The organism is Sulfurimonas sp. HSL1-2 (assembly GCF_039645565.1).
GTDB lineage: Bacteria > Campylobacterota > Campylobacteria > Campylobacterales > Sulfurimonadaceae > Thiomicrolovo > Thiomicrolovo zhangzhouensis.
The window spans coordinates 682353-740023 of sequence record NZ_CP147914.1 but is presented as its reverse complement, the minus strand read 5'-3'; the positions used below and the strand labels follow the sequence as shown (position 1 = coordinate 740023).

At 58.5% G+C, this 57671-nt stretch carries 51 protein-coding genes and 1 tRNA gene (2 of these 52 cut by a window edge); 24 read left to right on the top strand and 28 right to left on the bottom strand.

Annotated features, from left to right (window positions below):
- Positions 1–1510, top strand: the 3' portion of a protein-coding gene (locus tag WCX18_RS03720) for an AAA family ATPase (protein ID WP_345989704.1). 860 nt of this gene lie to the left of the window's left edge; the window shows 1510 of its 2370 coding nt (coding positions 861–2370); the start codon falls outside the window, past its left edge; its stop codon occupies positions 1508–1510.
- Between the two features lie 198 nt (positions 1511–1708).
- The gene (locus WCX18_RS03715) at positions 1709–3304 is read left to right on the top strand and encodes a hypothetical protein (RefSeq protein ID WP_345989702.1); all 1596 of its coding nucleotides are present in this window, start codon (positions 1709–1711) and stop codon (positions 3302–3304) included.
- 48 nt (positions 3305–3352) lie between these two features.
- Here WCX18_RS03715 and WCX18_RS03710 read toward each other — a convergent pair whose 3' ends face one another.
- Genes WCX18_RS03710 through WCX18_RS03685 form a run of 6 tightly spaced genes read right to left on the bottom strand, consistent with a single transcriptional unit; the run spans position 3353 to position 9431 of the window.
- On the bottom strand, positions 3353–4036 hold the full coding sequence (locus WCX18_RS03710; protein WP_345989700.1) for a DUF4386 domain-containing protein: 684 nt from the start codon (positions 4034–4036) through the stop codon (positions 3353–3355).
- A 30-nt stretch (positions 4037–4066) separates the two neighbouring features.
- Positions 4067–4267: a sulfur carrier protein ThiS gene (gene thiS / locus WCX18_RS03705; RefSeq protein WP_345986248.1), complete on the bottom strand. Its 201-nt coding sequence runs from the start codon at positions 4265–4267 to the stop codon at positions 4067–4069.
- Positions 4267–5262 carry an SAM-dependent methyltransferase gene (locus WCX18_RS03700; RefSeq protein WP_345989697.1) on the bottom strand — a complete coding sequence of 332 codons (996 nt, stop codon included), beginning with the start codon at positions 5260–5262 and terminating at the stop codon, positions 4267–4269. Before WCX18_RS03700 ends, thiS begins: the two co-directional genes overlap by 1 nt.
- Positions 5259–6554 carry a TolC family protein gene (locus tag WCX18_RS03695; RefSeq protein WP_345989695.1) on the bottom strand — a complete coding sequence of 432 codons (1296 nt, stop codon included), beginning with the start codon at positions 6552–6554 and terminating at the stop codon, positions 5259–5261. The genes WCX18_RS03700 and WCX18_RS03695 overlap by 4 nt, the downstream gene beginning before the upstream one ends.
- Positions 6511–7698 carry an aspartate aminotransferase family protein gene (locus WCX18_RS03690; protein WP_345989692.1) on the bottom strand — a complete coding sequence of 396 codons (1188 nt, stop codon included), beginning with the start codon at positions 7696–7698 and terminating at the stop codon, positions 6511–6513. The genes WCX18_RS03695 and WCX18_RS03690 overlap by 44 nt, the downstream gene beginning before the upstream one ends.
- Positions 7692–9431 carry a molybdopterin-dependent oxidoreductase gene (locus WCX18_RS03685; RefSeq protein WP_345989690.1) on the bottom strand — a complete coding sequence of 580 codons (1740 nt, stop codon included), beginning with the start codon at positions 9429–9431 and terminating at the stop codon, positions 7692–7694. The genes WCX18_RS03690 and WCX18_RS03685 overlap by 7 nt, the downstream gene beginning before the upstream one ends.
- 194 nt (positions 9432–9625) lie before the next feature.
- Between WCX18_RS03685 and WCX18_RS03680 the strand changes: the two genes are divergently transcribed.
- The 6 genes from WCX18_RS03680 (at position 9626) to WCX18_RS03655 (ending at position 17266) form a co-directional block, all read left to right on the top strand.
- Entirely contained in the window at positions 9626–12787 is a 3162-nt protein-coding gene (locus WCX18_RS03680) for a glycoside hydrolase family 15 protein (protein ID WP_345989688.1), read from the top strand.
- Complete coding sequence (gene glk, locus WCX18_RS03675) at positions 12784–13794, top strand: glucokinase (RefSeq protein ID WP_345989685.1); 1011 nt, start codon at positions 12784–12786, stop codon at positions 13792–13794. Before WCX18_RS03680 ends, glk begins: the two co-directional genes overlap by 4 nt.
- 32 nt (positions 13795–13826) lie before the next feature.
- A tRNA-Thr gene (locus tag WCX18_RS03670) sits at positions 13827–13903 on the top strand.
- Between the two features lie 43 nt (positions 13904–13946).
- Positions 13947–14384, top strand: coding sequence for a thermonuclease family protein (locus WCX18_RS03665; RefSeq protein ID WP_345989683.1), 438 nt, complete (start codon positions 13947–13949; stop codon positions 14382–14384).
- An 827-nt stretch (positions 14385–15211) separates the two neighbouring features.
- Complete coding sequence (locus WCX18_RS03660) at positions 15212–16657, top strand: hypothetical protein (RefSeq protein ID WP_345989680.1); 1446 nt, start codon at positions 15212–15214, stop codon at positions 16655–16657.
- A gap of 15 nt (positions 16658–16672) precedes the next feature.
- A complete protein-coding gene (locus tag WCX18_RS03655) occupies positions 16673–17266 on the top strand; it encodes a hypothetical protein (protein WP_345989677.1) in 594 nt (197 codons plus the stop codon).
- A 187-nt stretch (positions 17267–17453) separates the two neighbouring features.
- Here WCX18_RS03655 and WCX18_RS03650 read toward each other — a convergent pair whose 3' ends face one another.
- Both WCX18_RS03650 and WCX18_RS03645 read right to left on the bottom strand, forming a co-directional pair.
- On the bottom strand, positions 17454–17762 hold the full coding sequence (locus WCX18_RS03650) for a hypothetical protein (protein WP_345989675.1): 309 nt from the start codon (positions 17760–17762) through the stop codon (positions 17454–17456).
- Between the two features lie 98 nt (positions 17763–17860).
- Positions 17861–18520 (bottom strand): ferredoxin-thioredoxin reductase catalytic domain-containing protein, encoded by a 660-nt coding sequence (locus WCX18_RS03645; RefSeq protein WP_345989673.1) that lies wholly within the window; start codon positions 18518–18520, stop codon positions 17861–17863.
- Positions 18521–18677: 157 nt separating this feature from the next.
- On the opposite strand from WCX18_RS03645, the gene WCX18_RS03640 reads away from it, so the two are divergent.
- The 3 genes from WCX18_RS03640 to WCX18_RS03630 are packed head-to-tail and all read left to right on the top strand — an operon-like array spanning position 18678 to position 20595.
- On the top strand, positions 18678–19658 hold the full coding sequence (locus tag WCX18_RS03640) for a phosphatidylglycerol lysyltransferase domain-containing protein (protein ID WP_345989670.1): 981 nt from the start codon (positions 18678–18680) through the stop codon (positions 19656–19658).
- A 5-nt stretch (positions 19659–19663) separates the two neighbouring features.
- Positions 19664–20116, top strand: coding sequence for a GNAT family N-acetyltransferase (locus tag WCX18_RS03635; RefSeq protein WP_345989668.1), 453 nt, complete (start codon positions 19664–19666; stop codon positions 20114–20116).
- Positions 20113–20595 (top strand): N-acetyltransferase, encoded by a 483-nt coding sequence (locus tag WCX18_RS03630; protein ID WP_345989666.1) that lies wholly within the window; start codon positions 20113–20115, stop codon positions 20593–20595. The genes WCX18_RS03635 and WCX18_RS03630 overlap by 4 nt, the downstream gene beginning before the upstream one ends.
- 88 nt (positions 20596–20683) lie before the next feature.
- Here WCX18_RS03630 and WCX18_RS03625 read toward each other — a convergent pair whose 3' ends face one another.
- From WCX18_RS03625 to WCX18_RS03615, 3 genes are read right to left on the bottom strand one after another with little or no spacing between them, the layout of a single operon-like run.
- Entirely contained in the window at positions 20684–22009 is a 1326-nt protein-coding gene (locus WCX18_RS03625) for a sodium ion-translocating decarboxylase subunit beta (protein ID WP_345989665.1), read from the bottom strand.
- Positions 22010–22013: 4 nt separating this feature from the next.
- Positions 22014–23798, bottom strand: a complete 1785-nt coding sequence (locus WCX18_RS03620; RefSeq protein ID WP_345989664.1) for a biotin/lipoyl-containing protein — start codon at positions 23796–23798, stop codon at positions 22014–22016.
- 8 nt (positions 23799–23806) lie between these two features.
- Complete coding sequence (locus WCX18_RS03615; RefSeq protein ID WP_345989662.1) at positions 23807–24040, bottom strand: OadG family transporter subunit; 234 nt, start codon at positions 24038–24040, stop codon at positions 23807–23809.
- A 213-nt stretch (positions 24041–24253) separates the two neighbouring features.
- Here WCX18_RS03615 and ppa point away from each other — a divergent pair, with 213 nt between their 5' ends.
- From ppa to WCX18_RS03600, 3 genes are all read left to right on the top strand, one after another.
- Positions 24254–24769: an inorganic diphosphatase gene (gene ppa / locus WCX18_RS03610; protein ID WP_345986233.1), complete on the top strand. Its 516-nt coding sequence runs from the start codon at positions 24254–24256 to the stop codon at positions 24767–24769.
- A gap of 3 nt (positions 24770–24772) precedes the next feature.
- Entirely contained in the window at positions 24773–25078 is a 306-nt protein-coding gene (locus WCX18_RS03605; RefSeq protein WP_345989660.1) for a hypothetical protein, read from the top strand.
- A gap of 160 nt (positions 25079–25238) precedes the next feature.
- Positions 25239–27794, top strand: a complete 2556-nt coding sequence (locus WCX18_RS03600; RefSeq protein WP_345989657.1) for an HAD-IC family P-type ATPase — start codon at positions 25239–25241, stop codon at positions 27792–27794.
- A gap of 4 nt (positions 27795–27798) precedes the next feature.
- Here the strand turns inward: WCX18_RS03600 and WCX18_RS03595 are convergent, their stop codons facing one another.
- From WCX18_RS03595 to WCX18_RS03545, 11 genes are all read right to left on the bottom strand, one after another.
- Positions 27799–28227 (bottom strand): globin domain-containing protein, encoded by a 429-nt coding sequence (locus WCX18_RS03595; protein WP_345989655.1) that lies wholly within the window; start codon positions 28225–28227, stop codon positions 27799–27801.
- A gap of 61 nt (positions 28228–28288) precedes the next feature.
- Positions 28289–29512, bottom strand: a complete 1224-nt coding sequence (locus tag WCX18_RS03590; RefSeq protein WP_345989652.1) for a hypothetical protein — start codon at positions 29510–29512, stop codon at positions 28289–28291.
- A 91-nt stretch (positions 29513–29603) separates the two neighbouring features.
- Positions 29604–31337 carry a bifunctional protein-serine/threonine kinase/phosphatase gene (locus WCX18_RS03585; RefSeq protein WP_345989649.1) on the bottom strand — a complete coding sequence of 578 codons (1734 nt, stop codon included), beginning with the start codon at positions 31335–31337 and terminating at the stop codon, positions 29604–29606.
- Between the two features lie 70 nt (positions 31338–31407).
- Positions 31408–31848, bottom strand: coding sequence for a cyanase (gene cynS / locus WCX18_RS03580; RefSeq protein ID WP_231020456.1), 441 nt, complete (start codon positions 31846–31848; stop codon positions 31408–31410).
- Positions 31849–31904: 56 nt separating this feature from the next.
- Positions 31905–32717: a formate/nitrite transporter family protein gene (locus WCX18_RS03575; protein WP_345989647.1), complete on the bottom strand. Its 813-nt coding sequence runs from the start codon at positions 32715–32717 to the stop codon at positions 31905–31907.
- Positions 32718–33121: 404 nt separating this feature from the next.
- Positions 33122–35041, bottom strand: a complete 1920-nt coding sequence (locus WCX18_RS03570) for a ferredoxin--nitrite reductase (protein ID WP_345989645.1) — start codon at positions 35039–35041, stop codon at positions 33122–33124.
- Entirely contained in the window at positions 35013–36314 is a 1302-nt protein-coding gene (gene cobA, locus WCX18_RS03565) for a uroporphyrinogen-III C-methyltransferase (RefSeq protein WP_345989643.1), read from the bottom strand. Before cobA ends, WCX18_RS03570 begins: the two co-directional genes overlap by 29 nt.
- 93 nt (positions 36315–36407) lie before the next feature.
- Positions 36408–37631, bottom strand: a complete 1224-nt coding sequence (locus WCX18_RS03560; RefSeq protein ID WP_345989641.1) for a hypothetical protein — start codon at positions 37629–37631, stop codon at positions 36408–36410.
- 142 nt (positions 37632–37773) lie between these two features.
- Positions 37774–38565 (bottom strand): ABC transporter ATP-binding protein, encoded by a 792-nt coding sequence (locus WCX18_RS03555; protein WP_345989639.1) that lies wholly within the window; start codon positions 38563–38565, stop codon positions 37774–37776.
- Between the two features lie 10 nt (positions 38566–38575).
- On the bottom strand, positions 38576–39382 hold the full coding sequence (gene ntrB, locus WCX18_RS03550; protein WP_345989637.1) for a nitrate ABC transporter permease: 807 nt from the start codon (positions 39380–39382) through the stop codon (positions 38576–38578).
- Between the two features lie 34 nt (positions 39383–39416).
- Complete coding sequence (locus WCX18_RS03545; protein ID WP_345989635.1) at positions 39417–40817, bottom strand: CmpA/NrtA family ABC transporter substrate-binding protein; 1401 nt, start codon at positions 40815–40817, stop codon at positions 39417–39419.
- Between the two features lie 186 nt (positions 40818–41003).
- On the opposite strand from WCX18_RS03545, the gene WCX18_RS03540 reads away from it, so the two are divergent.
- Positions 41004–43016, top strand: coding sequence for a molybdopterin oxidoreductase family protein (locus WCX18_RS03540; RefSeq protein ID WP_345989632.1), 2013 nt, complete (start codon positions 41004–41006; stop codon positions 43014–43016).
- 28 nt (positions 43017–43044) lie between these two features.
- Here WCX18_RS03540 and WCX18_RS03535 read toward each other — a convergent pair whose 3' ends face one another.
- From WCX18_RS03535 to WCX18_RS03520, 4 genes are all read right to left on the bottom strand, one after another.
- Positions 43045–43497, bottom strand: a complete 453-nt coding sequence (locus WCX18_RS03535) for a hypothetical protein (RefSeq protein ID WP_345989629.1) — start codon at positions 43495–43497, stop codon at positions 43045–43047.
- A 28-nt stretch (positions 43498–43525) separates the two neighbouring features.
- Positions 43526–43786, bottom strand: coding sequence for a phage baseplate assembly protein V (locus WCX18_RS03530; RefSeq protein ID WP_345989627.1), 261 nt, complete (start codon positions 43784–43786; stop codon positions 43526–43528).
- Between the two features lie 64 nt (positions 43787–43850).
- Positions 43851–44171 (bottom strand): hypothetical protein, encoded by a 321-nt coding sequence (locus tag WCX18_RS03525; RefSeq protein ID WP_345989625.1) that lies wholly within the window; start codon positions 44169–44171, stop codon positions 43851–43853.
- Complete coding sequence (locus tag WCX18_RS03520) at positions 44168–45025, bottom strand: hypothetical protein (RefSeq protein ID WP_345989622.1); 858 nt, start codon at positions 45023–45025, stop codon at positions 44168–44170. The genes WCX18_RS03525 and WCX18_RS03520 overlap by 4 nt, the downstream gene beginning before the upstream one ends.
- A gap of 150 nt (positions 45026–45175) precedes the next feature.
- Between WCX18_RS03520 and WCX18_RS03515 the strand changes: the two genes are divergently transcribed.
- The 9 genes from WCX18_RS03515 to WCX18_RS03475 all read left to right on the top strand — a co-directional run bounded on the left by WCX18_RS03515 (position 45176) and on the right by WCX18_RS03475 (position 54755).
- Entirely contained in the window at positions 45176–46027 is an 852-nt protein-coding gene (locus tag WCX18_RS03515; RefSeq protein WP_345989620.1) for a DMT family transporter, read from the top strand.
- A gap of 119 nt (positions 46028–46146) precedes the next feature.
- Positions 46147–47016 carry a hypothetical protein gene (locus tag WCX18_RS03510; RefSeq protein WP_345989618.1) on the top strand — a complete coding sequence of 290 codons (870 nt, stop codon included), beginning with the start codon at positions 46147–46149 and terminating at the stop codon, positions 47014–47016.
- Positions 47017–47027: 11 nt separating this feature from the next.
- Positions 47028–47975, top strand: coding sequence for a DUF523 and DUF1722 domain-containing protein (locus tag WCX18_RS03505; RefSeq protein WP_345989615.1), 948 nt, complete (start codon positions 47028–47030; stop codon positions 47973–47975).
- A 61-nt stretch (positions 47976–48036) separates the two neighbouring features.
- Positions 48037–49503 (top strand): SDR family oxidoreductase, encoded by a 1467-nt coding sequence (locus tag WCX18_RS03500; protein ID WP_345989613.1) that lies wholly within the window; start codon positions 48037–48039, stop codon positions 49501–49503.
- 266 nt (positions 49504–49769) lie between these two features.
- Positions 49770–50591 carry an alpha-E domain-containing protein gene (locus tag WCX18_RS03495; protein ID WP_345989610.1) on the top strand — a complete coding sequence of 274 codons (822 nt, stop codon included), beginning with the start codon at positions 49770–49772 and terminating at the stop codon, positions 50589–50591.
- Positions 50592–50944: 353 nt separating this feature from the next.
- Positions 50945–52219, top strand: coding sequence for a circularly permuted type 2 ATP-grasp protein (locus WCX18_RS03490; protein ID WP_345989607.1), 1275 nt, complete (start codon positions 50945–50947; stop codon positions 52217–52219).
- Between the two features lies 1 nt (position 52220).
- A complete protein-coding gene (locus WCX18_RS03485) occupies positions 52221–52877 on the top strand; it encodes an alpha-E domain-containing protein (protein WP_345989604.1) in 657 nt (218 codons plus the stop codon).
- Between the two features lie 2 nt (positions 52878–52879).
- Positions 52880–53836, top strand: a complete 957-nt coding sequence (locus WCX18_RS03480; protein ID WP_345989602.1) for a M14 family metallopeptidase — start codon at positions 52880–52882, stop codon at positions 53834–53836.
- Positions 53823–54755, top strand: coding sequence for a M14 family metallopeptidase (locus WCX18_RS03475; RefSeq protein ID WP_345989600.1), 933 nt, complete (start codon positions 53823–53825; stop codon positions 54753–54755). Before WCX18_RS03480 ends, WCX18_RS03475 begins: the two co-directional genes overlap by 14 nt.
- On the opposite strand, the gene WCX18_RS03470 is transcribed toward WCX18_RS03475, so the two are convergent.
- Together WCX18_RS03470 and WCX18_RS03465 are read right to left on the bottom strand one after the other, a co-directional pair.
- The gene (locus WCX18_RS03470; protein ID WP_345989598.1) at positions 54752–55744 is read right to left on the bottom strand and encodes a transglutaminase family protein; all 993 of its coding nucleotides are present in this window, start codon (positions 55742–55744) and stop codon (positions 54752–54754) included. The genes WCX18_RS03475 and WCX18_RS03470 overlap by 4 nt on opposite strands.
- Positions 55745–55747: 3 nt before the next feature.
- Positions 55748–57671 carry the 3' portion of a circularly permuted type 2 ATP-grasp protein gene (locus WCX18_RS03465; protein WP_345989595.1) on the bottom strand. Its footprint extends 569 nt past the window's final position, so the window shows 1924 of its 2493 coding nt (coding positions 570–2493); its start codon lies beyond the right edge, outside the window; its stop codon occupies positions 55748–55750.

The following is a 57671-nucleotide window of genomic DNA, read 5'->3' as shown; positions in this document are numbered from 1 at the left end:
TTCCAAAGAGGCACGCCACTGGCTGCACTGCACCTTTGCGGATGAATCGGACCTGAAATCCTTCGGCAAGTACGACCGCCGTTTCAGCCTGAACTGGGAACGCCTCAACGGCAAAGAGGGGATGGAACTGCGCCTGCGCTCCGTCGAAGAGCATGCCCAGGAGTTCGCCCCCGTGCCGCTGCAGAGCGACCGCCTCACCATCCATCCGGTCGGCCGCAGCGGTTTCGACGCCATCGCCGGCCAGAACCGGGTCAAGCAGCAGCTGACCGCGCTGGTTACGCTGCTGCACAACGAGCAGGGTCTCAATACCTTCGGCATCACGCTTCCGAAAGGGCTGCTGCTCTACGGTCCAGAGGGCGTCGGGAAGACGCTGCTCGTCAAAGCCTTCGCCAAGGAGGCGGGCCTCCCCTACCTCTACCTGCGCGGCAGCGACCTGTTCAACGAGGAGCTGATCGAAGCGGCCTTCCAGCGTGCCCGCCAGGCCGCCCCCCTGCTTATCATCCTGGAGAACGTCGATGTCAAGGGGATCATCGAGGGCAATTACACGCCGATCCCGACCGAAACCCTGGGCGCCTCGATCGACGCCGCTCCGGACGCCCCCGACAACTTTGTCTTCACCGTGATGACAGCGCAGCACAAGGAGGAGGTACCGGCCGCGCTCATGCACCCCGGGCGCATCGACCAGTTCGTCGAGGTGCCCGAACTCGACAGGGAGGCCCGCCTCTTTTTCGCCAAGCAGCTGCTGGACAAACCCCATGCGAAAATCGACATTGAACGTATCACCCGCTATATGAGCGGGATGAACGGCTACGAACTCGGCCGTATCGCCAAAGCCTGCGCACTGGAGGCGATCAAGCAGGGGAAGGCGCAACTGGATGAACAGATCATCATCGATCAGATCAATACCATCAAATACGGCAGCCGTCTGGAGAAGAAACGGCTCAAGAACTTCGAGGAGGATCTGCGGCGCAGCGCCTACCACGAGGCTGCGCATGCCGTCACCTCCATGGTCCTTCTCCCCACCGTCGAAATCGAGCAGGTTACCGTCATCCCCCGCAGTGAAACCCTCGGGCTCGTCTCCTACACCCAGGAGAAGCTCCAGACGAACATGAGTGCCGACGAACTGCGTGCCAACATCGCCGTCGCGCTTGCCGGGCGGCTGGCGACGGTCAAGCAGTTCGGCGAGGGCGAAGGGATCGAAACGGGGGCCTACAACGACCTGCAGCAGGCGACCCTCTACGCCTACAGCGCCGTCGCCCAGTACGGCATGGACAGCGAACTGCAGAATATCAGCGTCGAACTGCTGCAGCAAAATGTCAGCAATACCCTTTTCGACGCATCGCTGGAAGAGCGTATTGCCGTCTGGATCGCCGAGGGAACCGCCAGGGCCAAAGAGGTGATCGAGACACACTGGCCCCTGATCGAGACCGTCGCCCAGCGGCTTATCGCCATGGAATTCATCGAAGGAAGTGCGCTGAAAGCCCTCGTCAACACGCCGCATACGGCCTGAACATCCCCGTTTTTTCCCGCCCCTTCCGGCAGGTATTATCCGAAGTTTAATTTTGTGTTTACCAGTTCTTAAGGTCAGCAGGAATAATATTTAGTTATGGAAGAACTGAAACGGTTTGGCCGTCAAGGCCAATAGGCGAAGGGGAAATACACCGATACGCCTCGCTGTCCCTGCCCCTCAAAAGAAAAGGCTCTGACAATGAAACAGATCACTTCTAATGGGCGGATTTGGAGAAACCTCCTGGCCGCAGGCTTACTATTCGGCGCTGCCGTAAACGGATTGGCATGGGAAAAACCGCATGCTACGGGGCAGTTTGAACTCGACGGCAACATCATCAGTGAAGCGGCCGTCCCGGGGGATGACTGGCAGGATATCGCCAACGGGCTCGACAGTGCGTTCAGCGACAGTGGGATCATCGTAGACGGCCTCGGCATGAGTATCTTTACCGGCGGCGGTTCCAAAGACGTGCGCGATATCGACCAGTGGCGCTGGACGGACGGTTCGGTCCCGGACAAGGATGAGATCCTCCACTCCGCGGCCGCGGCCTACAACGCCAACGGCGAGCTGATCGTCTACCTGATGGGCGACCGCTACTCCACCGACGGATCGGCGCAGATGGGTGTCTGGTTCTTCCAGGACCGTGTCGCCCCTAAACCGGACGGTACTTTTTCAGGCGTCCACAAAAACGGCGACGTGCTGATGCTTGCGGAGTTCGTCCAGGGGGGTACACAGGCAAACGTCAAGCTCTATAAGTGGGATGACACTCAAAAAGATAACCTGAAACTCATCTTCGAAGGCCAGGGCGGGGGTGACAATTACTACTTCGCCACCTCCAACGGCAGCCCGACCCAGGCCTGGGACACCTACACGCCCAAGTCCCTCGTCGACGGTATGCCCGAACACACCTATCCCGAAAACAGCTTCTTCGAAGGGGGGATCAACCTCAGCTGGATCTTTGAAAACACTGTCCCCTGCTTCAGCTCCTTTTTGATGGAGACCCGCTCCTCGCACCGCGTCAACGCCCAGCTCAAGGACTTCGTCAGCGGCAACCTCAATACCTGTAAGCTGAGCATCGCCAAAGAGTGTCTCTCCTCGGAGCTCGAACGTTCCGACTACATCACGATTAACCATACCTTCAAGTACACCGTGACCAACGAAGGCTTCGGTACGATCGACCGCATCGAGTTCCATGACGACGCGGGAAGCCCGGAGGACCCCAACGATGATCCGACCCTCAGCGATATCACGGATCTGGCAACGGGCGAGTCAAGAAGCTACAGCTATACGATCAACTCCTACCTCAACCCGCCGACCAACACGATTACGGCGACCGGTCATATCGGGGAGTACGCCATGGCACCGGAAACGGCGCAGTCAACCTGTCAAAAGATCACCCTTAACCCGGCGATCTCCATTACCAAAACGTGTAAACAGAAACTCGAAACGCTCGGAGGCCAAGTCGTCGTCCGTGTTGATTACGAAGGCAGGGTCTGTAACGAACAAAACGGTACCCTGCTTACCAACATTCACGTCACCGACGACAAGTCCGGCGAGATGTTCGATTACGATGCGCTTTACCCGGCCGACGACCCGCAGGGACGCACCCAGTGCGAAAGTTTCAGCGGCACTTACCACCCGACGGCCACGGTCTCCGAATGTGCGATCAACAACACACACCGAAATACCGTTGTGGGGATCGGTACCGAGCCGCTCAACGGCACCGAGGTCAGAGCGACCGCGACCTCAAACTGCCCGCTCTGCGACGCAGAGTGCGTCGAACCGGCACAACCGTAAACAATGAGAGGCGCGGATGCCTGCATCCGCCGCCCTCCTTTTCCCGCATTACGATTTCACCCCTTTTACCATCAGCCAGAACGAGATCGAAAGCTCCGCCAGCAGCGCCACCGCGATCAGGGCCGATGCCGTCATTGCCAGAAACGGCGTACCCTGCGGCAGCAGCAGGTGGGAAAAACTGTCGAGCAGATACCCAAGCGACGCGGCCATCAGCAGTGCACCCAGCAGACGGGGAAGATAAGCGGATTTCATGATCAGGATGCCCAGGAGGAAACAGTGCAGCCCGAAAAAGACGAGGCCGATATCGTATCCGGTTCCATGAATGTCAAGAAGCAGCTGCACGGTTGTGGCTGCAGCGGGGTCCGCGCCCTGCAATACCAAAGGTACCGAACCCAAAGTGAGTAGATTGGCGGCCAGAACCGCGCCCATTATGAGCCGAAAAGCGGCTGCCGTCAGTGCCAAAAGCCGGTCTGTCTGCCGGAAAAGGAGGTAAAGCGCTACGGTGGCCGTCACGTCAAAGAGCAGCATAACGGTATCGGCAGCGATACTGAGACGGAAGCGCCCCTCCGCTTCCATGATATTTGCGGCCGTCGCCGCCGCATCCCCCTGCACAATCAGCGGCATGCGCAGGAAGAACTCCGCGCTGATGCCCGCTATGATCACGACGAGCCATGCAAATCCTGCGATGCGGGCCGGGGTATTAAGATCCCGTCTGCCGGCTGCCTGTTCCATGATTGCCTCCATGCCCTTCAGCAGGCTGCTTCAGCCCCCGCCGACAAAGTCCAGCAGTTCGAGACGGTCATTGTTGTGCAGCTCATGCGTATCCCACAGGTCCTGCTTGACGATCTCCATGTTGATGGCCGCTGCCATGACTTTTTCCCGGAGCCCCATTTCGTCGAGCAGTTTGCCCAGACGGGTATCTTCCTTGACGGTACGTGTCTCCCCGTTGATGATGATTTCCATTATGTTCTCTCCTTTCTGAATCGAATCATTTTAAAACGTTCCCCGAGGAACTGCGGCATGATCAGCGTTTTGACCTTTTCCAGTTCCTGTTTATAGACTTTTTCGTCTGCATTCGCTCTTAAGATCTCCAGCAGTTCCAGGATGCCCATCTCCACCAAAGCTTTCATCTGCGTCGCGTATTCGGCCATCGGCATCCCGGCGGCTTCGAAAGCCTCTTTGACGTGGGCAAAGGTGACGTCGTAGGTGATGTCGCTCTTTTTATAGGCATCGGCACGGTCGAGGGTCTCGTCGAAGAAGGGGAATACCCCGTGCTCTTTGTAGACCCGCAGCGAGACGTCAGGGCGTGCCTGCATCTCACCGTAGTCAAAGGTGATGAATTCGCTTTGCTGTGCCGCCGCGGCCATCTCCTTTGCGAACGCCTCGTACCCGACGGCAATCTCGCCCCGGTCCTTGTGGAACTGCTCCGCCTTCGCTTTCACCCAGGCATCGTCGACGTCGAAGATGATCTCGTGGTTCTCGACCCGTCCCGTCTTCCCTTTGTAATAGAGTTCGCAGGGAAAAGCGTCGAAGATCTCGTTGGCGACGAAGAACGCCTCCGGCTCGTGCATCTGCGACAGCGCGGTGTAGTGGCGCAGTGTGACGGCCTCCCCGAAGGAGTCCCCAAAGTAGCGCCGCTGCTGCTCCTGCAGGTGTTCAAACCGTTCGACGATGGCAAAGGAGAGTGTCTTCAGCAGTTCCGGGCGCAGAGTATAGATGAACTCCACGATGTCGGCCAGCAGGTAGCCGTGGTGCGCCCCGATCTCGCAGACGGTCGCGTTCGGGCTCAAGAACCCCTCGTCGATCACGTCGATCAGGTGTTTGGCGATGGTGCCGCCGAAGAATTTCGATGCACTGACCGCCGTATAGAAGTCCCCGCTTTTGCCGATGGGGCGGTAGGTCGCATAGTAGCCGTCGTCGGCATAGAGCCACTGGGTCATATAGTCGCTGAATCTCATTGTTCCGGGTCGCTCAGTTTTTCATACAGGTTCAGCAGTTCGCGCTGGCGGTCGATCTCGTAGCCGCGCTGGCTGAGCTGCTCGATCCGGCGCGAATTGGCCAGCAGCTCGACGTCGTACTGCGTTTTCAGCCCCGCCCCGTACTGCGCTTCGGTGTCTTGCAGCAAGGTGGCGTAAAGGGCCTCGTTCTCTTTGGCCAGGGCGATCTTCGCGTCGATGTTCCGGAGATTGTCAACGACCTGCTCATACAGCGCGCGCAGCGCACGTTTCGTATCATCGATGGTCACTTTTGCCTTGAGGTAGGCCAGCCGTGACGCTTCGTAGTCGTTGACGCTGTTGATGTCGATGGGCATCGAGGCCTTCACGCCGTAGCGGTAGTAGGCCGTCTCCGGCGGCTGGGATTTGATGGCGGTCGAACCGGTGAAGAAGAAGGACTCCTGTTTCTGCCAGTTGTAGCTCCCCTGCACGCTGATGCTCGGCAGGTACGATGCGAGGGTAACGTCTTTGTTGTAGCGCTCCTGCGCGCGCTGACGCTTTGCGAGGGCCAGGTCTATCGTGCCGTCCATGAAGCGCGCTTCATCCACCATCGCGAGGAAAGGGATCGTTGCCGTACGGTAATCGAGGTCGCTGATGCTCTCAAAAGCGCTTACGAGCCGTTCCTGCGCCGTCTGCAGGTCCAGCAGCGCCTGTTTGGCGACGTTGCGTTCGATGATGGCGTTGTTCAGGAAACCCGAGTCGAGCTGCCCGCTCATATACTGTTCGCGCTTCTGCAGCAGGTTGATCTCGGTGTTGTCCACCTGCAGCTTCTGTTTGGCGATGCCGAGTTCGGACTGTTTGATCTGCATCAGCAGGTCGACCGCCTGCTTGATCAGTGTGCGCTCCTGCTGGGCGATGGTGAGCATGCCGACGTCGCGCGAGGCCTCGGCATATTTGATGCCGTAGTAGATCCCGCCGCTGCGGAAGATGGGCTGGTCGATGGCGATCGAGGCGCTCTCCTGCTGGGTCTCCGGGGCGCCCTGCCCGTTGTAGGGGTTCTGGCGGTTGAGCGTATAGCTGATCACCGCGGGCTGGATCCAGCTGTCGCGCAGCTTCGCGCTCTCCTCTTCGGTCTTCGCATAATCGTACCCGAAGGCTTTGCGCTTGAGGTCGGAGAGGTAGGCTTCGAGGGAGACGCCCTGCCGTTCGGATGCGGAGGGCTGCTGCTCGCCGAACAGGACTGTCGCGTTCTGCTCGGCGGCAGAGAGGCCGCTACAGAGCAGCCAGAGCGCGGCGAAGGCGTGCAAACCCTTCATCCATCTCCTCCCGGCTGATGGTGAGCGGCGGCAGGAACCGCAGCGTATTCCGTCCGGCTTTGAGGACGAGGACCCCCTCTTCGCGGGCATTGGCAATGACGCGGGCGAGGGTCTCGGCGTCTTTGGCGCGCAGACCGCGCATCATGCCGAAACCGACCGCATCGGTGAAGAGGCCGCGGTGCTCCTCGAACAGCTTCTTGAGCTCCGTCTCGAAATAGAGGAAGGCTTCGTCAAGCTTGCCGCTCTCTTTATACGCTTCGAGGACATCCAGGACGGCATTCGCCGCTGCCGTGGAGAGGTAGTTCCCCCCGAACGTCGAACCGTGGTCGCCCGGGGCGAAGATATCTTTCTTCGCCGTCATGACGACCCCGATCGGGACGCCGCCGCCGAGCCCCTTGGCCAGGGTGATGACATCCGGTTCGATGCCGTAGAGGTTCGAGGCGAGGAACTCGCCGGTGCGGTAGATACCCGTCTGGACCTCATCGACCATCAGCAGCACGTCGCGCTTTTTGAGCATGGCGGCCAGGGCCTGTACCTTGGCGCGGTCGAGCGGCTGGACGCCGCCCTCGCCCTGCACCAGTTCGATCATGACCGCAACGGTATGGCCGTCAATGAGCCCCTCGATCTCGTCGATGGACTTGGCGTAGACGAAACCGTCGGGGAAGGGACCGAAGTAGTTGTGCATCGCCTCCTGTCCCGTCGCCTTGAGCGCGGTGATGGTCCGGCCATGGAAGGAGTGCTCGAGGGTGATGATCTTGTAGCGTTTGACCTGACCGTCCACCTCGCCGTACTTGCGTGCGATCTTGATGGCCCCCTCGTTCGCCTCGGCCCCGCTGTTGCCGAAGAAGCATTTCATGTCGTAGCCGCTGCGCTCGACGATGCGGCGGGCACAGTCGGCCTGCGGTGCGATGCGGTAGAGGTTCGAGATGTGGGTAATGCGCCCCACCTGCTCGCAGATCGCCTTGCTCACGACCGGGTTGCCGTGCCCGACGCTGACGACACCGATGCCGGAGGTAAAGTCGATGTACTCTTTGCCCTCCGTATCTTTGAGGCGCGCATTTTCGCCGCTCTCGAACGCGAGGTCCTGACGCGCATAGGTCGGCAGAACGAACTGTTCGTCCATGGATTTGATCGTATCTAACATGCTTCCACCTTGATTTTGTTTGCCTGGTAACAGGCGTTCCCCCCCGCATAACTGAGTGCAGAAGAGGTCAGATTGTTGACGCCCGGCGTCCCGGCGTAGACCAGAACGCAGTCGGCGAGCAGCCGTTCGTCGTGGGCCAGCGGCAGCACGACGCTTCCCTGCGCGGAGACGAGCCGTACCGGCGTCCCCTCCTCGATGCCGCAGCCCGGGTGCATAAAGGCCTGCGATTCGCGCTCGAACTGTGAGTTGAGGCTCCGCGGGCTCTTCGGGGAGATGAGGAAATAATCCTCCTGCATATCGAAGTCGAAATCATACTCCTCGAGGAATAAAAACTGCCCGTCATCCGTGTCGAATCCTGCAGCATAGGGCACGGCATCGCGTCCCCGTACCAGGGTCTTCTCCCCGGCTTCCTCCCCGCAGGAGCGGAAATGCTCCAGGTAGGCCGCTTCGGACGCTATGGCCACGTCGAAGGCGGCGCACAGCGCCGCACTCAGTGCATATTCGCTGATGCCCGTCGCACCGGATTCGCATACGGGCATCTCCAGCAGCGCATTGTGGCCGTAGGCGGTGCGCACGTCCGCTTTCTCCAGGAAGGTCTTCGCCGGAATGACCAGTTCGGCCATCGCCGACGTCTCGTTCTCGTAGAGGCCGAAATAGACGACGTGCCCCGCTTTGGAGAGGCTGTCCGTCACCCGCCCCGTATCCGGCATCTGTGCCAGCGGGTTCGCCCCCTGGACGAAGACGAGGTCATAATCGGAAAAAGCGGCGGCCGCCTTGGGCTCGAACCGGCGGGCTGCCGCAAAAGGCGACGCGATCCCCGCGGAGGAGCTTCCCAGGAAACTGACGCCGCAGCCCGGTTTCCCGAACAGCCCCAAAAGCACGCCGATGGCGTCAATGGCGCGCAGCACCTCGTCGCCGTGACGGTATTTCTGGACGCCGGTGCCCACGAGGATGGCCACCTTTTTGCCCCGCAGCCGCTCCAGCACCCGGCCGATATCGCCGAGCCCCAGCCCGATGCCATCAAGGGCGGCTTTGATCCGCACTGTCTGGGTCAGCTCGTAGTACTCTTCGAACGCCTCGCCGTGCTCGGCCAGGTACTCGGCGTCATGCATCCCCTCGATGACGATGAAACGGGCCAGCAGCATCGCGAAATAGAGGTCCCCGCCGGGTTTGAGCTGGATATGGATATCCGCGCTGTCGGCAAAGGCGGTCCGCACGGGGTCGACGACGATCAGCTCCTTGCCTTTGAGGAAGGGGAGCAGATGGGAGTTGGTCACGGGGACGTTGCGCCCCCAGACCATGACGACGTCGGCCCCGGCGATCTGTTCGGGCGGCAGCACGCGGTTCGCGCCGCGCCCCTCGACCACGCCCGCTTCCCCGGCCCCGTCGCAGAGCGAGCCCTTTGTAAGCGCCGCGCCGACGGAAGCGAAAAAGTGGTCCGTCACCCCCTGCATCAGGCCGAAATTGCCCGAACTGCGGTAGTGCAGGCTCCCGTTGCCCTCCCGGGCATCGCGCACCAGCGTCTCCAGGTGCGCCAGGGCCGTCTCCATCGACACGACTTCGCCCTTCAGCCTCGGCTGGGTGATACGCTCCTGTTTCCAGAAATGGTTGAGGTGGGGACAGAGGTAGCCGTTGGTGTAGGAATGCGCTTTATCCCCTTTGAGTTTGCCCGCGTCGACGACGACGCTGCAGGCATCGTAACAGTCCAGGGGACAGGCGGTTTTATTCTGCATGGGGCTCCCGTTTTTTGGGACAATTCTACCCCGTTTTGGCTTATGCGTAGCATTATATTTCATGCCTTCTTCTCCGCCCTGCGGAGAATTTCAAACTCCTGCCTGTGGTCAAAAAAACGTCAGCCGTCCTCCATCCGCACCGGGGTGTTTATGCTATGATCAGCCCAATAACTTTGCATTGCGGGACGACAGGAATGATGACATTCGAAGCACGACTTTCCGAGCGTTTTGACGCCGTCTCGAAGATCATCCTCGAGCGTCAGGATGCCGTGACGGGGCTCCTGCCCGCCAGTACGGCGGTCAACGCGCACGGCGACTACACCGATGCGTGGGTACGCGACAACGTCTACAGTATCCTCTGTGTCTGGGGCCTCTCCCTGGCCTACAAACGCCATGATCCCGCCAATGCCCGTTCCCTTTCGCTTTCGCTCAGCGTCGTCAAACTGATGCGCGGCCTGCTCACGGCCATGATGCGCCAGTCCGACCGCGTCGAGCGTTTCAAACGCACCCAGAACCCCCTCGATGCACTGCACGCCAAGTACGGCACCCAGAGCGGGCTCGCGGTCGTCGGCGACAACGAGTGGGGGCACCTGCAGCTCGACGCCACCTCGCTGTTTCTGCTGATGCTGGCCCAGATGACGGCCTCGGGGCTGCAAATCGTCTACACCGACGACGAGGTCGATTTCGTCCAGAACCTCGTGCACTACATCAGCCGCACCTACGCCACCCCAGATTACGGGATCTGGGAACGGGGCAACAAGATCAACCACGGCGACCCCGAGATCAACTGCAGCTCCGTCGGTATGGCCAAGGCCGCCCTGGAAGCCCTCGACGGTTTCAACCTCTACGGCACCTCCCGGGGGCTCGAGGGAGTGATCCACGTCGTCGCCAGCGACATCGCGCGCTCCCGCTTCACCCTCCACGGCCTGCTGCCGCGCGAATCGACCTCCAAAGAGACCGATGCGGCGTTGCTGAGCATCATCGGCTATCCCGCCTATGCCGTCGAAGATGCCGAACTGACCCGCAAAACGGCGCAGAAGATCCGCAAAAAGCTTGCCGGCCGCTATGGCTGCAAACGCTTCCTGCTTGACGGGCACCAGAGCGTGCTCGAAGACACCTCCCGCCTGCATTACGAAGCCGAAGAGCTGCGCCAGTTCGAGCATATCGAGTCGGAGTGGCCGCTCTTTTTCACCTACCTGATGCTCGATGCCCTGCTGCGCGGCGATACGGCGGCGGCGCAGGAGTGGAAAACGAAACTCGAACCGCTCTTTGTCGAGGTGGACGGCGTGAGGCTGCTGCCCGAGCTCTACATCGTCCCCGAAGCGCTCATTGAAGCGGAAAAAGCCGCCCCCGGTTCCCAGGAGCGCCGTCCCAATGAGAACGTCCCGCTTGTCTGGGCCCAGAGCCTCTACCTGCTGGCCTCCCTGCTCGACGACGGGCTGCTCATTCCCGACGACATCGACCCGCTGCGCCGGCGCGAACGCGTCGGGGCGACCCGGACGACCACACCGCTCGTCGCCGTCGTCGCCGAAAGCCGTGACGTCAAAGCACGGCTTCATGCCCTCGGTATCCGCACGGAAACGCTCGAAGAAGCCACCCCGGCAAAGGTCCTGCACGCTTCGGAGCTCACCCGTCTTTTCAGCAGCGTCGGCGCCAACCGCAAGCTCCACCTCTCCGGCCGTCCCCAGCAGGTCTCGCGCACCATCGCCACCTCCCGTCTCTACCAGATCGGCGACGAAACCTACGTCTTCCTCCCCTACCACTTCGACCCCCGGGCCTTCTATCTCCATTACGACAACCGCCTGCTCGTCGAGCATGTCCGCTCGTCGCTGAAGTTCCTGGCCGAAAACTGGGACCAGCCCGGACGGCCTCTGATGCTGCTACTCGTGCGCGACGACATGCTCGAAAGTACGACGCAGGAGAGCGTGCTTGAGCTGCTCCGCGCCGTCGAATCCGGCAGCTGCTGCGGGACGGCGGTCCAATCGGGTCCGCTTCACACCCTGCTCGGCACCGCCTCCCGCGAACAGATGGGTGCGCGCGAAGATTTCCTGCCCGAGACACCGTCATTCCGCCCTCTGCGCGACCCCTCCGCAAGCGTTGCGGAGACGTTTGCGCCCTACCAGCTGGGATTTGCCGAGCGTCAGCAGATCGAGCAGCACGATGATGAGACCCTGGCAGAACTGCTCTATGCGCTCACGCCGGACCCGCGCGCCGTCGAAGCGCTGCAGCAGCTGTGGCGCCGCCACGGCGAAGCATTCGCGGTGCAGACCGCCGAAGGGGAGCTGCCCCTCAAGGAGATCGCACAGCAGCAGTACGAAGCCGCCTCCGCGCGCCACGACTGGGCCGCCGTCCGCCGCCTGGCGGATCTGCTCTACCGCTACGACGAACGCCTCGAAGACGTCCTGCTCGATATCATCATCCGCCAGAAACGCCTTGCCGTCGGGCGCGCCTACTTCGAAAAAGCGACCTTCTGCCACCCGGTGGAGAGCACGGGCATCGTCGAGACCATCTACGCCTACTGCGGCAACAGCGCCGCCGAAACGGTCCTGACCCAGGAGATCATCCTGCACCTGGGCCACCTCATCCGCATCGAACCGGAACTGTTCGATCAGCTCATCACCGTGCGGACCTGGTACTTCGTCCAGCTGCTTGTCAGCCGCATCAGCCGCGAGACCTCCCAGGCGGTGGGCGACGCCTACGAAACCCTGCTCACCCTGGCCCCCCACGAGATCCTGCACCGCCTCCGGGAGGTCCTCCAGACCTTTGCCACCGAGCGGCGGCGCATGAACGAGATGGAAAACCTCCGCGCTTCGGGTTTTTCGCACATCAAGTCCGTCGCGAGGATCACCGAACTGTCACAGGTGGAGAACTGGATGCAGTGGCGCCACGATGCCGGGCTGATCGGGCATCACGCCGAACGCTTCTACAAGGATGTCTGGTACCTGCTGCAGCAGTGCGACGGCATCGTCATCGGGGACAAATACGACAGCGCCAACCGTGTCGGGAGCGAGCAGACCCTCGATACCACCGCCGGCGAGCGCAGCTTCGAACTGCGCATCGACGCCCTGCTGCAGGGTATCCAGGCCCCGGAGTACCGCCAGCTCAACCTCGAGGCGATCGAGAGCCTTACCTGGCTCTTCCGCCAAAATCCCGAACTAAAGGTCGAAAACGATATCGTACTGGATGTCCTTATCGGCCACGCGGTACGCCTCGCCTGGACCGCGGAACACGGGGACGCCCATTACAACGAACAGCGCGGACAGGCCTGGGAAGCTTTCTACCACCGCTCTCCCCGCGACACCGAGGCCGCATTCGTTGACGCGTTCCGTCATCTCCTGCAAGAAGGTTTCGAATGACACGCTCGCCGCTTATCCTCGCCGGTGACATCGGCGGGACCAAAACGAACCTCGCCCTCTACCGCCTCCGCGAAGCGGGCCTCGAACTTGAAACGAAACGGCAGTACGCCAGCCGCGAACATGCAGATTTCACATCGATCGTCGACCACTTCCTCGACGCCTCGGCCATCGCAAAGATCGATGCCGCCTGTTTCGGCATTGCCGGTCCCGTCATCGGCGGCATCTGCAAAACGACGAACCTCCCCTGGCAGATCGACACGCGGCAGCTTCAGGCACGCCTGGAGACGCCGAAGGTCCGGCTGCTCAATGACCTGGAAGCGACCGCCTACGGTATGCTCTACCTTGACGACGTCGATTTTGTGGACCTCAACCCCGCCGCCGAACCCGGGACGGGGAACCGTGCCGTCATCGCCGCGGGGACCGGGCTGGGCGAGGCGATGCTCTTTTTCGACGGACAGGGCTACCAGCCGGTCGGTTCCGAAGGGGGCCACTGCGATTTCGCCCCCGCCACGCCGCTGCAGCAGGAGCTGCTCTCCTGGCTGTGGGAACGCCATCCCGAACATGCCAGCACCGAACGCGTCCTCTCCGGTCCCGGCGTCCACACCCTCTACCAGTTTCTGAAAACGAAACTGATCGCGCCGGAACCGGAGTTCATGCGCCGCCTCGGGCCGGACGAAGACCCCAGCGCAAAGATCAGCGAAGGGGCGCTGCTGCACAACGACCCCCTCTGCCGGGAGACCCTTGCACTCTTTGCCGCGATCTACGGTGCCGAGGCGGGGAACCTTGCGCTAAAAACGATGGCGACGGGGGGCGTCTATATCGGCGGGGGGATCGCGCCGAAAATCCTCCCCTTTCTGCAGCAGTATTTCATGGAGAGTTTCCGGGCCAAGGGGCGTTTCGCCCCACTGCTCGCGGCAATACCCGTCCGCGTTTCGCTCAATCCCGAAACCGCCCTCGACGGCGCGGCGCACTTTGCCGCGGACAACCTTTTGGGCCTTGCGGAATAAAAAATTTCGTCGTATAATGCCGACCCCTGAATGCTGATGTAGCTCAGTCGGCTAGAGCACTTGATTCGTAATCAAGAGGCCGGGAGTTCGAGTCTCCCCATCAGCACCACTATCAATTTCTCCCAACGTTGGGACATAAAGCACGAACCTACTTGAAACTCTATCTGACTATTTTACTTGCATGCTACACCCTCACCGCCGCTTCGATCAACACAAAAAACTTCGGTTCCATGACAGTCGACGAGGTGACAAGCGTTTATGATGGCGACACTTTCCGTGCCACGATCAAGGCGTGGCCGCAGCTCATCGGCGAACGCATCGGCATCCGGATCAACGGTATCGACACCCCCGAAATGAAAGGGAAGTGCCAGGCCGAGAAACTGCTGGCCCGCGAAGCCAAGCAGCATACCATTGCCCTGCTCCGCGACGCCAAAACGGTTGAACTCCGTAATATGAAACGGGGCAAATACTTCCGGGTCGTGGCAGATGTTTATGCAGATGGAAAGAGTGTCGGGCAGAGCCTCATTACAAGCGGCCTGGCCGTCCGTTACGACGGAGGGACAAAGACAAAAGATTGGTGTGGGAATTAGCATTTAGCTCCAGCTAATCATTCGATCTAACTGACATGAGTTGTCATTTCAGATATCTCATCACTTTTATCATTGTCATTGTATGGAAGATAGTTAGAAAATAACCAAGCCCAAAAATCCTCATCATCAGGTACAACATAAAAGGAACTTCTTTTGTCCTAAAGCGGAGTTCGACTACATAATATTTCGTACTTTAGGCCTGTTGGCCGTATGTAAAAATACTCGAAAACATCCATTTCACTTGTCTGATCTAAATATACCTTTTTCGCAATATCTCACCTTCTTTCTTGATAAACTTGTGTGAATTTAACATTTCAACTTTTGAACAGTTTGTTGAACACGGAGAACTCGCAACCGTATCAATTTTCCAAATGTATGACTTTATGGAGAAACTGGTCTTTAATATTTTAATAGCTTTTATGACCTCCTAAAGAGCTTCAACGTGCCCTGTGACAGGTCCAACGAGAAAACATAAATAGCCTTATAGGTATTGAGTAATTCAGGCTACTATTTATCAGGCAGCCTAGAATGTTTATTAACGAAACATATCACAAAAAAGTTACAAAAGTTAAATATCATTCAGTCAACAAATAGTATTAAAAAACTACATTCAATAAGTTTGATTTATAAGCACACAGTAAAAAAGATGTATTGGGAATGTAAACAGGAAAGCTTCCGCATACAGTGTCAGCATATGCAAAAGGTGGAAGTCTATCGTTTACTTCAGGATAGTCAGCTTTCATGAGAACAGAATTGATAAGTTTGATGCTATCTGGAGTTGTGCATTAGTCTTACATTTTTTTAATAACATCAAAAAAAGGGTGGGAATGAAATCTATTTTATTCATGCTATTTGTACTTTTCTCAGGTGAAGTAAGTGCAAAAGGTGGATTGTTTAAAGCTTTTGGCAATGCGATGATAGAAGGTGCATCTTCAGAACATTCTGAAGAGTATTACAAGCAAAGACAACAGGAAGAAGCAAAACGGAAAGCAGAGCAAGAAGCTTGGTTGAAAAAACAGCAAGCTGAAGAAGCAGCAGCTAAAAAGCTCAAAGAAAAACTACTGAGCGACGACCCGAGTAAATCGACTATCGAGATTTTTAAAGATGGAGGTTTCCAGACAAGAAGCTACTACGTTCTCAACGGAGAGCTCAAAGTGCTTGAGACTTTTTATAACGGGAAATTGCACGGTAAATACCAAAGATTTTCCCACACTGGTGAAACGCTGGCAGATCTGACCTATGAGAATGGAGAGATTGTTGAAGGCATTCAAGTAATCACAGATGCTATACGCGATACTCAGCGCTACGAAGAGATGCGAGAACAGCCCAACTTGAAGACAAAATTTTGGGATGTTGGTGGCTCCTCCACAATGGTTATGACTTTGAAAAAGTCCGGAGAGGATATCTTCATAAGTTTTGCGTGCTATGACAAAGAGGCGAACCAAGAAAAGACTGTAAGGTACAAAAATGACACCCTGGATGGGATTCAAGAGAAATATGTTCAAGGACGACTCTATGAAATGGTAACGTACGTCAATGGTATAAAAGAGGGGGATAGTATCTCCTATGATTACATGGGACGACTTGATTCTAAAAAAACCTTTAAGAATGGCAAAGAAGAGGGACTTGCCACATTCTACTATCCCGACGGGAAACTCCGTGCAACAGTACAGTACAAGGATGGACTACGTGTCAGCGATGCCCACTATTTGGCATCAGGCAAAGTCATCAATAAACGTGAGTATAAAGATGGCCATCTTACGGATGGGGTGCATCGGTATTACGAGATTAAAGATGGAAAAGAGACACATGCCTACAAAATAGAGACCTATAAAGATGGAGAGTTGAATGGTGACTATAAATCTTATAACTGGGAAAACAAGCTACAGGAAGAAGGTCCGTACCAAAATGGCAAGAAACATGGCATGTGGAAAAAATATAGCTATTCTCACGTAAGCCGTAAATACGAGCTTGCTACAGAAGGTGAATATCAAGATGACAAGAAACACGGGCTGTGGAAAATGTATAAATACTCTTACGAAAACCGTAAAAACGAGCTCGCTACAGAAGGCGAATACCAAAATGAGAAAAAATATGGAGTATGGAAAACATACCGACAAAATAATGGAAAAAATTACCTTGCCACAGAAACAACGTACAACGTAAACGAAAAGAAAGATGGCATGGAGAGAGAGTTCGATCCGCAAACCGGCGCTGTGACGTCAATTACTGAATGGAAAGACGGAACTCTCATTGCAAAAACAAAGATATAAGGAGGAAAACATCAAATGAAAACAATCAAATTAATAAGCATCCTGCTATTTGCATTATTTACATTATCAACATTGAACGGCTGTTCTAAAGATACGATGGAAGAAATGCAAAGTCTACCTGAAGGGCTTTATATCCATACCGGGGGCAAGTATGTACCAGTTGAAAATTTTAAAGCTGGCTTCGAACAATCGCGCATTATTGACCACTCAACAACTTACCAGCAATATAAAAACAATAAACTGCCGGAGATAACCTATTTGACAACGCAATCGGGCGACTCAGTATTGACGGTATTGCCAGAGCTCGCCAAGTTTAAAAATGTCGACGGTATTGTCTACAATAAATCCCGCTATCTAATGATAGGGTTGTCCCAAGTTGTTCCATTTGATTTAAAAGATAAAGCCCTTGCACCAAATTCAGCTCCCCTGGTAGAGCATCAGCGTGGCTTCTTGCTGGAATCTTCAGACAACAAGTTTGTTACTCTCGGCAAAAGTGAAGGTGGAAATACTTTTGAATTGAAAAATAAAACATCACCGGAAGAAGCTCCTCTCAAGGTTCCGGCAGGTATTTACTATGTTCTGGGTTACATGTTTGAAATCATCGAATAGAAGTTTTTCTAGTTTGTAGTACCAGCGGCCGGACAATCGCGCCCGGCACGCCATTTTTCATTTATACATTCTCAACAAATAATGTTCTTCCACAATCCTTACAGACTTTCAGACGCTTATTACTTGATTGAACGTATTTCTTTCAATATATGAGATAAATGAGAAGTCCGTTCCCCCTATGAACCGCTCAGTAGCGGTCCAGGACCGTCCCGTTGCTATCAACAACGGAGTGTTTGAAGCGCAGGCCGTTTGCCGTTGTGCCTTCAAACTGCGTCGAAAAGGCGCTATCTTCAATGGGCGCGGTGATCGTCTGGAGATACTGCCCTTTCCCGTCGTAGATCTTGATGACGACCGTCCCCGTTTCACAGGTAGACGAACCGTTGATCGTAACGACCTTGATCTGCGGGACCTCTGCGTATTTGACGGCATAGACGGCACATTTGTCCACCGCCAGCAGTGACACGGCAAGTCCGAGAATGAGTACGAGCTTTTTCATGCTATCCCCCTTTTTGACTATTATATATCAATATCTACAAGTATAGGGAAAATCACTTTAGATTTTAAAAACCCCTCCGCACCGGGGCGAGGAGAGGTCTACTGTCCGCAGCTGCCCGAAGTACCCTGCGCGTTTCCGCCTTCGAGGTCCAGGGTCACGGTGATGCCGTCACCCGTCTCCGCTTTGGAGAAGCCGTAGCCCCTGAACGCGGCGATGGTCTCCAGGTTCTTCGCCTCCTGCTCGCGTTCGACGATCATGCAGAGCGTCTTGCCGCCGTACCCGTTGAGGGTCGCTTTCATCTGGTGCATGGCGTCGGGGATGGGCAGGCCACGGCGCGGGTCAAGCGGCATGCCGCGGGTGTCAAGGACGCCCTCTTTCATGTTCAGCGGGACGCGGTACTCCCCCATCAGGCGCTGCGAAGAGGCTTTCCAGCCCGCCTTGTCGAGATCCCCGCGGCCGAACAGCGCGCAGTGGCAGGTGCCGTACTCGTCGATCTCGTCGTCGATAAACTCGCAGGGGCAGCACATCTGCTTGTCGAGCTTCGCGTCCCCCGAGGGTTCGAAGCAGGGGCAGTAGCGCTTGCCGAAGGTCGCCTCCATCTCGCTCAGCCACACTTCGAGGTTCTTGCTCATCATCAGGCTCGGGTTGATGGCATACCCTTTCTGCGCGGCGTACTTCACGATCCAGCGGTGCTGTTTTTTGACCGCGTCGCGGTACTTCCAGTAGTCTTTCATGAACCCAATCATCATTTTTAGCATATTCAATCCTTTTTGCAAAGCAATTATACTGCGTCAATGTTAGAGAAATGCCCTTGTTTGCGCGGGTTTTGGAGCCCGAAAATTTCCTTGACGCAAACGGCGAAAAGCGGAGTAAAATGCCGAAATAATATATCCGTCTAAAGGACACATCACCCCAATGGCGAACCTCGTCATCAACAAACGGGAACTCAAACCCTTCGGCCTCAAAGCCAAACCTATTCTCGAAAAATACCTGGCCAAAGTCAACGTCGATATCAGCGACTACACCTTCGCCGCCAACTATATCTGGCTGGGCAACAGCAGCGGTTTTTATGCCGTCATCAACAAATGTTTCTGTCTCTTTGTCATGACGGGAGGGGAGCTGACGATGCTGCTGCCGCCCATCGGGAAAAAAAAGAACGTCGACAAGGCGATCGTGCAGTGTTTCGAGATCATGAACGCGAACAACTCATCGCCCTACTACGCCCGTATCGACTACGTGCAGGCCTCGACCGTCGAAGAGTTCATCCAGAGCGAAGACGAAGCGCAGAGCATGTTCGAAATGCTCGAACACTACATCCTCGAGAAGAAGCTCGTCGATTACGTCTACGAGGTCGACAAACTGATCGAGCTGCGCGGCAACAGCTACCACACGAAGCGCACCGAGATCAACCGTTTCCGCAACTCCTACCCCGATGCCTATGTCGAGGAGCTCGACAGCGAGAAGCATTTTGACGGCATCATGGCGCTGTTCAACAAATGGGTTTCGGACCGGGTGAAATACATGCCCAAAGAGGAGGCGGAAGTCTTCCTCGAGGGGATCCACCAGGAGCGCCATGCCGTCAAGCGGATGCTCAAGCATTACGAAGCACTCCAGCTGACGGGACTTGTCATTTATATCGAGGGGGAGATCAAGGGGTTTACGGCAGGCGAACGCATCAGCAACGACACCGCCTGTGTCATCATCGAAAAGACCGATTTCGAGGTGATGGGGTGTGCGCAGTATATCTTCCGCGAATTTTCGAAACTGCTCAAAGAGAAGTACGGTATCGCCTACATCAACGTCGGTGATGACATGGGATTTGAGAACCTCAAGAAGGTGAAGATGTCCTACCGTCCCTACAAGCTTGTTCCCAAGTTCACGATCTATCAGAAGTAAAGGCCATGCTCAGAACCGCTACCCCCAATGATCTTGACGCGCTGCTCGCGATCGAGAACACGATGTTCGACCCTGCCGTGTACGACCGCCTTTGCGAACAGAACTTTGCAAGACTGCTGAACAAGCCAAGCAGCGTGCTGTACGTCTGGGAAGAGGACGGCAGCGTCGTCGGCTATGCGCTGGGAATAGTCGTCGCGCGGAAACGCATCTGGTTCAACTCCCTTGCCGTGCTCAAGGCCTGGCAGTCTACCGAGGCTGCCAAACGCCTTTTTGCCGCCATCGAAGTGTATGCATTGACCCACGCGCTGGAAACGATCATCCTTGAAATCCGGGAGGACAACCGCGCCCTTCTTCGCCGCTACACGGGCATGGGCTACTGCGAATGGAAACGCATCCCCGGCTACTATCCCGACGGCAGCAGTGCCATCCGGATGCTCAAAAAGATGCAGACGAAATGAGCGGTATCCGCGGCGAAGATCCCTCCCCGGACGACCGTCGGCACACCTTCTTCGTACGCCCCGCCGTCGCTGCCGACACGGCGGCGCTCACTGCACTGGAGACGACGGTGTTCTCCGCCGACAACTACCCCCTATCGCGGCGCGCGTTCTACTATCACATCCGGCAGAACCTGCTCCTTGTCGCCTGCACCGATGACGGCACCGTCGCGGGCTATATCCTGACACTGATCCGTCGGCGGGTACCGAAAATCTATTCGCTGGCGGTCGCCCCCGGATTCCGAAACCGCGGTGTGGCTGCGAAGCTGTTGGAGCAGGCCCTGCATGAAGCGGCATTGCGCGGCTTCGAACACATGACCCTCGAAGTGCGAAGCGACAGCCCCGCTGCCATTGCCCTCTACCGGCGCTACGGATTCGAAACGCTCAGAACGCTCAACGCCTTCTACCGCGACGGCTGTGATGCCTATCTCATGCAGCGCTGACATGCTATGTGACACTATAAAAAAATCGGGGACTGTTTAGAGAAGAAGCTGTTCCGGGAAGCCCCGGAAAGCGGAAGTGTTTCTGCGCTTACGCGAAGATACTGATCATAACACCCGCCGCAACGGCGGAACCGATGACACCCGCAACGTTCGGGCCCATCGCATGCATGAGCAGCATGTTGTTGCGGTCGTATTCCATACCGACTTTGTTGGAGACACGTGCCGCCATCGGAACGGCGGAAACTCCTGCCGAACCGATAAGCGGGTTGATCTTCGTCCCCGGGAAGAGGTTCATGATCTTCGCCATGATAACCCCCGCGGCCGTACCGACGGAGAAGGCGACCAGGCCCAGGGCCAGGATCGCCAGGGTATCAGCGACGAGGAACTGGTCCGCGGCGAGCTTGGAACCGACGCCGAGGCCGAGGAAGATCGTGACGATGTTGATCAGGGCGTTCTGCAGCGTATCGGAGAGACGCTCGACGACACCGGACTCTTTCAGGAAGTTACCGAAAGCGAACGCACCGATCAGCGGCGTGGAGTCCGGAAGGACCAGGATCGCCAGGACAAGGACCATGATCGGGAAGATCAGTTTCTCCATGCGGCTGACGTGGCGCAGGGTCGTCATCTTGATCTTACGCTCTTTGGCGTTGGTGAGCGCCTTCATGATCGGCGGCTGGATGATCGGTACCAGTGCCATATAGGAGTATGACGCGACCGCGATCGCCCCCAGCAGTTCCGGCGCCAGTTTCGTCGCAATATAGATCGATGTCGGGCCGTCCGCACCGCCGATGATGGAGATGGCGGATGCCTGCTGCAGCGTAAAGTCAAAGAGGTCCGTGTACTGTGACAGCGCGACCGCCCCGACGAGGGTCCCGAAGATCCCGAACTGCGCAGCACCGCCGAGCAGCGCCGTTTTCGGGTTGGAGAGCAGCGGGCCGAAGTCTGTCATCGCCCCGACACCCATAAAGATAATGATCGGGAAGAGCTCGTTCGCGAGGCCCGCCTGGTAGATAACGCCAAGGAAGCCGTGCGGCCCGGCGATGTCCGCGACGGGGATGTTCGAGAGCAGGCCCCCGAAGCCGATCGGCAGCAGGAGCAGCGGCTCAAAGCCTTTGGCGATCGCCAGGTAGAAGAGGACGAAAGCGACCAGGATCATGATGACGCGTCCCCACCCTTTGTGGAAATCGCTCATCGGTTTACCCAGGGCACTCATCTCGTCCGGGTTCGGATAGAGGATCGCGTAGACACCGGTGGACTTGGCAAAGTTGGTCAGGAGGTGACCGATGCTGTGCGACTCGTAGGCCTTTTGTTCCACCGCCGGCGCCTCATGCGCGGCATGGGCATCGGATGCCGACGCCGACACGGCGCCGAACAGCGACAATGCCAGCAGCAGTTTGATAAACAGCGTTCTCATCCGCTTATCCGATTACCGCGACAACCTGGCCTTCGACGACCTTATCGTTGACGTTGACGTTGATGGACTTGATAACGCCGCCGCGCGGTGCAAGGACATCGATCTCCATTTTCATGGATTCAAGGATCATGATCTTTTCGCCTTCCGCGACGCTCTGGCCCGGGTTGGCAACGACTTTCCAGACGTTACCCGGCAGCAGTGCCTTGATCTCTTCGCCTTCACCGGCCGGTGCCGCTGCAGATGCTGCGGCTTCGCCCTGAACCGCTGTCACCTGGATGTTTGCATCGCCCTCGGCGACCTGAACGCTGAATTTCTGACCGTCGACGACGACTGTGTAGTTTCCTGAACCCATACCTTGACACTCCTCTTTTTCGTTTTGCATTTCGGAAAGTTTGCGGACGTTGACTTCCGCTTCACCTTTAAGGAAGGTGATCCCTTTTTCATCACAGGCAGCTGCGATGAAGATGTTCTCTTCAGTGGTTTCGATCCCCTCTTCTTCAAGACGCTTGGTCCAGAAGGCGACGGATTTCTTTTCGTCTTTGTCGGCGAGATCGATCGCCTTTTCCGTTGTCGGCTCGAGTCCGAGCTGCTCCGCGGCGATCTTGACGACCTCGGCATCCGGCGCCACCGGCGTCTTGCCGAAGTAGCCCAGGACCATGCGGCCGTAACCCGGTGCAATCTTGTTCCACGGCCCCATCAGGGTATTGTTGAGCGCCTGCTGGAAATAGAACTGGGAAACCGGGGTGACGGAGGTGCCGTAGCCGCCCTTTTCGACAACTTCGCGCATCGCGAGGATCGCATCGTGGAACTTGTCCATCATGTTGTTGTCGCGCAGCATCTGCGTGTTCGCCGTGAGGGCGCCGCCCGGCATCGGGGAGAACTGGATCAGCGGCTCGACCATGGTCGCTTCCGGCGGGATGAAGTAGTCCGCCAGACACTCTTTGAGGGTCGCTTCGTATTTGAGGATCTTCTCGAAATCGAAGCCGAAATCGTAATCCTTACCCTTGATGGCGTGCATCATCACGAGCAGGTCCGGCTGGCTCGTACCGCCGGAGACCGGGTGAGCGGCGGCATCGATACCGTCCGCGCCCGCTTCGAGGGCTGCGAGGTTCTGCGCGACGCTGATACCGGCAGTTTCCTGCGTATGCAGGCGGATATGTGTCCCTTCCGGCAGCAGTCTGCGTGCCATTTTGATCGTCTCATAGACTTTCTGCGGGTTGGCCGTACCGGTGGCGTCCTTGAAACAGACGGAGTCGTACGGGATCTCCGCATCGAGGATGTCACGGAGGATCTTCTCGTAGAACTCTACGGTGTGCGCACCTTCACAACCCGGAGGGAGGTCCATCATCGTCACGACGACTTCGTGCTTCAGGCCGTGGTTGACGATGCTGCGGCCGCTGTCAATGAGGTTGTTCACATCGTTGAGGGCATCGAAGTTGCGGATCGTTGTCGTCCCGTGCTTTTTGAACATCTTTGCGTGCAGGTCGACCAGCTCGCGGCTGCCCGTGTCGAGCATCACCGTGTTGACCCCCCGCGCCAGCGTCTGCAGGTTCGCATCGGGACCGACGATCTCGCGGAATTTGTCCATGTTGTCAAAAGCGTTCTCGTTGAGGTAGAAATAAGGCACCTGGAAGCGTGCGCCCCCGCCGAACTCGAAGTGGGTGATCCCCGCCTCTTTTGCCGCTTCGACTGCCGGCAGGAAGTCGTTCAGCAGTACCCGTCCGCCGAAAACGGACTGAAAGCCGTCGCGGAACGTCGTATCCATCACGTCAATGAATTTTTTCGCCATGCCAATCCTTACTTTGTGTTGTGGTGGTGAATGGCCGCAGCAATCGCCGCCACCTTCTTCAGTTTATCCGCCGCTGCCGGAGCGGACTTTCCCGACTCTGCCGCCTGCGGTTCCGGGAAATAGCGGTGAATGATCTTTGACATGACATTCATCGCAAAAATCATCAGCGTGAGGAACAAAAAGACGATGCCCATACCGAGCACCATGAATTTGAGCCCCTCGGCTACGAGGTTCACTTCCATGATCTACCCTTGTTACAGTTTTGAAAGCCTGCGCCTTCATAAAATTACTCGGCCTATAGTATAGAAAAGAAGATAAAAATCGTATGATACTACCGAAAAATCCCATCTCCCTAAGCCTGGACTGTTACCATACACCGCCATCGGTTTTTGAGCCCTACAGGGATTTCAGAGGTCCGCTTTGCTACAATCACGCAAATATTTTTGGAGAACGCTATGGATTTGAGCAAAATCGGTTACGGAGAAAACCCGGACAAAGTCAAAGCGGTGATCGAGATCCCTTACGGGTCCAACATCAAGTATGAAATTGAAAAAGAGAGCGGTGCCGTCGTCGTCGACCGCGTCATGCACTCTGCGATGTACTATCCGGCCAACTACGGCTTTGTCAACAAGACCCTTTCCCAGGACGGCGACCCGGCTGACGTCCTCGTCCTGACCGAGTACCCGATGCAGGCCGGTTCCGTCGTGAACTGCCGCCTGATCGGTGTTCTGATCATGGAAGACGAAAGCGGTATCGACGAGAAACTGCTGGCCGTGCCGGTCTCCAAGATCGACCCGACTTTCGAAGAGATCCAGGATATCGACGACCTGCCGAAGCACACCCTGGCGAAGATCAAAAACTTCTTCGAAACCTACAAAGCGCTCGAGCCGGGCAAATGGGTCAAGGTCAAAGACTACCAGAACAAAGCTGCGGCGACCAAAATCCTCCAAGACGCCATCGAGAACGCCTAAGCAGTGCTCTTCGGTCTTTTCGAACAGGACCTCATTGCCGTCGCCCTCCTCGGGGTGGTGGCGAACTTCATTTTTTCTTTCCTTTTCAGCTGGCACCTTATGCAGAATATCGGTATGGAAACCATGCTGGAAACCCGCGGAAAAAAACCACAGGGATGGTTCTCGGGGCTCAGCCTCGCCGTCCCCTTTGCAAAGATGGTGCTGACGCTCTACCGCGTCGCCGTTTTGCAACTCTATTTCCTGAACCGGGGCTACAGTTACCGGGACTACTGGGTCTACCTCACCCGGGATGAAAGCGAGCAACCATGAATCCGACCAATCCTCCCCTCGACGGGGACACCAACCTGCTTATCTGGGGGGTCACCTTCGGCGTCTTGATCGTCGTCGCCCTCGTCCTTGCCTTTTTCAACCGCGACAGGGGCTGAACGCAACCGTACCGATTCACCCGATCTCCTGATACAATAGGTGTATGGAATTCGACGCGCACCATACCCTGGGGATCGACACGACCTTCAGGCATTTTGACAGCAGCAGCAGCGGCCTGAGTACGGCTGAAGCCGAGGTGCGCCTGTTGCGCGACGGCCCCAACGCCCTCCCGGTCGCCCCGCCTATTCCCCTGCTGCGCATCATCTTTTCCCAGTTCAAAAACCCCATCATCCTCATCCTGCTCGTCGCCGCGCTGATCAGCTTCGGCATCGGCGAAAACCTCGACGCCGGATTTATCCTCGCCGTGCTGATCATCAACGCCGCCATCGGGACGGTGCTCGAACACAGCGCCGACCGGCAGGCCCATGCCCTGCGGCACAGTGTCAGGACCCTGGCGAAGGTGCTGCGCGACGGCAAAGAGGAGCTCATCGATGCCGCGGGGCTCGCCCTGGGCGATATCGTCGTGATCGAGAGCGGGGACAAGGTCCCGGCCGACCTCCGGCTCCTCCACACCTATCACCTCTCCGCCGACGAGTCGCTGCTGACCGGCGAATCCCTGGAAGTCGGCAAGGATGCGATGGCCATTTTCGATGACCCCGACCTCCCCCTGGGTGACCGCAGCAACATGCTCTTCGCCGGGACCTACATCACCAGCGGGCGGGCCAGGGGTATCGTCAGCGCCGTCGGGCTGCATACGCAGATCGGGCGGATCGCCGAACTCCTCATCGGCAGGTCGGCCGTCAAGGTCCCCCTCATCGCGCGCCTGGAAACCTTTTCGCTCAAGATCGCGGCCGCCGTCGGCGTCATCTCCCTGCTGATCATCGCACTGTCGCTCTTCCGGGGGACCCCGCTGCTCGAGGTCTTCTTCCTCACGGTCGCCCTCTTCGTCTCCGCCGTTCCCGAAGGGCTTCCCGTCGCCATCACCGTCGCGCTTGCCTCGGCGGCGGTCGCCATGTCCCGGCGCAACGTCATCGTCCGCAAACTCCCGGCCATCGAAGCGCTGGGCTCTTGCACCCTCATCGCCACCGACAAGACGGGGACGCTGACCCAGAACCGGCTCAGCGTCGAATCTTTTGAGGGGGCGGCAGACGCGGTAAAGGCACTCGAAGCAATCGTCATCGCCAACGAAGCCTACCGCAACCGACAGGGAACGTTCGGCGGCGACCAGGTCGACGTCGCCCTGGCCCTGTACGCCCAGCGGCAAAACGAGACCGTACTGGAGCGGATGGAGTATCCGAAAACCGATCTCATCCCCTATGAGCCCGCGCAGAAATATTCCGGTGCCGTGATCGAGACGGAGACGGGCTACTTCGCCGCCATCAAAGGCTCGCCCGAAGTCATCCTCGCGGTCTGCAGCATCGCCCCTTCCGAACGCGACGCGCTGCTCGCAGAGGTCAACAGCCTGGCCCGGGAGGGGTACCGCCTCATCGGGGTCGCCTACGCCGATACGACGACGCCGCACCTCCAAGAAGCCATGGCATCAAAACGCTTCGTCTGGGCGGGCCTTGCCGCCATCACCGACCCCCTGCGCGACGGCGTGGAAACCTCGCTTGCCCACTGCCACGAAGCCGGTATCACCGTCGTCATGGTCACGGGCGACCACCCCGAAACGGCGCTGCATATCGCCAAACGGCTCAACATGGCAGCGGGGATGGAACAGGTGATGGACGGGGAGGCGCTCAGCCACTGGTATGAGAACGGCGGCGACCCGCATGCCCTGGCCGACATCCGCGTCTTCGCCCGCGTCTCGCCGGAGCAGAAGCTTCAGATCGTCCGCGCCTTCCAGGGGCTGGGGCACTATGTCGCCGTCACCGGCGACGGCGTCAATGACGCCCCGGCGCTCAAAAGCGCCCATATCGGCATCGCGATGGGAAAATCCGGCACAGACGTGGCCAAAGAGAACGCAGACCTGATCCTCACCGACGATGCGTTTACCTCGATCGTGGGCGGGGTCGAAGAGGGGCGCCGCGCCTATGACAACATCCGCAAGGTCATTCACCTGCTCATCTCCACCGGGCTGGCGGAGATCATCCTCGTGCTGCTCTCCCTGGCCTTCGCCACCCCCGTGCCCCTGCTGCCCATCCACCTGCTCTGGCTCAACCTCGTCACCAACGGTATTCAGGACGTCGCCCTGGGGCTGGAACCGGCCGAACCGCACGTGCTCAAACGCGGTCCGCGCCCGCCCAAAGAGCCCATTTTCAACGCCCTGATGATCCAGCGGATCGTCCTGGGCGCAGCCTATATGGGGTTGATCGGTTTCGGGGTCTTCTATACGCTGCTCGCCCAGGGCGTCCCGATAGAGTCCGCGCGCAATGACACCCTGCTGCTGATGGTCCTTTTTGAGAACCTGCACGCGTTCAACAGCCGGAGCGAAACGCGCTACCTCTTCAAAATCAGCCATTTCAAGAACCTGCTGCTGCCGCTCTCGATCATTGCCGCGCAAGCCGTCCATATCGCCGCCATGCAGCTTCCCTGGACGCAGCAACTGCTCTCGCTGGAACCGGTGTCACTGCAGGTCTGGAGGGAACTGCTGCTGTTTGCATTTGGATTGGTGGTCGTGATGGAGGCGGAGAAGTTCGTCCGCCTGAGGAGAAAGTAGGGCTTTACGCCGCGGCGTAAAGCGCTGTTTCACGGGCGATCAGGAGATCGCCGAGGAAAAAATAGGCCTCTTTCCAGGCGCTCAGCACCTCATCCGTCGCCGCCTCGCCGAGCACTTCTTTCACGGCGGTGAGCAGCGATACCCCGACGACGGGGTAGTGTTCGGGCTGTACGCCGGCACGCACATGCGACTGCGCCATCTTCTCAAGGGCGTCGCCGAGGAACTCCAGCTTTTCGATATTGGCCGCATAGGCACCGACCGCCGCAGCCAGTTTCTTGTGCTGGTCCGGCGATGCGTCTTTGAAGAGCACCTGCGTTTCCGGGTAGTGCTCGAAAAGAATTTCATACATCCTTTCCGTAATCGCTTCCGCATTTTCCGCGACGGGCTTTGCCGTCGCCTTGATAATCTCGATCGTCTCTTGGGACAGACTCATGGTCAAACTCCTTTGTCGTCTTTATCACGCGGCGGCCGGGGGCGGTGCCGCGTCTGTCGGTCTACTTCGTCGCGAACTTGTAATCAAGCTGGAGCCACGCTTTGGTCACGTCGTTGCCCGTATCGCCCTTGGAGTAGAAGGCCGCCTTCGCCAGGAAGGCGAGGTCCTTGACGCCCGGAACACTGTTCGCGTACATGACGTCGAACTCGCTTCCGAGGTCCTTATTCACGCCGGAGAGCGCATCGAACTTGTGGTAGATGCCCAGCACTTTCCCGAAGCCCGGCGCGGCGTAGCCGAGCTTGACGCTCAGGTCGGCAAGACCGTCGTTGTTGCTGCCGGCCGTGCGCCCGAGAAAGACGTCCGCCCACCCCTGGAACTTGTGCAGGGTCGCCAGCGGGGTCGTGAAGCCCTTGGTACTGCTGCCGGAGGCGTCGCCGAGCACCTCGTACTCCGCCCCGGCAATGAGGCCGGAGATGTTCGCCCCCAGGGCGACGTCATAGTAGGAGGCGTCGATCTTCGGGGCGGTGTCGAGGGCATAGTCGAGCGTCGCATCCGTCTGCATCGCATAGGAAGCCGCGTAATCGAACTTGATCCCCTCGACCGGTACGACGCCGCTGACGCGCACGCCGTAGGTATCGTGGATATCGGCCAGCATATAGTCAAACAGGCTGACGGTGAGCGCATCCCCCGCCTTGTAGTTGACGTTGAGCAGCGCCGATCCCGTATCGGTCGTCGGGTTGCTATTGACCCCCTGGTAGCCGTAGACCCATGCGCCCAGCAGCGTCAGCCCTTCGACGGACTTGTTGACAACCGTCACCGTATCGTAGGCACGCTCCATCTGGCGCCAGCCGACGGTCCCCACGAAGCGCTGGTCGTCGAGGTTGACAAAGGAACGCCCCGCGAGCAGGGTCGTGTCCGCCGCCGTGTAGGCCAGGTAACCCTCGGTCAGGATCGCCTGCTGGGGGTCGAGGATCAGGTCATACGTTGCATCCTGCGGCGCGTAGTCGTTGTAGCCGAAGTTGTTGACCGAGGTCATCCCCACTTTGGCGGTGAGCCCTTCGAGGCCGAGGAGCGTCCCTTCGACAGCCAGGCGCGTCCGGGCCGTAAAGGCGTTGGCCGTATCGAGGCCGTTATCCTTCACATCCGCCATCTCGTAGCGCGGGCGGATCTCCCCGCTCACCTTCATACCGTCCAAAATCGCAATACTCTCTTCGGCTGCCGCCGCCGTATTCATTCCGGCAATCATCAACGGCGCTGCCGCCAGGGATATCATCCATTTTTTCATATAGTTATTCCTTTAGTTATTCGTGCGAGGGTGTACCTCTGGGCAACGCCGCGCCGTTTGAGCGGAGCTCCACAGAAATACGCCGGGGCGTTTAGCCGCCCACGCATTGCGCCGCCACCATGACGAGCGCGAAGCCGAGCAGGAGGGAGACCCCCTGCCAGAAACGGGCCGGATCGCGTTCGATCAGCGGCGGCCTCCCCTTTTTCAAAAAAGCCCGGTTGGGATGGCGCAGGTCATAGAGGAACTCGGCGACATCCTCGTAGCGGCGCTCCGGGACCGGGTCGAGCGCCTTGCGCAGCGCCTCGTCGAACCAGACCGGCACGCCGCTCCCCTCGGTCGCGAGCGACACGTATTTGAGCTTCTTCTGCTCGGAGCGCTGTTTGGTCCGCGCCACCTGGAGACCGTAGGGGGAGCTGCCCGAGAGCATCCGGTAGAGGATCGCCGCCAGCGAGTAGAGGTCCGAACGCGGCGTGCCCGTGCTGCCCAGGAAATACTCCGGGGCCGAGTAATGCGCCGTACCGGGCATCTGGTTTGCCGCACCTTCCGGCACCGACTCCTGGATCCCCTCTATTTTCACGGACCCGAAATCAATGATCTTGAGGGTCCCCATAGCGTCGATCAGGATGTTTTCCGGGCGGAGGTCCTGGTGCACCATCTCGCGGCGGTGCAGCGCAAGCAGGCCCCGCGCGATCTGTTCGGCAAAGCGCCTTACTGTCTCCAAATCGGGACGGGGGTTGTCCGTCATCCACTGTGCCAGCGACTGCCCCTCCACGTACTCGGTCACGGTGTAGAGGTAGGCGCGCGGACGCTGCTGCGGGTAGGCCTTGAGCAGGTGGGCGTTGCTGACCCGGCGGGCGATCCACTCTTCGGTCAGGAACCGCTCCACCTGCGTGCGGTCATGCTGCAGCTCCGTCGCAAGGGTCTTGAGCACCGCGGGCGTATCGGTCTGCGTGTCGACGGCCAGGTAGACATGGCTGCGGCTCGTCCTGCTGAGCGTGCGCACGATGCGATAGCCGTCAAAATCCGACCGGGGCTCGAGCAGCGGCGCGAAAGGCTTTTCGATCACCTCCTTGTAGCGCTCGTCGATCGCCTGCTCCGGCAGGGCGTCGATGCGCAAGAGCATCAATGTCAGGTTGTCCCCGCTGCCGTTTTCCAGGGCCCGGTTGACCAGCGCCTCCGCCGCAGCGTCGTAATCGTCGCCGCACGCCTGCAGTGTTTGCAGGATATCCTCGTCAAGGATATGCTCGTAGACCCCGTCGGTCATCAGGAAAAAGACATCCCCCGCTTCCGCACTCAGCACGGCATGGTCGATGATGAGCTGCGAATCCATCCCCATGGCCCGGCTGAGGTAGCTCTCGTTCTGCGAGATCCGCAGGCGGTGGTCTTCGGTCTGCTGCTCCAGCACCCCGTCGCGCAGCCGGTAGATCCGCGCATCGCCGATATGAAAGAGGTGCACGCTCCGGCCCCGCAGCACCAGAGCGCTGAAGGTACAGACATACCCCTTGTCCATATCGAAGCGCTCCGGCCCCCGCCTGGTCTGGGCATAAAGCCAGGAGTTCGTCGCCTTGAGCACCTGCTGTGCCGCCCGGCCGACCGACCAGGTCTCCGGGGTGCTGAAGTAGTCCTCCAGAAAGGAGACGACGGCAACCTGGCTGGCGATCTGGCTCACCTCGCTGCTGCTGATGCCGTCGGCCAGCGCCGCGGCCGCGCCCTTGGTGCAAAGCAGCGTGTCGTCGGGGATGCGCAGATCGTGAAAGTCCTGGTTCAGGGGTTTGCGCCCTTTGTCGGTGTGGCTGCCGACGGTGAGCTTCACGGCTGTATTCATCGCTTGATCATCTTTGTCAGACTCCTTTTGAACACGTCCGCAAGCGCGGCCATGCTCAAAAAAAGTCGTGTTACCACGACTTGTAGGGCAGGAATTTGCCGTTCATGGTGATCACGACACGGTCGCCCGCCGGATTCTCCTCTTTGTCGATGTCCATGGAGAAGTCGATCGCACTCATGATGCCGTCGCCGAATTTCTCGCCGACAATCTCCTTGATGGTTTCGCCGTAAACGCCGACGACTTCATAGAGGCGGTAGATAAGCGGGTCGGTCGGAACGATCTGGTCCCACTTCTTGTTGGGGAACGCCTGCAGCGCTTCGGAGACCGCGGCATCCAGGCCTAGGACTTCGCACAGTTTATCTGCCGGTTCGGGCTTCAGGCTGTTCATCCCGAGGCACGCCGATGTCAGAAACACGGAACCGAGACCGACCTTCTCTGAGATCGCCTCCCAGCCAAGACCGCTGCTTTTTTTCGCCGCCATAATCGTTTCAGTCATTTCAAGCTTTGTCATAAAAAAATATTTCCTTTTTGTTTTTGAATGGATGCGGCCGGGGCCGCGATGCCGGGTTATCCCAGCACACGTTTCGGGCTTGTTCTGACGTGCGTTGCGTAGAGCGTCAGACCCGTAAATGCCAGACCGCCGACCAGGTTACCCAGTGCAACCGGAACCTCGTTCCAGAGGATGTAGTCGGAGATCGTGAAGTTACCGCCCATGATCAGGGAGAACGGGAACAGGAACATGTTGACGATGGAGTGCTCAAAGCCCATAAAGAAGAAGAGCATGACCGGCATCCACATCGCCAGGAACTTGCCGCTGACCGTCGTGGAGATCATCGCGCCGACGACACCCATGGAGACCATCCAGTTACAGAGCATGCCGCGGACAAAAACCGTAAACCAGCCGGATACACCGTGGGACTGGTAGCCCAGCGTACGCGCTTCACCGATGCCCGCCACTTTCTTGGCGATTTCGCCGCCGTCCGTGTCAAAACCGTATGTAAAAATAAAGGCCATCATAAACGCGACCGTCAGGGCACCCATCAGGTTCCCCAGCGCCACCAGACCCCAGTTACGCAGGATCTGGGCAACCGAAACGCCCGGACGTTTGTCCAGCCATGCCAGCGGAACGAGGACGAAAACACCCGTGAGCAGGTCGAAGCTCATGAGGTAGAGCATAATGAAGCCGACCGGGAAGAGCATCGCGCCGACCAGCGGTGAGCCTGTTTTCATCGCGACCGTGACGGCGAAAACCGCCGCCAGCGCGAGGATGGCCCCCGCCATATAGGCGCGGATGAGGGTGTCCTTTGTGGACATATAGACTTTCGATTCTCCCGAATCGACCATTTTTGTTACAAATTCGCTTGGAGCCAAATAGGCCATTGGATATCTCCTTATCGTGTTGTTGATCGGAGCCGCTTCCCGACCCTGCTGCCCTTCACGGAGAGCGGCATCGGCAAGGGCGTGGTCCTTCCGTACAGCAGGTGCAGAGGCACTACCACGGTCCGATCAACCTGAAAAATTCTATCGCTTAAACTTCATTCTACAGTGCAGAAAATTGTATGGAATTTATACACTTTTCTTATTATTTTATGAACACTGAAACCGTTTATGATGGCCTTTTGTGATTAAAAATAGAACTTAACAGTTTTTCTAAAAAACATCTTTCCTGTCAGCTTTGTACGAAGCGTTGTCGGTAACTCCGCCGGGCTTTTGTGTGCTGAAAAATGTCTCTGTGATGAAAGTGCCCGGGGAGAGGGCACGCTGTGAAGGGGTGTCTCCGCGCTTCAGGATTGGAAAAGTGCCACCAAGGCGTTTAGTTCCGTAAAGGCTTTGGCGCGGAGGTTGGCATTGGGTTCCAGCATCTTCACAACCATCTGGGCCAGGTTGGAGTCGATGCCGGGGCGGTCCAGCAGTGTCATATCGAGCCGCTCCCCCTCCGAGGGCATATAGTGCGCCTGCAGCGGGTAGGCCGTCTCGCCCGTCAGTTTCTTGTAAAGCCGGCAGCCGAAGTCGAAAAGCTCGAAGGATTCGTTCCGGCCGCTTTTCGCACCCGCTTCGAACCCCAACGCCAGGTCGATGCCCCTGTCGCGCAGGTAGGACTGCAGCTGCATCATAAAGCCTATCGCCGCGGGCGAGTAGCCTGAGAGCACCCGGTCGTGGAACTGCCCGAAGCTCTCCCCCGCTTTGCGCAGGCGGCGGTACTCGCGCATCAGCGACTCGACGTGGTAGCGTGCGAACCGCAGCGGCACGGACTTCAGGACGCTGTACCCCTCCTGCCCTTCGGCCGTGAGTTTGCCCCCGAGCGTGATGTGCACCCCGTGCTCCGTCTCGCCGTTCACCTTGGCCTTGCACCCCTCGAAACCGACGTCACCGACCCCGTGCAGGCCGCACCCTTTGACGCAGCCCGACCAGTGCATCCGCACGCGGCCGCCCTCCAGCGGTACCGCACGGCTGAGGTACTCGGCCATCTCGATGGCGTCGGGTTTGTTCGGGATGACGCCGAAAGGACAGTGCTCCTCGCCGGCACAGGCGATCAGGTGGTTGAAATAGGGGCTGGAGACGCTCTTGTAGGCCTCGAAAAACGGCGTCTCCATCAGGGCATCGTAACGGACGGCGTCCACCCCGAGAATGTAGAGACTCTGTTCGATGTCGAGGCGAACGCGCCCGTCGCCATAGGTCTCCGCCGCCTCCGCCGCGGCGACAAGGTCGCTGCCGCTGAAGACGCCGGAGGGGACGACGGCATGGACGGCGAAGGTGCCGTTGTTCAGCTGGACGCGCCCCTGGTCGGCGTCGTTGTTGTCAAGCTGGGTCAACGTCTCCCCGGCGGTAGCGAAGTCGATGCCCGCCTTTTCGCGGATGGCCGCGGCGAGGGCTTCCATCCCCACCGCCTCGATGAGGAAGTGCAGCCGGTTCTTGTTGCGGTTGTCGCGGAAGCCGTAGTCGCGGTAGAGCTCGATAAGGGCCCGGAACATCGCCACGGCCTCCGCTTCGTCGCGCACGAAGATATCGGCGTTGCGCGCGATCACCCCGACCCGGCCGCCGAGGTAAACGTTGTAGCCGTAGACCCCCTCTTTTTGCGCCAGCACGAAGCCGCAGTCCTGCCCGAAGATGTTGCAACGGTTGGCAAGCGACCCGCAGACCCCCGTGTTGAACTTGCGCGGCAGGGCGCTCATCCACTCCCAGTGGCCCAGGAAAAGCTCTTGCAGTTTCTGCAGCAGCCCCTGCGACGGCAGGATGTTGTCGAACGCGACCCCGTCGAGGGGGTCGTTGACCATGTTGCGGAAGTTGTCCACCCCCGTATGGAAGGTCGTCAGCCCCACCCTTTCAAGGCGATCCAAGATCTCCGGCATCGCCTCGATGCTCAGATAGCGCAGCACGATCTGCGCCCGGGTCGAAATGTCCATGTAGTCCTGGCCGAACGCTTTGGCGATCTCGCCGACGGTGCGCGCCTGGGCGGCATCCAGCTGGCCGCCGGGAATGCGCACCCGCATCATAAAACGCTCCGGGGTCATCGGGCGGTCGAAAATGCCGAAGCACTTCAGAAAGTAGCCCAGGTCCTCTTTGGGAATGCTGCCGTACCCCCCTTTGGCGTACTCGGCGATCTGCTCGAACGCCTCTTTGGGGGTTTTGAGCGCCTTGGTCTGCTCGACCTTGTTCGTTTTGGTATTCCGGGCTTCAGAGGCCGCTTGCAATACGCTGATCATGGTACTCCCCTTCGTTGATGTACTGCGGCAGCACCGCATGCAGGTTGACGACGTCGCCGAAGACGATGATCGCGGGACGCGGCGCGTTTTCGGCCACCGCCGGCAGTCCCTCCAGCGTCGTCACAAAGCGCTGCTGGTCCGGCCGGGAGGCGTTGGAGATGACGGCGCAGGGCATCGTTGCCGCTACACCCGCTTCCAGTGCCTTCTCTACAATCTCTTTGGCGCGCGAGACCCCCATCAGCACGATGGTCGTATGGTTTTTGAGCTTCAGCAGGTCGATCCACTCGGTATTGATACGGTTGCCCGCCAGGTGTGCGGAGACGATGGAGAGGTTCGCCGCGTACCCCCGCGCCGTCGGCGCGATGCCCGCGGCAAGCGGTCCGGCGACGGCCGAAGAGATCCCCGGCACGACTTCGACACGGATCCCCTCCGCGGCCAATGCCTGCGCCTCTTCCGCCCCGCGCCCGAAGATGTAGGGGTCCCCCGCTTTGAGCCGGGCGACCTCCAAGCCCTTCTGCGCGTACTCGATCAGGAGTTCATTGATCTTCTCCTGCTTGATGCTGTGGTGCCCTTTACGCTTGCCGACGTGGATGACCATCGTCGCTTTGGGGATGATTGCCTTGATCTCCTCGCTCACCAGGTGATCGACGAAGACGACGTCCGCTTCCGTGATAAGGCGGTAGGCCTTGAGCGTCAGCAGGTCGACGTCCCCCGTGCCGCAGCCGACCAGGTGCACCCGTCCGAGCTGCCGGTTCGCCTCGGCTTTGAGCGCCCCCGGGCGGATATGCCCGGCAAGGCGCTCGCGCATCGCCTTTTGGCCCAGTGCGGCCAATGATGCGGGCAGCATCCGGGCGATCTTGTCGCGAATGGCCTGGGCGATCGCCGGCGAGCCCCCGCTGGAACTTACCGCAATCTTGACCGGCCCCTGCTCGATCAGCGCGGCAAAGAAGAAGTCGCACTGCTCCGGGACGTCGACGACGTTGAGCAGGAAACGCTGCCGCTGTTTGAGTGCCGTCAGCATCGCCGTCACCCCGGCATTGCCGGTGGCATCAATGATGATGCCGTACTCCCGGCAATCCTCCTCCGTCACGGAACGTTCACACGCCTCCGGGACAAGCGAGCGCATCGCCTCGCTGCAAAGCGCGGCGATGACGTCGAAATCGATCTGGTTGCGGCGCATCACCTGCGCCTTTTGCAGGGCGACCGGCCCGCCGCCTATCAGCAGTATCTTCGGGTTGTGCAGCACAACGGGAAGGGTAATTCTTTGCATCATGAATCCTTCGTATGTTTTTTAATGCGCCTTCGGTGGTGAAGATGCGTCAAAAAACATGACCGTCGCCGGCGGCCGGACCGGCCGCACGAACGCTTATTTGATCATAAACTTGTAATCGAGCTGAGCCCAGACCTTGGTGACGTCGTTGCCCGTGTCGCCTTTGGAGTAGAAAGCCGCTTTCGCCAGGAACGCGAGGTCCTTGACGCCCGGGACCTTGTTCGCATAGAGCACGTCAAACTCGCTGCCGAGGTCCTTGTTTGCACCGGAGAGGGCGTCAAACTTGTGGTAGACGCCCAGCACTTTCCCGAAGCCCGCCGCGGCATATCCCAGCGTACCGCTCAGGTCCGCCAGACCGTCGTTGTTGCTTCCGGACGTGCGACCGAGGAAGACGTCCGCCCACCCCTGGAACTTGTGCAGGGTCGCCAGCGGGGTCGTGAACCCTTTCGTGCTGTTGCTTTCGGCGTCTCCCAGCACCTCGTACTCCGCCCCGACAATGAGGCCGGAGATGTTCGCGCCCAGGGCGATGTCGTAGTAGGCAGCATCGATCTCCGGCGCATCATCGAGGGCGTAGGTCAGCGAGGCGTCGCTCTGCTTGGCATAGGAGGCCGCATAGTTCAGCGTCACGCCGTCCAGGGCGATATCCCCGGAGACGCGCAGGCCGTAAGTGTCGTGAATGTCGGCCAGCATATAGCCGAACCCTGTGACGGAGAGCGCCTTGCCCGCCGAGTACGTAGCGTGCAGGAGCAGCGAGCCCGTATCGGTCGTCGGGTTGGCGTTGACGCCCTGGTAGCCGTAAATCCAGGAGGCCATGAGGGAGAGGCCCTCGATGGAACCGTTGCTCAGCGTCACCGTGTCGTAGGCACGCTCCATCTGGCGCCAGCCGACGGTACCCACGAAGCGCTGGTCGTCGAGGTTGACGAAGGAGCGCCCCGCGAGCAGCGTCGTGTCCGCCGCCGTATAGGCCAGGTAGCCCTCGGTCAGGATTGCCTGCTGCGGGTCGAGGATCAGGTCATACGTCGCATCCTGCGGCGCGTAGTCGTTGTAGCCGAAGTTGTTGACCGAGGTCATCCCCACTTTGGCGGTGAGCCCTTCGAGGCCGAGAAGCGTCCCTTCGACCGCGAGGCGCGTCCGGGCCGTGAAAGCGTTGGCCGTATCGAGGCCGTTATCCTTCACGTCCGCCATCTCGTAGCGCGGGCGGATCTCGCCGCTCATTTTCATTCCGTCCAGGAGGACGATCTCTTCGGCCGCCGACGCAGCCACACCCATACTTCCCACAATAACCGGCACGGCGGCCAGCGACAACATCCACTTCTTCATTCAATCTATCCTTCTAAAATCTCGAGGCGGCACCTCTGGAGAGCCCCGCATGATGCCACGGGACTCCCCAGAAGGGCGAGCGACTTTTTAATGCCGCGGAAACGCATTCCGCCGGCTACTTAGTACTTTTTATAAGCAGTGTTTATTCGTCTTCCTTGGCGAACTTCTCGTAGAGGAAGCTCAGGATCGCTTCGCGGCAGCGGACGTATTCGGGGTCCTTCTGCAGCGCCACGCGGTCGCGGGGGCGTTCCAGGTTCACTTCCAGGATCTCGCCGATAGTCGCTTCGGGGCCGTTGGTCATCATGATGACCCGATCCGAGAGCAGGACCGCCTCGTCGACATCGTGGGTGATGATGATGACGGTGTTCTGCACGTCCTGCTGAATGCGCATCAGGTGCTCCTGCAGGTTGGCCCGCGTCAGCGAATCGAGCGCCCCGAAAGGCTCGTCCATCAGCAACACGTCGGGTTTGATGGAGAGCGCCCGTGCAATGCCGACGCGCTGCTTCATCCCCCCGCTGATCTCGCCGGGGTATTTGTCCTTGGCGTGGTCGAGGTTGACCAGGTGCACAAACTTCATGACCCGTGCGGCGACTTCGTTCTTGTTCAGTTCCGGCATCACCTTTTTGACGGCCATCTCGATGTTCTGGTAAACCGTCAGCCACGGCAGCAGCGAGTGGTTCTGGAAGACCACCGCACGCTCCGGGCCGGGGCCGCCGATCTCCTTGTTGTTCAGGAAGATCCCGCCGGCCGTATTGAGGTCGAGCCCCGCAATCATGTTGAGCAGGGTCGACTTGCCGCACCCGGAGTGCCCGATGATCGAGATGATCTCGTTCTTTTTAATCTCCAGGTCGACGTCCCGGACCGCCACGTACTCTTTCCCGCCCGGGAGCGGGAACACCTTGTCGACATGTTCCAGTGAGAGAAATTTACCCATGCTGTCCTCCTCAGGCGCGTTTTCGGTAGTCGAAGAAATCGGCTATTTTGCCCATGATGACGTCGAGGATGTACCCCACGACACCGACGATGATGATCCCGATAATGATGTTCGGGTAGTTCAGGTTGTTATACTCGTCCCAGATCCAGAACCCTATGCCGATCCCGCCGGTAAGCATCTCCGCCGCGACGATGACGAGCCAGGCGATCCCCAGGCTCAGGCGCATCCCCGTAAAGATGTACGGCACCGCGACCGGCAGGATGATCTTGCGGATCGTCTCCAGCGGCGTGAACTGCAGCACCTTCGCGACGTTGAGGTAATCCTGGTCGACGCTGCGCACCCCCAGCGAGGTGTTGATGATAATCGGCCAGATCGACGTGATAAAGATCGTCGCAACCGCCGTCAGGTTGATGTCCTGGAACACCATCAGCAGCAGCGGCAGCCACGCCAGCGGCGAGACGGGTTTGAGGATCTGGATATAGGGGTTGAGCGCCTGCATGAAGCTCTGGCTCATCCCGATAACCAGACCCACCGGGATCCCCACGAGGATCGCCAGGGCAAAGCCGCCGAAAACGCGGCCGAGGGAGTTCATGATCTGCCAGGCGATCCCTTTGTCGTCCTCGTTCTCCACGTAGAACGGGTCGGAGAGCACCCCTTTGATCTCCATCTCTTCGGCATTGACGCCCCCGAAGGCCGCGACCCAGGTGTAGTACGGGGTCGGGAACTCCTCGACGTTGTTGGCCACCAGCTGCCACCCCGCCAGAATGGCGAAGAGCACCATCAGCGGCAGTGCGATTTTTTTAATTATTTTTTGCATCATGTTTTCCTGTTTTCAGCACAAACGGCCGGACTTATTCGGTGACGTATTTCGGGTCGGCACAGCCGGCGGGACCGTACGGGCAGACATAGTCGGGCTGCGCCGTCTTGAGGCTCCCCTCCCAGCCGTTGACCGCCTTGAGTTCGGCCTCGCCGACTTTCGGATGCGTCACTTTGAAGCTGTAGATGTACTCCACCGCCTTGTTCGGGTCGAACACCTTGCCGTCCATGAACATGTTGTACTTGTCCACCCCGTCTTTTTTCCACGGGCTCGGCGGCAGCGCATAGCCCACCTCTTTGGCCGCGATCTCAAAGAGGTCGGGGCGGTAGGTCTTCTCGATGACCGCTTTCATGTCGACAGGCTGCTCCAGCTGGCCCCAGCGGTACATCTGCGTGATGAACCACATGCCGTGGCTGTAAAAAGGGTACGCCGCATAGTAGTTGGCAAAGACGTTGAACATCGGGTTGGGCTCGGAGTCCTGCCCCTTGAGGTACTGGAAGGTCCCCGTCATCGACTTTTCAAGCACGTCGACAGGCGCCTTGACGTAGTTGGGCTTGCTGAGGATCTTCGCCGCCTCTTTGCGGTGTTCCCAGCTTTCATCCAGCCACATCTGCGCTTCGATGATCGCCTTCATGACCGCCTTGGTCGTCTCCGGGTTCTTCTCCACGAAATCCGCGCGGGCCTGCAGCACCTTCTCGGGGTTGTTGTTCCAGATGTCATAGTTCGTGACCAGGGTGGAGCCCTTCTTTTTCAAAACGACGCGTTCGTTCCACGGCTCCCCGACGCAGTATCCTTCGATGTTCCCGGCAATGAGGTTGCTCGGCATCGTCGGCGGCGGGAAAGGTTTGATCGTCGCATCGGCATCCGGGTCGATGCCCGACGTCGCCATCCAGTAGCGCAGTTCGTAGTTGTGCGTGGAGACCGGGTGGACCATACCGAAGTCGAGCGGCTTGTACTTGCCGCCCTCTTTCGCATGCTTGGCGTCGATGTACTTTTTCAGCGACTCGGAGCCCAGCGGGCGTTTCTTGTCATCCATGCCGTACTTTTTCATCTGCTTCATGATGTTGTTGCCGAAGGTGATGCCGTTGCCGTTGAAATCGAGGCTCAGCAGCGCGACCAGGTTCGCATCACCGTTGATGCCCAGCGTCGCCGCGATCGGCATCCCCGCCAGGGCGTGCGAGAAGTCGTACTCGCCGTTGATCACCTTCTGCTGGATCCCCGGCCAACCGCCGCCCTCTTTGACGACGTGGACGTCCAGGCCGTACTTGTCAAAAAAACCCTTCTCCTCCGCGATGACGATAGGAGCACAGTCCGTCAGCGCAATAAATCCGATGGTCAGCTTCTTCTTTTCGACTGCTGCCATCAGCGTCGTCGCCGCCAGCCCGAGGGCGAGTCCGGCCAGTGTCAAACCTTTCAATCCAGATGCACTTTTCATTGCTTTAACCTTTATTTTTTTTGAAACTCTGTTTCGGTTGCACCATTATGGCATGCTATAGGGATGAATTTAACTATTTATTTGTATGTTTTTTATACAATAATCTTAATATTTTCTTAGCAAAGCATGTCATAATACGTCAGCAACAACGAAATATCGACCCCTATATATAGAGAAAGGTTTGTTATGAAAATCAAATCCGTCTGCGGATACTGCGGAGTGGGCTGCGGCATCGAGTACGACACCCGGCGCCTTGTCGGCGACATCGATTACCCTGTCAACGAGGGGCTCGTCTGCTCGAAGGGGGCCAGCGAGCTTCATACCATCGAGACACCGACTCGGCTGCTGCGCCCCAAGCTTCGCAAAGCCTACGAAGACTTTACGGATATCTCCTGGGAGATGGCCATCGAGACGATCGTCCACAACATCCGCTCCACCTCCCCCGAGCGGATCGGCTTCTACCTCTCGGGCCAGATGCTCACCGAGGACTACTACGTCGCCAACAAGCTCGGCAAGGGGTTCCTGGGGACGAACAACGTCGACACCAACTCGCGCACCTGCATGGCCAGCGCCGTCGTCGCCCACAAGAAAGTCTTCGGCGCCGACTACGTCCCCGTGCGGATGGAGGAGATCGAGCACTGCGACCTGCTCATCATGATCGGGGCGAACCCCGCAGAGGCGCACGTCGTCTTTAACAACAAGATCAAGAAAGCGAAAAAAGAGGGGCTCAAAACCGTCGTCATCGACCCGCGCCGTACGGAAACCGCCGAGCAGGCGGATCTCCACCTCCCCATCCGCGTCGGCACCGACATCGACTTCCTCAGCCTCGTCGCGCGCCGCATCGTCGACGACGGCAAGACCGACAACGCCTTCCTCGACGCGCATGTCAACGGCTTTGACGCCTACCTCAAAAAGATCAAGAAGGTCCCGACCAAGAAGCTGCTCAAGCGGTGCGGGCTGGAAGAAGAGGCGTTCGAAGCCTTTATGGAACTCTTTTACGAAAGCGAAAACGTCATCTCCGCCTGGACGATGGGGCTGAACCAGAGCGCGCAGGGGGTCGACAAGAACCTCGCGCTCATCAACCTCCACCTGCTTACCGGCAAGATCAACCGCCCCGGCAACGGCCCCTTCTCCCTGACCGGCCAGCCCAACGCAATGGGGGGCCGCGAGGTCGGGGGGCTGGCGACGACCCTCGCCGTGCACCTGGACTTTAACGAGGAGTCCATCGCCAAGGTGAGCGAATTCTGGGGCACGCAGAACATCGCCCCCGCGCCGGGACTGACGGCCTTCGAGATGATTGAAGCGGCCGAACGGCGCGAACTGGACGTCCTTATCATCTGCCACACCGACCCCGTCTACCACCTTCCCAACCGCAAACGGGTCGAGGCGGCCCTCAAAAAGGTGCCCTTTATCGTCGAGATCAACGCCTACGACGACAGCGAAACGAAACCCTTCGCCCACCTGCGCCTGCCGGCGGCCCCCTGGGGCGAAAAAGAGGGGACGCAGACCAACATGGACCGCAGCATCACCCGCCAGGAGCGGCTGACGCGCCGCAGCATCGACTGCAAACCCGACTGGGAGATCTTTACGATGATCGGGCGGGCCATGGGCTTCGTGCGCGCCTTCGACTACCCTAACGCCGAAGCGGTCTGGGACGAATACCGCCGCATGACGGCCCTCAGCCCGAAGGGGCACATGGACATCAGCGGCGTCGATGCCGCCAGCCTCAAAAACGGCGGCTACGTCTGGGGCGAAGGGCTCTTTGACAACAACGAATTCCTCACCCCCGACGGCAAGGCGAACCTCATCTACGTGCAGAATGAACGCCGCAGCGAAAACACATCGCTGGAGTTCCCCTACCTGCTCACGACCGGGCGGACCCGCGACCAGTGGCACAGCGGCACGAAAACCGCCTTCGTCGACCGGCTGCTCAAACACAAGCCGCTGAGCTACATCGAGATCAACAGCGAAGACGCGCAGAGCGCGGGCATCGCCGACGGTGACAAGGTCAAGGTGACGACGGCGAGGGGTTCGCTCGTCTTCGAGGCGAAGGTGACGGAGAACATCCGCGAAAAGACCCTCTTCGTCCCCGTCACCGACCGCCGGATCAACTACCTCACCAACGACCTCCTCGACCCGGAGTCAAAAGAGCCCGATTACAACCACAACGCGGCGAAGCTGGAGAAGTGGGCGGGGTGACATCAAGAACGGCCAGGGCTGCTGCGTCTCAACTATCCTGACTGCGATTTTCTTTTTTGAGCTGCCGCGATCTGAGTACCAGTGCCGTGACCGTGACGACCAATCCCGGCACTCCGACAAGGATAAAGAGGATCGTCCCGAGCATTCCGGATGCTTCGTTGCCCGGACGGCCGCCGACCAGCAGGTCGGTATAGACCCAGGGGAAGCCCCCCACTGCCAGCATCGCAATTCCTATGCTCAAAAGGGTTCGTGCGAATCCCCGGCCCTTCAGCCATCCCATCCCTCTGAATATGGTGACGGCACCGACAAAAAGTATGGGGAGTCCGAGATAGGAGAGTATGAACAGCGCCGACGGCAGGACCCTGTCGGCCCGTGCGTGTAAAAGGTCTTTGAAGGCCACGAGGCCTATGACGGCAAGCAGCAGGCCCACCGCCACCATCCTTACATTCTTCTCACTGTTGCCGGAGTCTTTTATCGTCATATCGGAATCCTTCACGCATGCATGACGACTATAGCGGGTCCTGGGGCATCCCATTGCCGAAGAGTGTACCGATCCAGACCGGGCGTGAGGGGTCTCCCGCTTCAAACATCACCCAGACGGCATCGCCTACTTTCGGCATCTGCCGTGAACCCCTCGGAATACACGGCTCCGCCCACTGCTCTATTTCCGCCGACACATCGGGAATACGCACCGCGAGTCTTTTCCTGTTTTGCGAGTCTTTTTTGTCCAAAACGATCCCGCGATATACGCCGAAAAACCGAGTGTTCATCGTGTTTCATCCTTTCGTATCAAATCCATTGATTTGTCCCACGGATTTTGACTGTTCCCTTTGATCATTTTCCATAGTTTTCAAATGACTGCTCAATCCCCATGTGGACCTCATAGTCGACATAGTCGGAGATATGGAGTTCCTCATTCTCGAACACTTCACGCTGCTTGACCGCATCCATGGACGGCCAGCTCTCCACCCCGATGTAGTCCCACTTCTCATCCGTACTGCTGCAGTCTATCATCGAGACCGCTTTCATCCCCAGGCTGTCAAGGTTTGCCCTATCTTTTGCCATGAAAGCCGCCCTCTCTGCTTCTGAAAGCTCAAAAAACGCCGTTTTCATTTTTGCGAAAAACAGCCTGATGATCGGGGTCTCACTGCTCATGATTTTTTCCTTTCTAAATCTTCTTTTGTAAAGTATGACGTTTGATTGGTCTCCTTTGATTTGTTAGACAATCTTTTTTGTCCTTCGTGGATTAACTGGCCAAGAGTCTCATAAAATCCCTTTTCAAATTGCTCTAGTCCTATTTCTTTGTCCAATGCATATATTAATGAGTAAGTACTCTGTAATGTTGTTAAAAGCAAGGTAGCAATAACTTGTTGATTGTGCTCAATCATACTCGTATCTGTAAATGATTTAATTTCTTTCCCATGAATTAAACCCATTGCTTGCAACATACCGTATAAAGTCCCATGTGCAATATTTGATGCCGTTCTATAAATTGTCAAATGAGCTACTTGTAAAGAGCGTGAAGCTACTTTTCCATATTTCTTGTCAATTAAGTTTATTTGATTCGGAATATTATGCTTTGTCCAAGAACGTGGATTTTTTGATTTAATTGGATTGTGTTTTGCGAAGCCAACAGAGTGATTATTCCCATCGAATGTAAAAAAAACTGCTTCGCTATCTGTAGCTATGGAACGAGCCGGTTCTTTTGCAATTTCATCTTGCGTGTATTGCATCATTTCATCCATAGCCTCAAAGTTCGTAGACAAAATGGTTAGGACATTTAAAATAGTTTCATATATAACTCTTGAAGTCACATAGCAGTCACGCATTTTATTGTAACGACTTAATATGGCTAAAGATTCCATTGAATCTGATATAGCCAGCAGAAGAAGAAACAGTTCATTATTGATTTTAGTATCTTGTTTCAAAATGAAATCGCAGGCTTCTTTGTAAGTTTTTATACCTTCAAAATAAAGCTGTACTAATATTTCAATATCTTCTGTTTTCATGCCTCTGCTTTGTATGTCTAACGTTTAACAAGATCAATCATATATTTCGATCAAAAACCATGATAGCAGAGTAGCAAATAGAAATCATTGAAATCTCACATCGTGCCATTATCGGAGTATAATTCCCGAAATTTTCAGCAGGGAAATAGAATGGCGGGTTGGATCGTACTGGCGATGGTGTTGTGGGGCATCGGCTGGCCCGCGCTCAAGGTCGTGACGGATACTGCCGTCCCGGTCGAGACGGTCACCTTTCTGCGCTTCGCCATCATGGCGGTTTCCTTCCTGCCCATCCTCTACTGGCGGCGCAAGCCGCTGCGCCTCAACCGCCGGACGCTGCGCTTCTCCATCGCCGCGGGCGCGCTCAACGTCGCCTTTATGTACTTTGCCTTCTGGGGTGTGCAGACGGGCAGCGCCGGGGCGGGCGGGGTCATCATTACCGTGGCCAGCCCCATCCTCACCGCCCTGCTCGCACTGCTTGTGTTCCGCACCCGCGTCACCCCGCCGCAGCTGCTCGGCCTCGGCGTCGGGCTGTTCGGCGGGATGCTGATGCTGGAGGTGTGGCACGCCGACCTTCTGCACAGCGGCAACGTCTTCTTTATCGGCAGCGCGATTGTCTGGGCCGTACTCACCCTGCTGGGGCAGCAGTCGCACACGGAGATGGAGCCCATCCATTTCAACTTCTGGCTGGCGGTTTTCGCGGTGCCCATCGCGCTCGTTCCGGCGCTGCCTGCGGGGCTGGGCACGGTGCTGGACCAGGACTGGCGTTTCTGGACGGGGCTGCTCTTTCTGGCCATCATGGGACAGACGGTGGCCTCGACCATCTACTTTGTCGCGGCGGGCAAGATCGGCTCGGCCAGGGCCGGAAGCTATATGTTCCTCGTCCCGCTGACCGCCCTGGCGGCCAGTTTCCTGCTGCTGGGCGAACGCCCCTCCTTCTGGCTCGTGGCGGGGGGTGCCGTCAGCACCGCCGCCGTCTACTTCATCAACGCCCGCAAACGCTGAGGCCCCGCGCCCTGCCGGAACAAAAGTCCGGCTAAAGAAGCAGCATAGACGCCTGCCGCTTCGCAGAGTTTAAAGATAGTTGGTATACCCTCCTTTATCTCCCCTGTGAAAGGATGCGGATGCCGATGCTTTTCCTGCTCTTTGTCATGGTCGCATCCCTCGCTGCCCAGGAGCGTCCTTCCCTGCTCGAAAAGATGGTCCAGCCGAAGCTCTCCCTCGAAGCCGTACGGCTTGCCGAGAGCGGCATCGCCGGCTATGACGCCAAGGTAAGCACGGGCAAGTACAACGTCAAGATCAACAACGCCTTCGGCGGCATCAACTATGCGCGGTGGCGTTTCAGCTGGAAAGATGAAGCGTCCCTCCCGTTTTACCGGGGAAAAGCCCCCATCGAACAGATGAACCAGTTCAGGGTTTTCGGCAACTTCTTTCAGCGCCTGGACCCGCACTGGAACATGCTCCTCTCGGTGAACATGAACGCCACCTACGAACGCGAGCTCGACGGCAATGCCCTGGGCGGGGGGATCTTCGGCTTTTTCGCATACAAGATCGACCATGACCACTCGCTGCAGATGGGGGCCTTCGTCAACTACCACCCCATCACGACCCTCGCCCTCCCTGTCATCGGCTACAGCTACCGCGCCCGTGCCGACGACGGGTTTACCGCCGTCGTCGGTTTCCCGCGCGCCTTTGCCGGGTACCATGTCGCCCCCGGCGTGTTGCTGCGGGCCGGGTTCCTCTTTTCGCAGGCCGTCATAAGGCTCGCAGACGACAGCGGCATCGAACCCAGGGGCTACCTGGAAGCCCAGGACTACCAGCTGAGCACCGGGGTGCGCCTGAGCGCGGCGGAGCAGTGGGAGTTCAGCAGCGACCTGCTCTACGCTTTCAGGCGCGAAATCCACCTCTACGACCATGCGGCCGACGCCCTGGAGAGCTACCGCATCAAACCCTCTGCGGGGCTGATGTTCAAACTGACCTATATCTTCCGCTGAAAGGAGCTTCCATGACCATTGCCGTTTCTGCCTGTCTGCTCGGCGAAAAAGTCCGTTTTGACGGCGGCCACAAGCACTTCCGTTTTCTGACCGAATCGCTCGCGGAGTACGCAACCTTCGTGCCGTTCTGCCCGGAACACCTCGCCTTCGGCACCCCGCGCCCCTCGATCAGGCTCGTCCACGACGACACCCATGCCTACGTCCTTTCGAACAAAACAGGCGGTGATGTCACGGCTGCGCTCGCCGAAAGCGTGCAGACGGAACTCGACCGTCTCCGCGGGGCACCGCTCACCGGTATCATCTTCAAGGCCAAATCGCCCAGCTGCGGCTTCGGCAGCGCGAAGATGCATCTGCCCAACGGCCACAGCGACGGCAAGCACGACGGTCTGTTCGTACAGCGGTGCAAAGAGGCCTTCCCCCTGCTGCCGATGGAGGAGGAGGCCCGACTGCAGGACGCATGGCTGCGGGAGAACTTCATCATGCAGCTCTTCGCCTACGACGCTTTCGAACGGATGAAAGCCGAATGCCGGGGCATGCACGACCTCGTCCGCTTCCACACCGTCAACAAGTTTCTGCTGCAGGCCAAGGACGAAGCCCTCTACCGGCAGATGGGACGCGTCGTCGCCAACGCCGAGAACAGAACGCCGGCGGAGGTGATGCAGACCTATGAGTACCTCTTCAAGAGCGCCATCGCCGAAAAAAGCTCCCTGCGGCGCACCCGCAACGTCCTCGAGCATATGGCCGGTTTCTTCAAGCGCCTTCTCACCCCCGCCGAAAAAGCGATGCTGCATGAACAGATCGACGACTACGCCGCCAAACTGCTGACCCTGATGACGCCGGTCAGCACCATCCGGTTCCTGGCCGCGAAGTACGGGGTAGACTACCTCCTGAAGCAGACCTTCCTCGACCCCTACCCCAAATCCATGGCGCTGCGTTCGTACCTAGAGAGCAGCCGCTGAGACACTGACCGCAGTCACTTGAAGCCTCCGGTTGATGCCAATCGGTGCTACAATAAATATTATGAAAACAGATACACCAAAGCAACGCATTCTTCTGACCGGGGCCACGGGGTATATCGGGCGGCGGCTGAAGCGGCTGCTGCTGGAAGACCCCAACGTCTCTTTACGCCTGCTGGTGCGCAACCCCGACGCCCTCGGAAGCGCGGTACGCGCACGCGCCGAGGTCATCCAGGGAAGCACCTTCACGCCCGAAGCGCTCGCACAGGCCATGGAAGGAATAGACGTCGCCTACTACCTCATCCACTCCCTGGGCAGCGGTGATTTTGCCGAGAAGGACCGCACCAGCGCCGTCAATTTCCGCGACGCCGCTTTGCGGGCCGGGGTGAAAAAAATCGTCTACCTCGGGGGCCTCGGCGTCAAGACGGCGGGCACGAGCGAACACCTGCTCAGCCGGATCGAGACCGGGGAGCTCCTCTCGGCCCGCCCCGGCAAGATCGACGTGCTCTGGTTCCGCGCCGGTGTCATCATCGGGTCGGGGAGCGCGAGCTTCGAGATCATCCGGAACCTTATCCAGAAACTCCCCGTCATGATCACGCCCAAATGGGTCAGTACCCGCGCCCAGCCCATCGGCGTCAACGACGTCATCGCCTACCTCGACGCCGCCCGCAGCCCCGCGATCACGGGCAGCCTCAGGGTAGACATCGGGGCGGAGGTCCTCTCCTACGGGGAGATGATGCGCCAATGCGCCGGCGTGATGGGACTGAAGCGCCTGATCCTCCCGGTCCCCTTTCTCTCCGTCACCCTCTCCTCGTACTGGTTGAACCTCTTCACGCCCGTGCCCTACGGCGTGGCGCGTTCCCTGATCGAGGGACTCGGTTCCGAAGTCGTCGTGCAGAACGACAACGCCGCACGGCTCTTCCCGGCGATCCGGCCGGCCCCGTTCAAAAGCGCCGTCGCCGGGGCGCTCAAGGAGGCCGAGGAGAACCAGGTACTCAGCCGCTGGAGCGACCGCGGCGGCGACGTCTGGGAAACCGACCACGGCCGTTCGATCGCCGACGCCGTTTTCGTCGACCGCAAGACCCTGCCGCTGGGGAACCGTACGGCTCCGGCCCTCTTCAAAAGCGTCTGCGCCATCGGGGGGCAGAACGGCTGGTTCGCCTACGACCCGCTCTGGAGGGTGCGGGGCTTCTTCGACAATCTGGCCGGCGGCGCCGGGCTGAACCGGGGCCGCCGGTCGCAGAATGAACTCCGCATCGGCGACAGCCTCGACTTCTGGAAGGTCGTCGATGTCGTGCCGGACGAAAGGCTGCTGCTCTTTGCGCAGATGAAACTCCCCGGCAAAGCATGGCTGGAGTTCAGGATCGACGGCGACCGCCTCGTGCAGAGCGCCTACTTCATTCCGAAGGGGGTGTGGGGGCGTCTGTACTGGTACCTGCTCATCCCCCTGCATTTTCTCGTTTTCCGCGATATGATCCGATCGGTCCACAACCGCGCCGAGCGCTTTGAAGACGTTCAGCCCCAAGCGTAAAACATATGTTGTAGCACCGCCTGCCGGGTGCGTTGCCTCATCCAACCCTTCGCGGGCCGATGGCCATTCCCTTCCGCGTTTTCGTCTGATTTTACAGTTTGTTTCTGTGAATTTTCCAATACTTCATGCTAAAAAAGAGCTTTTTGTTCAAAAGTTAATCAGACAATTACCCCTCCCCTTCATTTGCCGTTCTATAATGGTCAAAATATACGCTCGAAACCGTGTTTGAGCCGGACTCAACCCGCTGTCACAGCAGGAGGCGCACTATGAACGCAGTACATGTACCCCCGGTCGACAGAGACCCGAAACATATCTGGACCTTCAATGCCGTAACGCTTTTCAAGAGGCTCCGCGACTACCTCAACGGCTATGCCGACTACCGGCAGTACCCGAGCATCAAATTCGTCGAAACCTGGCCCCAGAACAGCCATAAGCACCAGCTGCTTACCACCTACGTCGCCACCAACCTCTACTGGTTTGGCCGCCACCTCCAGCGGGTCGAAACGACCCTGATCGACGTGCTGGAACTCTTTAACAAAGTCATCGACACCGACAAAGAGGCGGGCGTACGCTATTTCGAACAGCTCGGCATCGAACTGCAGTACAAGAATGCCCAGGACTTCCTGCAGCAGGCCGTCTTCGGCGACCATCCCGCCAACCTCGCCCGTATTATGAGCAGCGCCCGTGAAAACGCCATCATCTGCCGCCCCTATCTCGACACTGAAGCCTTCGGAGAGGCGATCAGGCTCTTCAACCTCCTCAACACCTCGGCCAAAACCGACGCCAAGGTCGACTACCGCTTCATCGGCGATGCGCTCTCGCTCATCAACGAGATCTGGGGGATCATGGCCCGCGGTCTGCTGCGGCGCAAAAGCGACCAGTTCATCCGGTTGGGCAAGCTGATCGAAAAGGTCGACCTGCACCTCCGCCACGGCAAGGACGGGAACGAATCCGTCGTCTACCTGCACAATATCCTCATCACCGCACAGCGCATCGCGCCCGAGGCTGAGATGCCCATCGACGAAAAAGACGACGAAGCAAACCTCGATGCCATCAACGACCTCTTCGACAATCTGGTAGTGGCATAGATGCAGGGGAAACGCACCGACTATTACCCTTGTGCCGCCGGAAACGGGCTCCGGGTCAGCCCGAAAGAACGCCTGTTCATCAAGTCGACGGACCGGGGCGGTTAGCCCGCCGTGGATTGACGAAAAAACAAAATCACAAAAACACAGAATAAAAGCATTTTCTCATAGAACATGCAATATGATCTTTTATACCCACACCACCCTTGGCACCGTGGTTCCACGGAATGGAGTGATGTTCGCATAAAAGCATCAAGGGAGATACATTGATAGAAGAAACCGGAAAACTACACGAAAAGTTCTGGGAAATTTTTTCCCGGCAGGATCGACAGAAAGTCGAAGAGTTTCAGCGCTATATGGACAAGTTCGCTGTCAATTTCAATCTCTACAAAGACGGCAACTTCATCGAACGATCACTGCCCTTTGATGTCATCCCCCGCATTATCTCCAAGCAGGAGTTCGGCAAGATGCAGCGCGGCCTCGAGCAGCGCATCACGGCCCTGAACCTCTTCCTGGAAGACCTCTATACCGAGGCGAAGATCGTCAAGGACGGCGTTATTCCCGAAGCCTTCATCCACCAGGCCAAAGGGTACCTCAAGGAGTTCGTCGGTTTCTCCCCTTCGCAGAAGATCCGGACCCATATCAACGGGATCGACCTCGTCAAGGATACCCAGAGCGACGAATGGGTCATCCTCGAGGACAACCTGCGCGTTCCCAGCGGGGCGAGCTACCCCCTCTCCATCCGCGACACCTACCGCAAGATCTACCCGGAGTTCTTCGAGGAGCTCAAGATCGAACCGATCAAGCAGTACTCGTCGTACCTGCGCAATGCGATGGATCACGTCAATACCGGCGGTATCAACGTCGTCCTGACCCCGGGCCGCTACAACTCCGCCTACTATGAGCACAGCTACCTCGCCGGCCAGATCGGGGCCGAACTGGTCCGCGCCGCCGAACTGGTCGTGGAGAACAAGGTCCTCTACTTCAAGAACTACGACGGCCGCCGCATCCGCGTCGGGGCGGTCTACCGCCGCCTGGACGACGAATTCCTCGACCCCAAGTTCTTCAACCCCGAAAGCCTCATCGGCGTGCCGGGCATCATCGAAGCGTACCTCGCGGGCAACGTCGCGATCATGAATGCCGTCGGCAACGGCGTGGCAGACGACAAAGGAATATACTACTTCGTGCCGCAGATGATCAAGTACTACCTGGGCGAAGAGCCCATCATGCACAACGCACCGACCTACCTGCCCTATTTCGAAAAGGACAAGAAGTACATCTTCGACAACATCGACAAACTCGTCGTCAAGGATGTCGCGGAAGCCGGCGGCTACGGCGTCATGTTCGGGCACGCCATGTCGAAGATCCAGCTTGAAGACCTCAAGACGATCATCGAAGCCAACCCGCGCCGCTTTATCGCACAGGAGCTCGTCGAGTTCTACGACGAAGAGTGTCTCATCAAGGGGGAACTGAGCCCCCGCAAGGCGGACTTCCGCGCCTACGTCGTGATGGGCGAGAAGATCAACGTCTGGGAGTGCGGGCTGACGCGCTATGCGATGGAGGCGGGCAACTACCTCGTCAACTCGTCGCAGGGCGGCGGCTTCAAAGACACCTGGGTAATGGAGCTCTAAGATGGATCAACTGCTGAGTACAAACGTCGCCACCAATCTCTACTGGTTCGGACGCCACCTGGAGCGGGTCGAGAGCACCCTCGTCGATGTCATCCAGATCTTCGACTGCGTCATCGACACGGACGTGGACGCCGGAAAGCGCTATTTCGAGAAGCTCGAGATCGATCTCGAGTACGCCAACGCCTCCCAGTTCCTCGACAACGCCATCTTCGGCGATCACCCCTCGAACCTGGCGGAGATCATGCGTTTCGCCCGCGAAAATGCGATCATCTCCCGGGCCTACATCGACACCGACGCCTTCGGAGAGACGATCCACCTCGCCGAGCTCTTCGACCATGCGTCCAAAAGCGCCGTCTACGTCGACTACCGCTTTGTCGATGACGCCCTCTCGCTCATCAACGAGATCTGGGGCAGCATGAACCGTGGACTGATCCGCACCAAAAGCGACCACTTTGTCCGCCTGGGCAAACTGATCGAGAAGGTCGATCTTCACCTGCGCCACGGCAAGGACGGTGAAGAACCCATCGAGTACCTCAACACCATCCTCCAGACGGCGCAGAAAATTGCGCCCGAGGCCAAGCTGGCCATCTCCCGCACGGACGAAGAAGCCAACCTCGACGCCATCAACGCCCTGATCGACGAGCTGGTCGTCTACTGAAAATGACCCCCGAAATCACCGAAATCTTCTCCTCCGAACTTCCGGTAGGGGAAACGCTGCGCATCCAGCGCGCCCGTTTTGCACCGGAAAAACCCGATGCCGATGCCAAGCGCATCAGCATCGTCAGCGGCATCCACGGCGACGAACTCGAAGGGCAGCTCGTCATCTACCTGCTGGCCGCGTGGCTGCGCGACCACCCCGAAGCATTGCGGGGAACCGTGGACCTCTACCCGGCCGTCAATTCCCTGGGGGTCGATACGATCATCCGCGGCTTTCCCCTCTACGAAATCGACCTCAACCGCGCCTTCCCGGGGGCGCGCAACGATTTTCTGCCGGCACAGCTGGTCCATGCCCTGGCCGAGGATGTCGAAGGCAGCGATATCGCCATCGACATCCACTCCTCCAATATCTTTCTGCGCGAGATCCCGCAGATCCGCATTAACAAAGAGTTCTCGGACGCGACGCTCCCGCTGGCCAAACAGCTCAACTGCGACTTCATCTGGATCCATGACGCGGTCACGGTGCTCGAGGCGACCTTCTCGCACACCATGAACTCCCGCGGCACGAAAACCCTCGTTGTCGAGATGGGCGTCGGCATGCGCCTCACAAAAGCCTACGGACGCCAGCTGCTGCGCGGCATCCTGAACCTGATGCGTGAGGAGGGGATCATCGAAACCCTGACGGAGTTCAAGGTCCGCGAATCGTTCACCTCCGAAGTCGGGGACGTCTTTTACATCAACGCCCCCGCCGCGGGCCTCTTCGTCCCGGCCCTCGACCACTGCGATGTGATCGAAACGGGACAGTGGATCGGCGATATCGTCGACCCGCTCAGCGGCACGGTACGCGAATCCCTCTACGCCCCAAACGGCGGCGTATTGTTCACCCTGCGCGAGTACCCCGTCGTCTACGAGGGGTCCCTGCTCGCACGGATTTTCGGAGAGAGCGATGAAAAAAATTGAGATCCTGAAGCTCGAGTCCCTCAGCCGCGCACCGATGCTCGTCGAGGGCTACCTCTTCGAAGGCAGCGACCCCGAGGCCCCGAGCGTCGCCGTCGTCGGCGCCATGGAGGGGGCGACGACCCTGCCGCTTTACAGCGCTTCGAAACTCGTCGACTTCCTGCGCAACAAACTTGGTACCGGGAAGATCCTCGGCGACATCCTCGTCATCCCCTCCGTCAACCACTACGCACTCAATATCAACGAGCGTTTCTGGCCCCTGGACAAGACCGACATCAACATGATGTTCCCCGGGTACGGCCTGGGAGAAACGACGCAGCGCATCGCGCACAAGCTCTTTGAAGCGATCCAGGGCTACGACTACGGTATCATCCTCGAGACCCGGTCCGACCTCGCCACCTGCCTGCCCTACGTCAAGCTCTACAAGACCGGCTACGAAGATATAGAGAGTGCGCGCAGGCTGGGGCTCAGGATCATCCACCACCGCGAGCCCGAATCCATCGAAACGGTGTCGCTGCAGTACAACTGGCAGCTGTGGGGTTCCAAAGCGTGTTCCGTCGTCTGTCCGCACCAGCCCCTGATCGATCCCGAGTCGGCCCGTGTTATTCTCGATAGCCTCATCAACTTCCTGAACAACAGCGGCATCATCCGGTACGAGACCTTCAACGGGTACGATTCTACGGTGGTGACGCGCGAACGCATCGAGGTCGTCCAAAGCCCCCATAGCGGGATCTTTATCCCGACGAAAAAACCGGGGATGACAGTCTCAAAAGATGAGACGATCGGCAAGATCGTCCATGCCCTGGAGGGTGAGGTCGTCCACCGTTTTCTTGCCCCCTGCGACGGGATGATCACCTGTACCTATATGCATTCGCTGATCTTCGAGAATGCGGTGGCCTACCGCATCGCCAAGATCCATTAAACCGGATCGGACGGCGAAGACGATTGTGACTGAGACTGAGACTGCGTTTGTGTCTGTGTCTGTGTTTGTGTTTGTGAGGATTCTGCCGATTCTTCCTCCGCCGGTGCGCGCCGCACGTCCACTCGGACGCTGAGACGGCTCTGTCCGCTCCCGCGAACGACCCCCTTCAGCGGCGAGATGTCATGGTAATCCCGGCCGTGCCCCATGACGATGTGCTGCTCCAGGGGGATGATGTTGTTCGTCGGATCGAGGTCTAGCCAACCGCAGCCGGGCACATAGAGCGATACCCAGGCATGGGAGGCATCGACACCGAACAGCTTTACCGTTCCCTTCGGCGGGACGGTCTCGATGTAGCCGCTGACATAGCGTGCCGGCAGCCCGATGGAACGCAGTGTGGAGAGCGCGAAGTGCGCGAAATCCTGGCAGACCCCTTTTTTCTCCTCGAAGATCGTCTCCACGGGCGTCGTCAGGTCGCTGAAGGCGGGGTTGAACTCGAAATCTTCGAAGATGCGCCCCATCAGCTCCTCGCCCGCTTCATAGAGGCTCCGCTTTGGATGGAACGACGCCAGGGCATAGTCGCGGATCGGGCCGACCTCGACGGGGATCAGCTCGGAGGCGAAAAGGAACTGCTTGGCGGCGATGTCTCTCGCGTGAAAGGTTGCGAGCCGCTGCAGCGCTTTTTCATAGGTGGGCGCCCCCGCCTTGATCCGTTCGATCGCCCGTTCCGCCTCTTTGATTTTGCGCCGTACCCGCGAATGCCCGGTCACGGTCAGCGAGGTGTGCGGTTCGCGCAGCAGCAGGTGGTGGTTGGTGTTGCCGAACATATCGACGAAGGAGTGGACCTCCGACGCGTACGGCTCCACGTCGAGACGGAAGGAGAGCAGCTCCTGGTCCCGACCCTCTTTGGGCTTCAGCCGGGCGATGTTGTGGCTGAAGGTCACCAGGCTCTGATAATGGAAGACCGTTTCGTGGAAGATATCGTAGATCATGGCTCACTCGTCATAGTGGGAGAAATAGGTTTTGGAGAACTCGTCGGATGCTTTCATAAAGAGATCGGAGAGGTCCGAAAGCAGCGTATCGAGTTCCGTGTAGACGCCGTCAGACTCCTCGTAGACGACCAGGGCATTCGCCGTGGCGAGTTTGAGGCGCGAATAGGCCTGGAAGATCGGCGCCTCGTACTCGGTGAGGTGGGTGCGGGACTTCGGAAGGTCTTTGAGGTCCGAGAGCAGTTTCTGCGTCTGGTAGGTCAGCGATTTGGGGTACTGCGGGTTGAGCAGCAGGAACTCGATGACGTTCTCGAGCTGCAGGGCGCTGCGGTAGTGGGCGCGGTAGGCGTTGAAACTCTCACAGGTGTTGAGCAGCGCTTCGAGCAGTTCATACTCCGCGGCCTTCTCCTGGCGCAGACAGAGCAGGGAGCGCGCTTTGGAGATGAGCAGCTGGACGCTTTCGATACGGTAGCCGATATCATAAAGCACCAGCCCCTGCTCTCGGAACATGCTCTCCTCGACGAGCTCCTTGTAGGCCAGCAGGTTGATATGCAGCTTGTCCATCTCGTTGACGATGGTGCGGTTCATGCGGGTATTGGCGCTGCAGAAGATCTGCCACTCCCACTGGAGTTTGTCAAAGAGCTTCCACGCCTCGATGCCCAGCAGATTTTTGATGCTGATATTCGCCCCTGAAAGCATCGACAGCGTAAAGGAGAGCGATCCGACCCGGCTGTACTCTTTGAGCACGGAGATGATCTCTTTCATCGGGTTCTCCAGCAGCTTTTCGGAAGTTTTCTTGTTCAGGAAGCCCGGGTAGGTCATCGTCATATGCGTGATCGCGCGCAGCAGCTGGTGCTGCGACTCCGCCGAGGCATACGACTCGTCCCGGTAGACGTTGATGAGGCGCTTGACGGCATAGCGGATCAGGCGCGTCGTCACGATCGCCCTTGAGAGGTAACGGCCGAGCCAGAAGAGGTTCTCCGCGCGTCTTGTCGGGATCTGGTCGATGGAGGCGTCGATGCACGGCAGCTGCTTGAAGGGGTTGCTCGGCGCGCGCTCCTCATCCTCGCCGACGATCCAGAGGTCCTTGCTGGTCCCCCCTTTCTGCGACGAGATCAGGAAGGCGTCCTTTTGCGAAGCGACGCGCACGAGCCCGCCGTTCATCACCCAGTATTTGCTGCCCCGCTTGAACGAGTAGGAGCGGATGACGGCGTTGCGCGGTTCGACGGACTCCCCGGTAAAGTACGGCACGGTGGAGAAACCGATCTCCTCCTGCGCCACGTAGAGGTGCGGAAACTCCTGCAGGCGTTTTCGCAGGGCGTCGAGCGCCGGAGCGTCCATCTTTCGGCCGACGTAGACCTGGGCCGTCTCGGTCCGGTCGATGTGCTTGACGATCAGTTTGTCCAGGTGCTTGAGGACGTATTCGAGTTCGCCGGGCTGCCCGCACCACCAGGTGGCGATCTGCGGCAGGATCAGCTCTTCGTCGAGGAAGAACTGCGCGATGTTTTTCATAAAGGGGTTGAAGCCGAGGTTCTCCAAGATACCGCTGCCGACCGGGTTGATCATCGACAGGTTCTCCCGGCGCGCCGCGTCGACGAGCCCCGCGACCCCCAGGTGCGAGTCGTTTTTCAGTTCCAGCGGGTCACAGTAGCGGTCGTCCACACGGCGCAGCAGGGTGTTGATCCGTGTCAGGCCGCTCAGGTTTTTGAGCCACAGCGCCCCGTCTTTGGCCAGCATATCCTCCCCCTGCACGAGGCTGATCTCCAGCAAAGAGCTGAGGTAGGCGTGTTCGAAGTAGGTTTCGTTGTGCGGCCCGGGCGTCAGCAGGGCCGCCTTGGAGCGGTCACCGCCGCTGAGGCGGTCGATCATCGCCTTCATCTCGTCGATGAAGCCCGCAAGCCGGCGGGTATGCACCCCCGGGTAGAGCGAC

Excerpts from the sequence above, each read along its gene's own strand:
- WCX18_RS03690 (WP_345989692.1), bottom strand. The coding sequence starts at position 7,698 with ATGTTAGATACGATCAAATCCATGGACGAACAGTTCGTTCTGCCGACC.
- WCX18_RS03485 (WP_345989604.1), top strand. The coding sequence starts at position 52,221 with ATGGATCAACTGCTGAGTACAAACGTCGCCACCAATCTCTACTGGTTC.
- ntrB (WP_345989637.1), bottom strand. The coding sequence starts at position 39,382 with ATGCAAAAAATAATTAAAAAAATCGCACTGCCGCTGATGGTGCTCTTC.
- WCX18_RS03590 (WP_345989652.1), bottom strand. The coding sequence starts at position 29,512 with ATGAAAAAATGGATGATATCCCTGGCGGCAGCGCCGTTGATGATTGCC.
- ppa (WP_345986233.1), top strand. The coding sequence starts at position 24,254 with ATGGATTTGAGCAAAATCGGTTACGGAGAAAACCCGGACAAAGTCAAA.
- WCX18_RS03575 (WP_345989647.1), bottom strand. The coding sequence starts at position 32,717 with ATGGCCTATTTGGCTCCAAGCGAATTTGTAACAAAAATGGTCGATTCG.
- WCX18_RS03655 (WP_345989677.1), top strand. The coding sequence starts at position 16,673 with ATGAAAACAATCAAATTAATAAGCATCCTGCTATTTGCATTATTTACA.
- WCX18_RS03540 (WP_345989632.1), top strand. The coding sequence starts at position 41,004 with ATGAAAATCAAATCCGTCTGCGGATACTGCGGAGTGGGCTGCGGCATC.
- WCX18_RS03585 (WP_345989649.1), bottom strand. The coding sequence starts at position 31,337 with ATGAATACAGCCGTGAAGCTCACCGTCGGCAGCCACACCGACAAAGGG.
- WCX18_RS03470 (WP_345989598.1), bottom strand. The coding sequence starts at position 55,744 with ATGATCTACGATATCTTCCACGAAACGGTCTTCCATTATCAGAGCCTG.
- WCX18_RS03545 (WP_345989635.1), bottom strand. The coding sequence starts at position 40,817 with ATGAAAAGTGCATCTGGATTGAAAGGTTTGACACTGGCCGGACTCGCC.
- WCX18_RS03695 (WP_345989695.1), bottom strand. The coding sequence starts at position 6,554 with ATGAAGGGTTTGCACGCCTTCGCCGCGCTCTGGCTGCTCTGTAGCGGC.
- WCX18_RS03685 (WP_345989690.1), bottom strand. The coding sequence starts at position 9,431 with ATGCAGAATAAAACCGCCTGTCCCCTGGACTGTTACGATGCCTGCAGC.
- WCX18_RS03520 (WP_345989622.1), bottom strand. The coding sequence starts at position 45,025 with ATGAAAACAGAAGATATTGAAATATTAGTACAGCTTTATTTTGAAGGT.
- WCX18_RS03505 (WP_345989615.1), top strand. The coding sequence starts at position 47,028 with ATGACCATTGCCGTTTCTGCCTGTCTGCTCGGCGAAAAAGTCCGTTTT.
- WCX18_RS03620 (WP_345989664.1), bottom strand. The coding sequence starts at position 23,798 with ATGGCGAAAAAATTCATTGACGTGATGGATACGACGTTCCGCGACGGC.
- WCX18_RS03715 (WP_345989702.1), top strand. The coding sequence starts at position 1,709 with ATGAAACAGATCACTTCTAATGGGCGGATTTGGAGAAACCTCCTGGCC.
- WCX18_RS03475 (WP_345989600.1), top strand. The coding sequence starts at position 53,823 with ATGAAAAAAATTGAGATCCTGAAGCTCGAGTCCCTCAGCCGCGCACCG.
- WCX18_RS03600 (WP_345989657.1), top strand. The coding sequence starts at position 25,239 with ATGGAATTCGACGCGCACCATACCCTGGGGATCGACACGACCTTCAGG.
- WCX18_RS03680 (WP_345989688.1), top strand. The coding sequence starts at position 9,626 with ATGATGACATTCGAAGCACGACTTTCCGAGCGTTTTGACGCCGTCTCG.
- thiS (WP_345986248.1), bottom strand. The coding sequence starts at position 4,267 with ATGGAAATCATCATCAACGGGGAGACACGTACCGTCAAGGAAGATACC.
- WCX18_RS03510 (WP_345989618.1), top strand. The coding sequence starts at position 46,147 with ATGCCGATGCTTTTCCTGCTCTTTGTCATGGTCGCATCCCTCGCTGCC.
- glk (WP_345989685.1), top strand. The coding sequence starts at position 12,784 with ATGACACGCTCGCCGCTTATCCTCGCCGGTGACATCGGCGGGACCAAA.
- WCX18_RS03490 (WP_345989607.1), top strand. The coding sequence starts at position 50,945 with ATGGACAAGTTCGCTGTCAATTTCAATCTCTACAAAGACGGCAACTTC.
- WCX18_RS03660 (WP_345989680.1), top strand. The coding sequence starts at position 15,212 with ATGAAATCTATTTTATTCATGCTATTTGTACTTTTCTCAGGTGAAGTA.
- WCX18_RS03640 (WP_345989670.1), top strand. The coding sequence starts at position 18,678 with ATGGCGAACCTCGTCATCAACAAACGGGAACTCAAACCCTTCGGCCTC.
- WCX18_RS03535 (WP_345989629.1), bottom strand. The coding sequence starts at position 43,497 with ATGACGATAAAAGACTCCGGCAACAGTGAGAAGAATGTAAGGATGGTG.
- WCX18_RS03630 (WP_345989666.1), top strand. The coding sequence starts at position 20,113 with ATGAGCGGTATCCGCGGCGAAGATCCCTCCCCGGACGACCGTCGGCAC.
- WCX18_RS03700 (WP_345989697.1), bottom strand. The coding sequence starts at position 5,262 with ATGAGATTCAGCGACTATATGACCCAGTGGCTCTATGCCGACGACGGC.
- WCX18_RS03530 (WP_345989627.1), bottom strand. The coding sequence starts at position 43,786 with ATGAACACTCGGTTTTTCGGCGTATATCGCGGGATCGTTTTGGACAAA.
- WCX18_RS03710 (WP_345989700.1), bottom strand. The coding sequence starts at position 4,036 with ATGGAACAGGCAGCCGGCAGACGGGATCTTAATACCCCGGCCCGCATC.
- cynS (WP_231020456.1), bottom strand. The coding sequence starts at position 31,848 with ATGACAAAGCTTGAAATGACTGAAACGATTATGGCGGCGAAAAAAAGC.
- WCX18_RS03625 (WP_345989665.1), bottom strand. The coding sequence starts at position 22,009 with ATGAGAACGCTGTTTATCAAACTGCTGCTGGCATTGTCGCTGTTCGGC.
- WCX18_RS03570 (WP_345989645.1), bottom strand. The coding sequence starts at position 35,041 with ATGATCAGCGTATTGCAAGCGGCCTCTGAAGCCCGGAATACCAAAACG.
- WCX18_RS03560 (WP_345989641.1), bottom strand. The coding sequence starts at position 37,631 with ATGAAGAAGTGGATGTTGTCGCTGGCCGCCGTGCCGGTTATTGTGGGA.
- WCX18_RS03525 (WP_345989625.1), bottom strand. The coding sequence starts at position 44,171 with ATGAGCAGTGAGACCCCGATCATCAGGCTGTTTTTCGCAAAAATGAAA.
- WCX18_RS03650 (WP_345989675.1), bottom strand. The coding sequence starts at position 17,762 with ATGAAAAAGCTCGTACTCATTCTCGGACTTGCCGTGTCACTGCTGGCG.
- WCX18_RS03555 (WP_345989639.1), bottom strand. The coding sequence starts at position 38,565 with ATGGGTAAATTTCTCTCACTGGAACATGTCGACAAGGTGTTCCCGCTC.
- WCX18_RS03635 (WP_345989668.1), top strand. The coding sequence starts at position 19,664 with ATGCTCAGAACCGCTACCCCCAATGATCTTGACGCGCTGCTCGCGATC.
- cobA (WP_345989643.1), bottom strand. The coding sequence starts at position 36,314 with ATGATGCAAAGAATTACCCTTCCCGTTGTGCTGCACAACCCGAAGATA.
- WCX18_RS03495 (WP_345989610.1), top strand. The coding sequence starts at position 49,770 with ATGAACGCAGTACATGTACCCCCGGTCGACAGAGACCCGAAACATATC.
- WCX18_RS03515 (WP_345989620.1), top strand. The coding sequence starts at position 45,176 with ATGGCGGGTTGGATCGTACTGGCGATGGTGTTGTGGGGCATCGGCTGG.
- WCX18_RS03645 (WP_345989673.1), bottom strand. The coding sequence starts at position 18,520 with ATGCTAAAAATGATGATTGGGTTCATGAAAGACTACTGGAAGTACCGC.
- WCX18_RS03595 (WP_345989655.1), bottom strand. The coding sequence starts at position 28,227 with ATGAGTCTGTCCCAAGAGACGATCGAGATTATCAAGGCGACGGCAAAG.
- WCX18_RS03615 (WP_345989662.1), bottom strand. The coding sequence starts at position 24,040 with ATGGAAGTGAACCTCGTAGCCGAGGGGCTCAAATTCATGGTGCTCGGT.
- WCX18_RS03500 (WP_345989613.1), top strand. The coding sequence starts at position 48,037 with ATGAAAACAGATACACCAAAGCAACGCATTCTTCTGACCGGGGCCACG.
- WCX18_RS03480 (WP_345989602.1), top strand. The coding sequence starts at position 52,880 with ATGACCCCCGAAATCACCGAAATCTTCTCCTCCGAACTTCCGGTAGGG.